A 57671-nucleotide genomic window follows, 5' to 3' on the forward strand; every position below is an offset into this window, starting at 1 on the left:
ACGCAAAGCCTGAAATGTGCGTTTTGCTGGATGTCCGCCCTTACGACGGGCCGGTGCAGGAATCGCCTCTTTGATAATATCAACAAGCTCAAATGTTGTATTGATGGGTCCTTTATCACGATGCTGCTCAATTTTTCGTGCCACTTGTTTTGGAAAGCGATCTTCACCATAGCGACTCAGGACACGCAATATATCATTAAATGGCCAATCATTAACAATAGTCTTGGCCGTTAACGTTTGACGTTGATCCATTCTCATGTCTAATTCAGCATCATAGTTATAACTAAAACCACGTTGACCATCATCAAATTGTACCGAACTAACGCCTAAATCATAAACAATGCCGTCAACAGCTGTTACATGTTGTTCTGCTAATGCAACCTTTAATTGTCGAAAATTTTGATGTATTAAGATTAATTTACCTGCAGCAATCTCATCCGCATAACGCGTTTGATTGTACTTAATTGCGGTATCATCTTGGTCAAAACTGTACAATTTTCCAGTAGTCAATTGTTTTAATATTTCACCTGTATGGCCACCACCGCCCAATGTTGCATCAACATATGTGCCAGTGGGATTTATAGCTAATAAAGCTACTGCTTCGTGCAATAATACTGTGACATGTTCAAATTCAGCCATTAACATCCGTCCTTTTGTTTAGAAATCAAAGTCCACAAGTCCTTCGGCAATGTCATCAAAATTTTCAGCAGTCTCAGCTGTATATAATTGCCAATTCTCATCGCTCCAAATTTCAAATGAGTCGCCCGATCCTGTAACAATCACATTTTTTGCCAGTCCAGCATACGTTTTTAAATTAGATGGGATAATGATACGTCCCTGTTTGTCAATTTCAGCTTCCATCGCACCAGCCATAACAAAACGCTTAAATTGACGTGCTTCTTTTTTTCCTAATGGTAATTGATTGAGTTGTTGTTCTAATTTTTCCCAAACAGGCATTGGCATAGCACGTAATGCATGCTCCATCCAACGTGTTACGATAAATTTTTCACCTAATTGGTTTCGAAATTTCGCCGGAATTATAAGTCGCCCCTTGACATCGAGCGTATGTGAATATTCGCCCATGAACATTGGGACCACCTCCATTAAAAATTCTATACTATTAATTTACCACATTTCCCCATTTCCCTCCACCTAATTATCAATTTGTCATATTTTAGTAAATTTCAAGACACTAAAAAGCACTGTTATCTAATAGATAACAGTGCTTTTTATAAGTGGGGACTAGTGGTATACAAAACCCAATATTGTCACAATGATTAATAACACACAGGCTAATAAACCAGTCCATACCCAATATTTACGCCAAAAACTTCTAAAAGACCAGCCATTAGACATCAAGAACCAAGCTAATATAGCACCGACAAACCACCAAATGAGTAAAAACCATAATACATAACTTGTACCAAAACGCGAACCCATAGTTTCATGCACAATATACCACATCGGCACAACCAAAATATCAATCACTTGTATACGGTATCGTTGCGGTATACGCAACCAACGACAAATAACAATTGTTAGAATTATTAACCCGATTGCCAAAATTGGCCAAGTCCACCAATGCATTACTTTACCTCATTTATTTCTTTATCCTAATAACCATACCTGAACCCGCTTTAAAAAACAAGTTTCAAAAGCTAACCTAACGCGATATATAGGATATTATTGCATGCCGAGCTAAAACTATGTTAAACTTACCTTTGAAAATAATGTCGAGGTGAATTATGGCAGAAAAAATGAATCAATCAGCTGGTAACGCAAAATTACAAGCCGAAATTGATGCAAAGCTGAATCAACATCGTATGCCCAAGTACGAACAGAAATCACGAACACGCATTGAAAAGATGACACTTGTCATGTCATGGTTTATGGTCGTCTTAATGGTTGGTGGTATTTTTTATGCCGCTGCCAACGCATTAGGCTGGTTCTAATAACATGACAAAAAGGAAGTCGCAGATGATCTGCGACTTCCTTTTTATCATGTTTCATTTATTCAACTGAAATCAAAAATGGATACAAAGGTTGCTTCCCTTCATGAACTTCGATTTCTAGGTCATCATCAAGTGCCTCAATGGCTTTTTTTAATCTATCAGCATCTTTTAATTTAGTGCCTTCACCAACGATAATTGTTACTATTTCTGAATCTGAATCCAACATTTTGGCAACTGATTCAATGGCTGTATCCTGTAATTTCTTAGACACAACAGCAATATCACCATCGATAATACCCATCCAATCACCATGATGAATCTCGACACCGTCTAACATGGTATCGCGTACAGCTTGTGTGACCTGTAAAGACTTAACCTCAGTCATCATAGCTGCCATCTCACGTACATTATCATCCAACTTAGCTTCTGGATTATAACCCATCATTGCTGTTAGGCCTTGTTGAATAGTCCGCGTTTTCACTACTTGTGCAGGAATGTCCACCAAATCAACGGCTTGTTCTGCAGCCATAAAAATATTTGAATTGTTAGGCAAAATAATAACTTGTTTAGCATCACTGGCATTGATAGCATCCACGAGGTCTGACGTTGCTGGATTCATAGTTTGTCCGCCAGATATCACAGTTTGGACACCTAAACTTTTAAACAACGCTGCAACACCATCGCCGGCAGCAATAGTAATAACAGCTGTATCAACTTGTTTTTGCGTCATCGCTATTTTAGCGACTTGGGCTTCTTCAGCACGTTGCGCATCAATCACGGCCTGTTGTTGGTCACGCATATTATCAACTTTCACTTTAACAAGTGAGCCAAAATGCGTGCCCCAACTAATAACTTCACCAGGGTTTTCAGTATGAACGTGTACCTTCACAATCTCGTCATCGTTGATAACCAGAAGTGAGTCACCTAATTCAGCTAAATGATTATAAAATGTGTCGTAATCAAACTCATGATCATAGGTCGTCCCTTTGCCAATTTGTACCATAACTTCAGTACAGTAGCCATAGGCAATATCATTAGGATCAAGATTAACATTTGCTTGAGCCCCAGCATGAAGTTCTTTGACCATTTGGTCTAACTCAGCATTATCAGGCGTTTTGAGCTCATCTTCGTTAAATTCGCCACTTAAAACTTGGTAGAAAGCATTCAAAACAAAAACAAGGCCCTGCCCACCAGAATCCACAACCCCAACTTCTTTTAATACAGGCAATAGGTCAGGTGTCGATGCTAAAGCTACTTGAGCTGCTTCGTCTACTGCACGCATCAAAACAACAATATCGTCTGATTCATTAGCTACTTGATTAGCTTTTGCAGCAGCTTCACGAATAACCGTTAGGATTGTCCCTTCTGTCGGCTTCATCACTGATTTATAGGCAATTTGTGCACCAGACATCAATGCATCAGCTAAGTCGCGCGCGGTTAATGTCTCTTTATTTTCAACTGAAGTAGCAAACCCACGAAAAATTTGTGACAGAATAACACCTGAATTACCACGGGCACCCATAAGCAAGCCCTTTGAGGTCGCCTTCGCCAATGCCCCGATATGTGTATCTAACGCATCACGCTCATACTGTGCACCACTTGCCATCGATAAGCTCATATTCGTACCAGTATCACCATCTGGTACCGGAAAAACATTTAATTTGTTAATTTTCGCAGCATTAGCCGCAAGCGCAGCTGAAGCCGCATTAATCATTTTACCAAACTCAACATTGGTAATCACTGTTATTTTACTCATGACACTCCTAGTCTGTGATACGCACGCCTTGAACAATCACGTTAACTTCAGCTGCGTGAATGCCCAAGAGCGCATCAAGATTATATCTCACTTTTCCTTGAACCGATTTCGAAATTTCTGATAATTTAGTGCCATACTGTGCAACTAAATACACGTCAACACTAACCCCGCTGCCTTCTTGATGAACAACAACACCCTTAGCGTAATTTTCACGATTTAAAATTTGATTCATACCATCACGAAAAGCGGCTTTAGATGCCATGCCCACAACACCTGGATTCTCAATGGCCGATCCACCAACTATTGTTGCGATAACATCGTTTTCAATTGTAATGTCACCATTTTTAGCTTTGATTTTGATTGCCATAATATTCAAAACAATAATACGCTGACTATTTAGTGTATTATTGCATTTCCTCCTTAAAGGTTTACTGCTACTATTTTAACATAAAAAAACCACCAGTAAGGTGGTCGTTTTATGTCAACTATGCTTAACTTAAGCAAGTCATTGCAATAAATTACAATAATTGATTAAACGCGTTCGATAGAACCGTTCTTCAACCCGGCCTTCAAAGTACGCGCTGTCAAGTAAACTTTCTTTGCGGCAGCACCGTTAATCTTAACAGTCACTTTTTGCAAGTTTGGCTTCCAGCTACGACGACTTGAATTCAACGCGTGTGAACGTTGGTTACCAAAACGTGTGCGTGCGCCTGTAATAGCATCCTTTGCCATGTTCGACCCTCCTTTTCGAGCCATTAGTTTTAAAAAGCTCTTTCTACAACATTAGTAAATTTTACCAGATTTTAAATACTTTGGCAAGTTAATTTGTGTATTTTGCCAAAACTTTGGCCAACTGATCTTTTGTATGAAAGCCAGTTAGGCGTTCAACAACTTCACCATCTTTTTGTACTAATAGTGTTGGGATTGCACGAATACTAAATGCCGAAGGTGTTTCCGGGTTCTGATCAACGTCCATCTTAACAAAATTAACATGTTCTGTTTCTTCAGACAGTGCTTCCAAGACTGGTGATTGCATACGACATGGGCCACACCAAGTAGCCCAAAAATCAGTAATACTAACACCCTTAGCTGTGTCTTCCTTAAATTCGGCGTCTGTAATTGCTTTAACTACCATATTTGTTACCTCCTATTAATCCTTACATTGTTCTTTATTGATTATATCAGTCTTTTGTCTGCGTTATCATGATTATGCCTGTGTCAAAGCTAATATGAACCGTGTCTTCTAAAAATTCATTGGAAGACCACATTTTGGCGATGTTGCTCGTTAATCTCAATGGATACTTAGCATCTATTATATGAAAATTTTCAACTTGATTTAAAGGCATGAATCCGAGATATTTGATTGCCGGTTGCCGATGTACTGTAACATTTCCTGGCAATGCATAGGCTATATGATTCACGCGATCAACAAAAGTAACTCTGTCAACGATATCCTTAAATACTGGGTTAGCCATTAGCCAAAGATTACTCAGCAAGTGATCGATACGGCCACCTGTTGCACCAAAAACCGTAATGTGATCAGGTCGTTTTTTTTGTGCATATAGTAATGCTAATTCAGTATCCGTTTCATCTTTTTCCGCCTTGACACGAACAATCTTATGCGCAGATAGATGAGTCGTTAATTCTTGATACTCACTGGGTGTCAGTGAGTCAAAATCCCCCACTGCCATTTGCATGGGAATACCGTGTTGATATAACCACCACGCCCCTCTATCAGCACCTATCCAGTCGCCTGATGTTTCAAATAAATTATCTGGCCATAATGTCTTGGGACCACCCGCCAAGATATTAATTTGCATTAATCTGTCAACGCTTTCAATGTTGCAATTTTAGCAGCTGGATCAACTTTATCATAAACATATGAACCGGCTACAAAAACATTTGCCCCTGCTTCATAGGCAGCTGTAATAGTTTCATTATTGACGCCACCATCAATTTCTATATCAAATTGATAACCCATAGCATCTTTCAACGCTTTTAATTGTGCAATCTTTTTAATTGTTGATGGCAAAAACTTTTGTCCACCAAATCCTGGATTAACCGTCATTACAAGGACTTGGTCAACCATGTCTAAAACAGGTTCAATCGCGGTTACTGGTGTCCCAGGATTAATTACAACCTCAGCCTTAACCCCTTTATTTTTAATCATTTGTAGGGCACGATGAATATGTGGTGTCGCCTCAACATGGACACCGATAATATCTGCACCAGCATCGGCAAACGCATCAACAATTTTTTCAGGATTGATAACCATCAAATGAACGTCCAATATCATATCTGTTTCTGGGCGTAATTGTTTGACCCAATTTGGTCCATAAGAAATTGAAGGTACAAAACTACCATCCATGACATCAATATGTAAGTATTCAGCACCGGCCTTTTCAACTAACTTAACATCACGTTCTAAATTAGTATAGTCCGCGCTCAAAATCGATGGTGAAATAATTCCTGACATTATTGTTTCCTTCTTCCTAAAAATTCCGATTATCTGTTTTGTATTTTGGCTTTTGCGATTTGATTAATTCGTAGAACGCCTTGTAACTATTATACCGTGATTCGGGTATTGCGCCAAGAGAGACGGCTTCTTTCACAGCACAAGCAGGCTCATTTAAATGTAAGCAACCACGAAAACGACAGCCATCGCGTACCGCCACAAATTCTGGAAAGTAGTCATCCAATACCTCCGCTGGAAAATCAAATACCTCGTATGATGAAAATCCAGGCGTATCAGCAATTAAGGCATCGTTAACTTTAATTAGCGTAACTTGACGCGTAGTATGTTTACCACGGCTCAGTGCTTTTGAGACGATACCGGTCTCTAAACCTAATTTAGGCGATAATTGGTTGAGTAGGGTCGATTTTCCAGCGCCAGTCTGCCCCATAAATACTGATACTCGCCCGTCCAAAAGGCTTTGTAGCGCTTGACGTGCAACAACATTATTGTTGCTTGCTGGCAAAAGAACAGTATACCCAATTTGACGATAGTCCTCAGCAATTGTTGTTATTGCCGCGTAAGCCTCGTCAGTTAACAAATCAGCTTTTGAAAAATAAATGACCGGCTTTACATGTGCAGCTTCTAAAGCCACCAATTGTCTGTCCAATAAATTCGCAGCAAAATTTGGCTCTTTTAGCGCAGTGACAATCACAGCAATATCAATATTTGCAATTGGCGGCCTCACTAAAGCGTTGATGCGCGGATAAATTTTCCAAATTAACCCGTCATCATTCTCACTTTCGAAATCAACGAAGTCACCCACAATTGGCTTTTGACCTGATTTTCTAAATTCCCCACGCGCCCGCGTACGTTGAATTTTACCTTTGTCTGTTTCTATATCATAATAACCGCTCAACGAGCGAATAATGCGTCCTTTTTCCATATATTTATTGTAACAAAAAAAGCCGATATTAATCGACTTTCATTAACGATATACTAGTTTTTATGACTGCTGTCACTACTACTTGCTGAACTAGAGCTACTTTTTGATGCGTCACTACTACTTGATGATGAACTAACACTAGACGACGAACTACTATCTGTTTGTGGGCCACGAGAGATTGTTACCAGCAAAACCATATCTTTTGTAATATTAGAGCCACCGCGAATTGATTGGCTAATGACGTAATCTTTTTTAGTTGTGCCATCGTACTGCGTGTTGAAATTCACAACAATATCGTGTTGTGACGCCCAGTCTTGCACTTGTTGTTGTGTTGCTTTATTTGTAAAATCTGGTACTGTGAATTTAGCTGCACCAGTTGAAACGGTAAACACAACTGTCGTTGATGTCGGATCAACTTTTCCGTCGGCATCAACAGATTGTGACATAATCTTACCTTCAGCCACATCATCAGATGCGCTATCCTGTTTATTCACCGTATAGCCTTGTGCTCTTAATTGTGCTGCTGTCATCGCATAATCTGAGCCAACATAGTCACCAAAACGTACTTTAGCACGACCAGAAGAAATAATGAGGTTAATGGTATCGCCCTTTTTGGCTTCTGATCCGCTCTTAGGACTTGTTCTAACCACATTTCCCTTATCAACTGTCGTTGAAGTCGTTGAACTGACACTGCCCACTGTCAAACCAGCTTTCTGCAATTTGTTCGTTGCACTATCCTGCGTCAGATTGGTTACATCAGGCACGACCAATTTACTGGATTGATAATTTAAAAACATCACAACCAATGCGCCCAAGATGACTACGCCCAAAATTGCCCACGGCCATTTTGGCGCTTTACGAAATTTAATGCCATTTTCTTTCAATACTTGACGGACATAACTTGGGGTGCGATCAACCATTTTAGCAATACTTTTAACCGCATATCCCTTTTTACCATGCTCGATAATCGCATCTTTAATCGATGGCTCTTCTGGCGCGTCATCAGGTAAAGATTTATCGGACGAAACACCAGTTTTTAATTGATCCTGAATTTGTGCCATCGGTATGATTCGTGTCTCATCAGTGGTTTCAGACATCGGCGCAAATCGTTCTTCATCAGATCTTCTTGGTGATAGTGCCGTACTCAAATCATCTGACATCGCAGCTGCACTGCTATAACGATCTTGTGGTCGTTTGGCTGTTGCTTTGAGTATGACATTTTCAAGTGCCTGTGGGATACGTGGATCAAAATCGCGCACAGAAGGCATGTCTTCTGTAGCATGTTTCATCGCAACAGCGACAGGTGTATCGCCTTCATACGGGACTTGTTTAGTCAGCATCTCATAAAGCATGACGCCAAGTGCATAAATATCTGACTTAGTAGAAGCCATGCCACCACGTGTCTGTTCGGGTGACAAATAGTGAACTGAGCCAATAACTGTATTGGTTTGCGTCATATTTTGCAGTGACTTAGCAACAGCTATACCAAAATCAGTAATTTTGACCTGCCCAGCATCATTGATTAGAATATTTTGTGGTTTAAGGTCACGATGAATAATATCAGCAGCGTGGGCGGCTTGAACGGCACTTAAAATCTGTGTCATAATGTCAACGACCTGCTGATAAGGAATTGGAAAATTATCGGTAATGAATGTTTTTAAATCCATCCCCTCAACATATTCCATCACCAAATACTGTGTCCCTTCATATTCACCAGTATCATAGACTTGCACAATATTATCATGCACAAGTTCTGTTGCAGCAATTGCTTCACGTTTAAAACGCTTAGCCAGATTGGTATCGTCTTTCATATCCAATCGCATCATTTTAAATGTCACGTGGCGATTAAGAAACTTATCATAAGCCAAGTAAACATTGGCCATGCCCCCGCCACCAAGCGACTTGATAATTTTATAACGATTGTCTATCACTGTATCTGGTAACATAGTTAGTTTGTATCCTTTTCGTCATCACGGCTAACAAGTAGTGCAGTGACATTGTCTGGTGCGCCTTGCTGATTGGCGGACGCAATTAATTTTTTTGCACGCAAATCAAGCGATATTTTTTCTTGCATAATGCGTTTAATGTTGGTATTGCTTAATACTTTAGTAATACCATCTGAAGTTAAAAAGAGCATATCTTTTTGCAAAAATGGATGTTGATCTATCTCAATATTTGTCTGATCATCAACACCAAGAAAGCGCGTGACACTATCACCATTTGGCAGTTCCTCTGCCGCTTTTTTGGTAATTGTCCCTGCTCGTAACAATTCATTTCTTAAATTATGATCAAAAGAAATTTGTTTTAATCTATTTTTGTGTAGTAAGAATGCTTTAGAGTCACCGAGATTACCAATTATTATCTGGTCATCAAAAATAACGGCCAAAACTAAGGTGGTTGCCATCCTATTCAAGTCTTCATAACGTTGACTAGCTGCTAAAATAACATCATTGACATAGACTGCTGTCTCTTTTAGCCAAGTACTAATTGCTAGCATGCTATTACATGTCGTTTGTTCCCAAGCATGACCAAAATGCTCAACAGCCATAGCGCTTGCAACATCGCCCCCTTCAGTTGAAGTAACCCCATCAGCTACCATAACCATGACACGATTAACTTGATTTGTAAAAGCCCCAACGTAATCTTGGTTCTCTTGTCGTTTAATTCCCGAATCAGTGTGAAATGCGATTTGCATAAACTACCTTATCTTTTTAATACATACTATTTACTGAACTGTTTTCTTTTTGAGTGTAGCGACAAAAAAGCCATCTGTATGATAATCATTAGGATAAATATGTAATACTGTTTCCTGTCGGTTTGATTTCAAGGCTTTGCTTGTCATTGTTGTTACCAATTCGAAATCAGTGTGTTTTGATAAAAAGCGTGCAATCACATCATCATTTTCTTGTCGTAAAATGGTGCATGTGCTGTAAACTATCATACCATTGTCGGCAACATTTTGGCTAACTGAATCCAAAATCTCCCCTTGTAAGCTTGCTAAATTCATAACATCTTCTAATGTTTTATCATAGCGAATTTCTGGCTTACGACGCAATAAACCAAAACCGGAACAAGGCGCGTCGACCAAAATACGATCAAACTTTGTTGCCAATTGGTTGGCAGTTTGGCGCGCATCTAAAACTTGCGCTGTTATTTTGTCTGACACATGTAGTCGCTTAGCATTAGCCTCAATTAGGCGAATCTTATGTGCATGAATATCGAGTGCTGTAATTGTTGCATCGTCAGCAATATACTGTGCAATTTGTGTTGTTTTGCCACCAGGTGCAGCTGCTGCATCCAAAACAGTCTTAACCTGCGTTGTAATTTGTAAAGCCTCAACAGGTAACATGGCACTTTCATCTTGCAACGTCAATAGGCCATCTTGATAGGCCTTTGACCCTGCTACGTGCCCACCAGTAACAACATAAGCATGATCAGCAACCTTAGATTTCACAAAAGTAAAATGCTCATCTAACAGTGCTTGCTCTACCGCTTCGTCAGTTGAAAGTGCCGTATTGACCCGAATTGCTTGGGCAGGAGCGTCATTAATTGAGCCAATTATTTGACGTGTCTTTGCTTCGCCGTTTTGTTCAACTAGCGTTTCAATTAACCAGACGGGCAAACTAGCCTCGACAGATAAACGTTGAATAGGGTTTTGGATTGCATTAATATCTGGCAACCCTTGTCGACTAATATTATGCAGAATGGCAGTAACAAACTTTGCTGTACCAATATGACCAAGTGTCTTAGCTACTTCAATTGATTCATTAAAAATCGCATGTTGAGGTATTTTATCTAAATATTGTAACTGAAACAGTGCTGTATAAAGTAATTCTCGCACCCATGGTTCAATCTTTTTTTGCTTAATAAACGGCGTTAACCAGTAATCAAATGTGAGGCGATGCTGAATGACACCATAGACTAAAGTTGTTAAAAGGCGCTTATCTGAGTCATTCAGCGCATGTTTTTTAATGACTTGATTTAGTTGTAGATTAGAGTATGCACCGTTTTTAATTTTGGCTAGTGTCTGTACTGCCAAAACACGAGGGTTATTACTGTATACGCGTTTATCGCTCATTTTTAATTTTCTCCGCCCATGGCTGGCCTACAACATATGCTTTGCCAGCACCATTGAGATAGGCTTGAATCGGCATTTCTGATTTTCCAGCTGGTTGTAATCTTAGCACCCGCAACACCGTATGATTGGCAGCGGCTATTTTTAATTCTTTTTTATTTTTCTCAACAATATAGCCTGCTGGCTGCGTGGTTGTTTCGTCAAGTGGTTGAACCTGAGTAATTTTTATTCTTTGACCAGCAACTTGAACATAAGCAGGATGTGTTGGATAGAGGCCTCGCACATGCCAATCAAGCTGTTTTGCCGTTTCAACTTCAAAATTCAAGTTTTGCTTATCATGTGGAATATTGGGTGAAAAAGTCACGTCGTCAATCGCTTGTTTAACAGGTGAAATATTACCTGCCGCTATTTTAGGTAATGTTGCTAGCAACAAATCACGTCCAGCAAGACTTAGCTTGTCAAACATTGTGCCAACATTATCAGTTGACGTTATTGGTACTTTGACAACATCAATAACATCCCCCGCATCCATTTCTTTCACCATATACATAATCGAAACACCTGTTTCATTATCGCCATTCATAATAGCGTAGTGTACTGGTGCACCACCACGATATTTCGGTAATAAGGAAGCATGCGTATTAACAGCCGCTATCTGAGCTGCCGCTAGTAATTTAGTTGGCAAGAATTGCCCAAAGGCTGCTGTAATAATAAAATCCGGTTGCCAGTTAATAATTTGCGCCATTTCACTTGAACCGGCAATTTTTTCAGGTTGTAGCACAGGCAATTTGTGAGCTAAAGCGGCAACTTTAACTGGACTTGGTGTCAAAATATGTTTACGGCCCTGTGGACGATCTGGTTGCGTTACGACGGCTAAGACATCATAATTGTCATCCGCCACTAATGCTTCTAAAATTGGTACTGCAAATTGCGGTGTCCCCATTAGTACAACAGTATGTTTCATATATGCCTCTTTTCTCACTTAATACTAACTTTATCTACTGCGCTCAGCGATAGATCATACGATGCCTCGCTAATTAATATTTAAACCACATAGCGCGTTTTAATCCAACAAAAAACACCCGTTAAACCGAGTATCTTAATTACCATTATATCATATAATATTGTAATCTATTTGTCACAAAAAAGAAACAGGGTCACGATCTACACTTAATTGCAAATCATCTTTTGCTTTTTGCGCACGGTTATAAAGTGTCGTCAACAAAACATCCATCTCATCGCGTTGTTTGAATTTTAAAATAATTTGAAAATAGTAGCGATTACGTAATTTCGCAATTGGTTTGGGTGACGGCCCTAAGATAATTACATCATTACTAGCACGCGATTTTAACCAGCGTACTATCTGAAACATTTGCTTAGCTATCGTATTTTCATCTGTGTGGCTAGCCTGAATTTGTATCGTATAAAAATAAGGCGCATAGTTTCCGGCATGACGAACAGCCATTTCTTGCTGATAAAAACCTTCATAATCATGGTTTTTAGCATAAGCAATTGCGTAGTGTGTTGGGTTAAACGTTTGCACAAATACTTTACCCGCTTTTTTTGCACGACCTGCACGGCCACTCACCTGTGTTAATAACTGAAAAGTGCGCTCACTTGCATGAAAATCAGGCAGTCCCAATGCTGTATCCGCGTTTAAAACGCCAACAAGTGTGACATTTGCAAAGTCCAGACCCTTGGCAATCATCTGCGTCCCCAATAAAATGTCGGCTTCATGTTGGCCAAAACGTGTCAACATTTTGGTCATGCTGCCTTTCTTACGGGTTGTGTCTTGATCCATGCGTATAACGCGTGCCTGCGGTAATAGTGTCGCCAGCTCAGCTTCAACTTTTTCTGTTCCTGTACCATAATAACGAATACGTTTAGAGCCACAGTGCGCACATTGCGTTGGAATTGCTTCTTCATGCCCACAATAGTGACATTTTAAAGTCTTGGTATCCATATGTAAAGTCATCGCCAAATTACAATTAGGGTCTCGCGGAACGTAGCCACAATCACGACACATCACAAAACTAGAATACCCCCGACGATTTAACATTAAAATGGCTTGTTCGCCGCGCGCAAGACAGTCATTCAATGCCTGGCGCAGTTGATCTGAAAAATTTGTTTCTGGGCCAGCAGCTAAAGTCTCTTTCATGTCAATAATTTCGACTTGTGGCAAACGCGCCCCCACTGCAGCGCGTTTGGTTAATTGACACAACGCATAGACCCCACGTTGTGCGCGTGCACGGGTTTCAAGTGAAGGTGTTGCTGAGCCTAATACAACCGGAATACGATGATATTCACCACGCCAAAGTGCCACATCACGTGCATTGTAACGCGGATTATCGCTTTGTTTATAAGTCGTTTCATGTTCTTCGTCAACAATAACCAAACCCAAATGTCGTAACGGTGCAAAAACTGCTGAGCGTGCACCGACAACAATTTTCACATCATCACGTTCAATACGACGCCATTCATCATAACGTTCACCATCTGATAAACCTGAGTGTAAAACAGCTGTTTGCGCACCAAAACGTGACTTCACACGCTGCACCATTTGTGGCGTTAAAGCGATTTCTGGCACCAAAAACAATATGGTTCTGCCCTGATTATAAACATGTTGCGCTGCCTGCAAGTAAACTTCTGTTTTACCGGAACCCGTGATCCCTTCGAGTAAAAATGGTTGATATTGCCCTTCATCTGCAGCATGTATAATGGCTTCAAAAGCAGACTGCTGTTCACTATTGAGTGCCAGCGGACTAGTAGGCCCAACAGCAACCGTTGCTAGAGGGTCACGTAATTGTTCAATCCGTGTCTTCGTTAGCCATTGATGCGTTACAGCATGATTTAGAACAGCATCATGAACTGCAAGTTGCGCTTGAAGATCACGCTTAGACCATTTCTCGCCCATATGACCTAAAATAAACGTCAATAATTGCCGTTGTTTTTTTGCATTTGTTTTTAACGCTTGATATTCATTTTCCAAAAATTCAATGTCAGCAGACATTTGATAAGCCAATTGTGTTTTGATATTGGCTTTGTTATTAACTTTAACAGTAACTTCAATTTTCCCTGCACGTCTGAGTCGTGTTATTTTTTCAATGTCTTCAGTTGTCCATTCACGTGCCTGATAAGTTACTTGGTCTAACCCTTTAAATAAACGTTGCTGTGTATCATCGTCAACCTCATCTATCAATGTCAAAATACGCTCATAAGAAGCTTTTAATGCATTGGGAAGCATCGTTTGAAGAATTGTTATGCGAAAAGCAAATGTCTCCGCAGCCAAATAATCAGATAACCGTAGTAGTTCTTCATTTAATACAGGAGTTAAATCAAGTATATGCGTGATCGTTTTTAGTTGTTGTACTGGTACATCGGTATCGGATACGAGGGCAATAACAAAACCCATCACATGACGTCCACCAAACGGGACATCAACGCGCATACCTGCTTGTATGATACCAATCATGTTGTCTGGGACTTGATATGTGTAGGGTTGGTTTGTTTGCATTGTTGGCACATCAACAATGATTTGTGCAAATTGTTTGTTACTCATATTTTTATTGTATCAGACGTGTCTATAAAATGCCGTTTAAAGCAATTAAAAAAAACCAACAAGTGTTGGCTTTACATATGTGCAGTTATCCATTCCCAGACAGAATCTCTACCATACTTTGTTTCTGATGAAAAGAACAAGAAATCACTGGCTGACGAATCAAACCCTAGTTGCTTTTTAATGTTATTTTCATATTTATTAAATTTACTTTTAGAGATTTTATCCGATTTTGTTGCAACAACTAAGATTGGAATATTATAGTAATGTAACCACTCGTACATGGCAACATCATCTTCACTTGGATCATGGCGAGCATCCACCAGACTAATGACGCCACGCAATTGCTTGCGGCTTGTAATGTACTCTTCAATCATGTTACCAAAGGCTTCACGTTGCTTCTTAGATACTTTAGCATAACCATATCCTGGCACATCAACAAAATACAATTGATTTTCAACATCATAAAAATTTAACGTTTGCGTCTTTCCTGGTTGAGAAGATGTTCGTGCAAAATTTTTGCGTTGAATTAGTGTATTTGTTAATGATGATTTACCAACATTTGATCTCCCAACTAAAGCAATTTCGGGTTTGCCATCTGTCGGATACTGCGCTGCGGAGACAGCACTCATCACCATCTCAACATTATTCACATTCATAATGTTAACCTACCTTTTTCAAATGCAACTCAGGCGCGATACCATTTTGTACACTAGCTTTTGTTATAATAACTTTTTCAACATCATCTCTGCTTGGAATGTCGAACATAATATCTTTCATAACAGATTCAATAATTGATCGCAAACCACGAGCACCTGTATGACGCTTAATAGCTAACTCGGCCATCGCTTCTAATGCTTCAGGTTGAAAGACAAGCTCAACATCATCAAGACCTAGTAATGCTGTATATTGTTTAATCAGCGCATTTTTTGGTTCAGTCAATATCCTAGTTAAATCGTCTACTTTAAGTTCATCCAACACAGTCACAATTGGCAAGCGACCAATAAACTCAGGAATTAAACCAAACTTAGTCATATCTTCTGGTTGTACATGTTCTAGGATATTTTCAGAATCTAAAGCGACGGCATTATCGTTCGCATCTGATCCAAAACCAATGACACGCTCACCAAGACGTTCTTTAATAATTGTATCAATACCAGCAAACGCACCACCAACAATGAATAAGATATTCGTGGTATCGACTTGGATTAATTCTTGTTGTGGATGCTTACGACCACCTTGTGGTGGTACGCTGGCATTTGTTCCCTCAAGCAGCTTAAGCAAAGCTTGTTGAACCCCTTCGCCAGAAACATCGCGAGTAATCGAGACATTCTCAGATTTTTTAGCAATTTTATCAATTTCATCAATGTAAATAATGCCATGTTGTGCCGCTTCAATATCAAAATTAGCTGACTGCAATAGCTTTAAAATAATATTTTCAACATCTTCACCAACATAACCGGCTTCAGTCAAAGTTGTTGCATCCGCAATTGCAAATGGCACATTTAAAATACGTGCTAGGCTTTGCGCTAAGTATGTTTTTCCTGATCCAGTTGGGCCAATTAAAGCAATATTTGATTTTTGTAATTCAACATCTGTTGTTGGCGAAACATTTTCATTAATACGCTTATAGTGGTTGTAAACTGCAACGGCTAATGTTTTTTTGGCGTCTTCTTGTCCAATCACATAATCATTAAGCTCTGCCACAATTTGATGTGGTGTTGGCAAAGATAACACTTGTGCTGCTTGGTCCACAGTTAGTTCTTCATTAATAATATTTTGAGCAAGTGCAACACACTCATTGCAAATGAAAACATCATTTGGACCAGCCACAATCTTTTTAACTTCGTTTGATGATTTACCACAAAAACTGCAGTAAATTTCTTCTTCAAATTCTGGTGTCTGCGCCATAATCCATCCTTAAATAATCTTTTTAGTAGATAACTAATAATTAAATACTATTACATTTTACCAGATTGCACTAAAATATATTGAAAAATTATTCCAGTATCGTATGCAACCATGCCTACTGTAAAGTAATCAGTATAGCACAGTGACATATAACTTGAAAAATATAGTGATTAACAGAGGCAAAATAAAAAAGCCTGACGGCCTTTTTATTTTGCCTTTGCTGAGTCAGTAATCTTCTTGATTACTTCACGCATTGCAATATCATGCTTTAATAATGAATCTGATAATGATGAACGCACTTGTTCAGCATCCATGTTATATTGTGTTGCCAAGTTGTTAATTTCTTCAGTAACTTGTTCTGCTGATGGCTCAATCCCTTCAGCCTTAACAATGGCTTCAAGCACCAAGTTTGTCTTAACACGTGTAGCGGCACCTTCTTCGAATTGCTTATGCAAATCTTCTTCAGTTTGGCCTGAAATTTGGAAGAACATTTCACGTGAAATACCTTGTTGTTGTAGTTGTCCCAAATATTGATCAACTTGACGATGAACGTCTTCTTCAATCATTGCATCTGGAATAGCATCTCCATCAACACTTGCATTATCAACAGCCTTTGTAATAACTGCATCTTCAAAGGCTGACTTAGCTGCAGCTTCTTTGTCATCAGCTAGCTTCTTAGCAGTCTTTTCTTTTAATTCTGCTAATGTTTCAACTTCTTCATCAACATCCTTAGCAAATTCATCATCTAATTCTGGCAATTCCTTGCGCTTCAATTCATGAATTTTAACTTCGAACAATGCTTCTTTTCCTGCAAGATCGGCTGCTTGATAATCTTCTGGGAAAGTAACCTTAACTTCAACGTCTTCACCAGCTGTGTGGCCGACAAGTTGTTCTTCAAATCCAGGAATAAATTGTCCTGAGCCAAGTGCCAATGAAAAGTCGTTGGCTTGACCACCATCAAAATGGTCACCGTCAACAGAGCCATCAAAATCAATAACTACTGTATCACCGTCTTCAGCTTTAACTGACTCTTCTTGCAAAACTAATTCTGCTTGACCATCTTGCAAGCGCTTAATTTCAGCATCGACATCTGCGTCAGACACAGCTGTGTCTTCTGCTGCAACTTCTAGGTTCAAATATTCTCCCAGCTTAATTGCTGGCGCAGTTGTTACTTCAGCCTTCAATGTCCAAGCTTCACCCTTATTCATTGAAACTGGTTCAATGTTAGGACGACCAACTGGCGTGATACCGGCTTCTTCAACAGCTGCTTCATAAGCAGCTGGCAACACAATATCCATTGCTTCTTGGTACAAAGCTTCTTCGCCAAACTTTGAGAAGAACAATGCCTTAGTTACTTTACCCTTACGAAATCCAGGGATAGAAACTTGGTTTTTGTTGCGTTGGAATGCTTTTTCCAACCCTTCTTCAACTTGTGCGCGTGAAATTTCAAATTCTAAAGTGCCTTGGTTCTTTTGATCCGCAGCTGGTGTCCAGTTAGACATTGTCAGTCCTCCAAATGTTTTAAATACTTACTAATTTTATCTTAAAAGCTACTAAATCACAACATTTTTGTCATTTTTTTAGAAAGAAGATAATAAATAATTCCTGCAAAAATCATTGTCAGCCAATTTGATCCGACCGTTCCAACAATAAACGGCACATTTTGAAGACCAATATAAAATAATATACTGATAACCCAAACACCATAGGCGCTAAGATTTACCCCATTTGTGTACCAATATATTGTACGTTTATCGAAAGCTGTGACATCATATTGTCGTCGTCGAACAAAGTAGAAATCAACAACCAAAATCGCAATTTCCGGTCCCAAAATCATACCAATGAGATCTAAAAATTTGATAAAGGTATCAATAAAACCACCCGCAAACAATGGGATAAAACTCATTAACGTAGCGACCAATGTGACTAGCCACAAACTAGTCGTTAATTTAAAGCGTGGCAACATGTTGTTTAATGCTGAACCAGCTGCCATTAAATTCACGGCATTAGCGGTTGTTGATGTCAACATGATAACAACTAGAGCGAGTATCCCTAGCCCTAATCTTGCGGCAATCGTTGAGGGATCAGAGGCGTTCGGGTCGAAAGCACTTTCCGATACTGCTGCAGCAATTGTTGTCAACGTCCCAACAATCGCAAACCAATAAACGCCAATTGTCGCTCCCAAAAAAGGTGCCCAGGTTGCTGCTGATTTTTTTGAAGCAAACCGTGTAAAATCAGCCCCTGCCGTTACCCAGGCAAGATTAAAGGCAGCAAATATATCCAGCGCTTTACCAAAGGGCAATATATGATGATCTGGCACCTGCCATTTGGCAATAGCTGTCAATGGTACTTCGCGTAGCACAATGCTTGTTTCCCAAATAACCAACAAAATGACTAAAACAATGCCAATGCGCTCAATCAGCCGAATAGACCGTTGCCCCAACGAAATAGACATCACATGCAGTAATCCCATAACAATGACACCAATAATGATACCTTTCATACCAGCCGGCTTAAATTGTTGTTTACCAAAAATAGCTGCTAACAAATAACTGACAGAAATAGCCGCAATATACGTGTTAACAGCTGCCCAACCCATGAACTGAATCACATTAATGAATGACGGTCCCAACGAGCCCTTGACACCAAAAACTGGGCGCATTAAACGCATAGTCGATGATTTTGTTTTAAAGCCGATATAGCCTACTAGCGCTAAAAACAAATATGCCATCGGCCCTGAAATAAAAATGACCATCAGTGCCCCAACTAATCCAAGCGCCGCTAAAACACCACCTACATACCACGTACCATTATTAGCATTAGCACCAATCCAAGTGGCAAGCTGATCCCAAAAACCCATATTTGTCGTTTTTTCTACACTCACACGCTCTTTATTGTCCACCCGCATTTTCTCCTATCATTGTCCACTCAGATTTTATGATAGCAAAAAACGTTCACCTCGGCAAACGTTCGTTCGTGTTCTATTAAACCACTTTGTTATTGAAATTTAATGCCACCATCGACTGCTAATGATTGTCCTGTAATATAATCCCCTTGATCAGAAACTAAGAACGACACATATTTTGCAATGTCTTCTGGCTCCTCACCACGCCCCAAAAGAATGCCATCGATAAATGACTGACGGGTTGCCCCAAGTGGCACATTTTTACGCTCAGCGAAGCGCGCATCAATTTCATCCCACATTGGTGTTAACACAATGCCTGGGTTATAGGCATTCACACGGATATGGTCAGCTGCCAGTTCTTTTGCAGCAGCTTGCACCAAGCCTCGTGTCGCAAATTTTGTGGCAGAATACACACCAAGCAGCTCAAAGCCCTCCATACCTGCAATAGAAGATGCCAGAATAATATTACCACCCGCCGAGCCATTTTTTCTCATTGCTGATGGTGCAGCTTGTAACGCCCAAATCTGAGACTTCAAGTTAATATTCAACACATTGTCAACTTCAGCTTCTGGTGTTTCTTCAATACTATCCACCCAATCAATCCCAGCATTAGCGACAAATACATCCAATCGACCATAGGTCGTCATCGCAAACTGAACCATATTGATATTGACTTGGCGACTTTGTACGTCACCAACGAAACTCACAGCTTGACCCCCTTGGGCAGTAATATGTGCAACGACACTATCAAGCTTGCTTTTTGTTCTACCATTCACAATAACCGCATAACCATCATGCGCCAATCGCTCTGCAATACCAGCTCCTATACCTTGACCACCGCCCGTTACAATTGCTACTTTATCTGACATGCTACTTCACCTTTCTTAATTGTGATTTTTATAACAACTTTATTTTATACCTTTCTTTTTCAATAAACAAGTGATTAAAATCACAATTTAATATAAAAAAATAAACACATTTAATGTATGCTTTTTTACAAATTAAATGTGTTTAATATTGAACCCAGTACGGGATTGGATTGCATCTAATGCTTGTAAATAACGAGCGTAATAACCATAAGGATCATCAGCATCGCCTTTGGCATCAAGTAACACAACTTTATCCATAAAGCCATAATGTTCAATGACTTTCATCAATTCACGATGAAAAGCCCAGCGTGAATCTTGGTCAGCATTGGCCATATTTCGAAAACCATCATCAACATAAGGTGTAACTGGTGGAATAACCAGAATTAAATCAATCAACTCTTCACAAATCGTATTATCAAATAACGGTTGTAGTTGCGCACTGTCTGATTTGTTCAGCCATATATCTGCATAAACCTTAGTCACCATCGCATCAGTGTCGAAAATGGTTAAACCATTATTTGCTGGCGAATTAATTTCTCTTGAATTGGCATCATACTGACCTTGAATCAAACGAATATAATCTTTGACAATCAATTCATCATCGCTGACATTCGATCGTTCTTGATATTCACGTGCATATTCCTCAGAAAACGGCGAATTACTCGTTCTGGCCAAGCGACGAACTAATGTTGATTTACCAGTTGATGCAGAACCCATCACTGTCACTTTTTTAGTAAAATGACGACGAAATACACGATTAATATAATCCCAATTACCAATTGGATCTTTTCTAATGTCTGTTGCAGAAATTTTTAAGACCGTACGATCCATTAAGCTCACTTTAAATTGACGCGTCTGCGGTAATCTTTTTTCTAACTCTGCCTTATATTCTGCTTCACCAGTATAAAAAGTAATTTGGGCCTCTGGATTAACAATATTACGCTTCACCGTATCAACTAAGATGTTCGTCCACTCATCCCATCCCGCAGGCATCTGAGGAATATTATCTTCGTTAATATAATCGACTTTAATCGCTGTTTCATCGCTAAAAGCTTCCCTTAAATATCTGAATCTTTTTTCAACTGAAAGTCCCATTTGGTCACCACGATCACCTGTGTAGCCTGATGCAATCACAACAACCCCATCATTCAAGGCAGCTGCCTTATAAATCTCGGCTTGATGACCTACGTGCATTGGCGCTAATGTACCAAAAAAAACACCAATATTGTCACCTTCAAGATCATCTTTGTAGAGATTTCCAGCAAAAGTTCTCATGTTCATCATGTACTTCTGTCGTTAATAGCCTTTGCTATAACGTTTCCGTACCCTCACTTTCCTTCAATTACGATAATTCGTCCTTATTGCTATAAGGTTGTTTCTAATTATACCAAGTTACCACACAAAATACCTAATCATTAAAGAAAAACTGTTAAGTAGCCTGCTTTAATTCATCTAAGTTGGTATGCCATGCAGTAACTCGAAAGGTTACGCTAAGAAAACCCTAAATCTGAGTTAGATCACATTTACGTAGAAAACACAAGAAATCAATGTGCCTATCGTACTTGTTAACTTAGCAAAAAAGTGATGGTGCCCAATTAGCACCATCACTTTTTATTAATCAATAGCAGTCAATTCAGCAATTGCTTGCGCATAAATGGCAATTGATCGATACAAATCATCAAGTAACGCAAACTCATTAACCTGATGCATTGTATCTGGCGAATCAGGGAACAGCGCCCCAAACGCAACACCACGCGCCATCAAACGACCATAAGTCCCGCCACCAATAACCTGATCGTGAGCTGGTAATCCAGTTTGTTCATGATAGACACGCAATAATGTATCGACAACCGGATCAGTTGGTGATACATAATGTGGCACCTGTGCATGTCCCCCAACTGTTGGTACGACATCCCAGTCACCTAATTGTGAGGCTAAACCAGTGACAATCTCATCCGGTGTAATCCCTTTAGGATAGCGAAAATTAAAGTTAATAAATGCTTCCTCACCATCAACAAATTTTTGAATACCCACATTCATTGACAATGGCCCCATCACGTCATCGGTATAATTCACACCAAATTTCTGACCAATCGTATCCTGATGTGCTGGTGTCCCTAAATATGTTAAGAATGATTTAGCTGTACCGCCAAATGCAAAGTTTTGCAAAAAGTGCGCTAAATAGGTACCGGCATTTTCGCCAGTTTCAGGCATAGCACCGTGAACCTGCTTGCCATTTACTACAAAATGCATCTCATCCCCATTCGTTTCGATAGCACCTGAAATTTGTGGATTCGCGGCCAAAAACTTTTCAAATTCAGCAGTCAGGTTATCAACTTGCGCTGATTTAACGGTCGCACGTGCAATACCTGGTACCATGTTAGTGCGTAGCCCAGCTTCAAAAGTCACCAACGTCTCTGTACCGCTATTATTTGCTTGACTTTTAAGCTCAACCTGTACATTCCCTTTTTCACCATTAATAATTGGATATTCAGCATCTGGTGAAAAACCAAAGATTGGGGCAGGCTCAACTTCAAAGTAACGTGTCATACCTAGCCAATCATTTTCTTCGTCTGTCCCAAAAATCAAACGTACACGACGCTTTAGTGGCACATCAAGTTCGGCTAAAATTTTAAAGGCATAATAAGCAGCCATCCCCGGACCTTTATCATCTGAGGCGCCGCGAGCGATAATCTTATCTTCAGTCACGACAGGTTCAAATGGTGCAGTCTCCCATCCCTCACCAGCAGGCATCACATCAACGTGAGACAAGATTGCAACGTAATCTTTGGCATCTTTGGGACCAATTTCAATATAACCAACAATATTATCAATATTTTTGGTCGTAAAACCGTCACGTTCGGCTAAACGTAACATGGCCAATAACGCCTCTTTAGGCCCAGGTCCTAAAGGCGCATCTGCACTGGCTTGTGTGTCGTCACGGACAGATTCTATTGCTAAAAGATGTTTTAAATCATTAATAAAACTAGTTTGACGGGTTTGAGCTTCTTTTTTCCAATCTATTGTCATATTATTCTAAGTAACCTTTCACTATATTTATAATTTTATTATACTGTTTGTCACAATTATAGCAAATTTTCATTTACGGGCATTAACCACCAGCATGCAGACAAAATCACCGTCCAATCACGCAGTTTGTAAATCAATAGACAATCCTTTACAATGAAAGTATATACAGCGTCATCTTTTGGTTACGTTACTATAACGAACCAATCACTATAAACAAAAGATAGGCTATTCAATCATGAAAAAATCAGATCTTTATATGGTAATTATTGCGATTATATTAATGTTTATTTCTTTGACCAGTTGGGTACTTAACCAGTCAAACTTGGCAATTCTAAGTGCCAATTTTGGCGTCGTTTTACTTGTGGTTATGATGCTTTGGCAGCATCGCGAGTCATAATTCACTTGATTGCGTGAAATGTGCTACCTAAAATGACTTACGAGGTGTTAAGTTATGAAACAACTGTCAGAAAAAATCCTATATCAAGTGATTACGCCACGTCCAGCACAATCACATAAAGGTACATTTGGTCGCGTATTGATTATTGGTGGTACAGCAGAGTTTGGTGGTGCTGTTATTATGAATGCCATGGCAGCTGTTTATGCTGGTGCTGGTCTAGTGACCGTAGCGACTGATACCGCTAATTTTACGGCACTACATAGCCATTTACCAGAAGCAATGGTCGTTGATTTCAATCAAGACCTCACGACGCTGATACAAAATAATGATGTTATTTTAATCGGTTCGGGCTTAGGAGATCGTTTAGACATCTTACAGGCAACTTTTCGGGCTGTCTTTCCAAAACAGATTTTAATTGTCGATGGCTCAGCATTAACTTTATTAGCCGAAAACCACATTAACTTACCACACGCACGTCTCGTTTTAACCCCCCATCAAATGGAATGGCAACGTATAACAGGTATTTCAATTGCACAACAAGCGTTTGAAGCCTTTAACGTACTTGGACGAGACCGCCTCAAGCAGATGCCTATTGTTGTTTTAAAACAGCACCATACGCAGATTTATACATCAAAGGATATATATGAATTACCAATAGGTGGTCCTTATCAAGCTACTGGCGGCATGGGTGACACACTAGCAGGTATTATTGCTGGTTTTGCCGCCCAATTTTTTCTCGCCTCACTTTCTGATGTTGTCTTAGCCGCTGTCTATAGTCACTCTGCTATTGCAGATGAGCTGGCCAAAACACAATACATTGTTTTACCAACGCAAATCAGCCAGCAGCTGCCAAAGTTTATGAAGCATTACGCTGTTACAAAACCATAAAAAGGATTTCAACAATATGCAACTCATCTCATGGAATATCGACTCAATCAATGCCGCCGTAGAGCACAAATCAGCCCGTGGTGAAATGACTTGGGACGTTCTCAACCAAATTGCCGCACGTCAACCCGACATTTTTGCTATTCAAGAAACAAAATTAAAAGCTGTTGGCTTAACTAAAAAGCAGGCACAAACAATCACTGACCTCTTCCCTGATTATCATATCTATACGAATTCTAGCACCGCGCGTTCTGGTTACTCGGGCACTATGATGTTATCACGTCAAGAGCCACTATCTGTAGATTATCCCATCATCAATGCCCCGGGTGATATGGACTTAGAAGGCCGTATTATCACATTAGAATTTGAGAATTATTATGTGTCTACTGTTTATACGCCTAATTCAGGCTCCGGATTAGCGCGACTAGAAGAGCGTGGCGCTTGGGATGATGCGTATCGTGCATATATTCAAGCATTAGATGCTCAAAAGCCTGTTATTTTCAGTGGTGATATGAATGTTGCCCATGAAGAAATTGACCTCAAAAATCCGAAAACTAACCATAATTCTGCCGGTTTCACAGATCAAGAGCGTGAAAAATTTAGTGCCTTATTAAGGGCTGGATTTACGGATACAATGCGTTCTCAATATCCTGACCAGACTGGCCTCTATACATGGTGGGCACAAATTAGTAAGACAAGTAAAATTAATAATTCTGGTTGGCGAATCGACTATTATCTAGTAAGTGAAAGATTGGCACCGAAAGTCAAAACAACCGCAGTCATTGATACCGGATTACGTCAAGATCATGCCCCTATTACTTTAGAAATAACTATAAATAAGTAAAAACAAATAACGCATTGCACTATAATTCGTGCAATGCGTTATTTGTTTTTGACAAAACGTTTTAAACTCTCTACACCAAAATGATCTGCTTCATAAATTAAAATATTAGCCGCTGCAACAGCATCATCGAGTGCGTTATGATGATGATCAAGTGTGATGCCTAAATTTTGAGCAACTGTATTCAACTTATGATTCTTAAAGTCAGGAAATAATTGACGACTACTACGAACTGTGTCTAATAACATATAGTGTGGCTCTGCTATGTCATAATAATCCAAAGTACCCTTCAAAATACCATTATCAAACGCTGCATTATGAGCAACTACCAACTTATCTTCCGTAAAAAGTGGGGCAATCATATCCCAAATCTCTGGAAATTTCGGGGCTTGTGCCACATCAGCAGCCGTAATGCCATGAATAGCAGTATTTCTAGCGCTAAAATAAGTTTCCGGCTTAATCAAACTGTAAAATTCATCAACAACCTGGTTATCACGCACAACCGCAAGCGCAATTGACACAGCCGAATGTTTTTCATGATTGGCGGTTTCAAAGTCTAATGCAGTAAAATTCATATCAGCTTTCCTTATCTTCCAGTATTTTAATCATTCTTTGCAATGTTGTCTCTCGGCCATTAGGTAACGTTAATTGACGAGGCACCCCTTGTATCATAAATTCAAATTTACGATAAATATGCACAGCTGGCTGATTATCTGTCTGCACATCCAACCAGACAGATGCTAGGCCCACGTGACTAGCCCAATCCAATAAGGTGTTCATGAGTTCTTGACCCAAACCTGCACCTTGGAATTGTTTTAAAATAGCCATACCCAGCTCGCCATTATCAATAGATCCCATACCTACGGGCAAACGACTATCTGCTTGCTCAGCTATTAGTAGTAAGGTTATTGCTGGTGTATCAACCACTTCTGGTCTTGAATAACCATCACGTATGCCTCCGATCATAAAGGTATCTGTCTCTGACATCAATTGTTGAATAAGCGCCTGCCATTGTGGGGCAAGCGCTAAGTTTGCTACTTCGACCTCAAAAGTTATCGGTTGTGTCATGTCAAATGTCATAGTTTGTCCTCAATAGCAGCCGCTTGACCTAAACCAGTTACTTTGATAAGACGCTCATCATCAGTCACACCACGTGACAATGTGATGTCTAGCCGATTGTTTGGTAACAAGTCAGCCATATACTGCGGCCATTCGATTAGTGTTACCCCATCTGTACCAATATAATCCTCAAATCCTTGATCTTCTGCCCCTGTTTCTTCTAAGCGGTAAGCATCAAAATGGTAGATCGGTATCTGATGACTTTGATACGTATTCATAATATTAAATGTTGGGCTTTTAACCCGAGCTGTCACACCTAATTTTTGGGCAAAACCTTGTGTAAAAGTTGTTTTACCAGCACCTAAATCACCAGTTAAAGTAATCACTAAACCTGGATAAACTGATTGTGCAACAAGGGCTGCCAATTTTTGGGTTTCTATTGTATTATGCATCAAGAATTCTTTCATGTGTTCATTATAACACGGCTTTTAGGTCTTATTTTTGCTATAATGAGTTTAATCTTCTTAAAGGACAGAACTATGGTATATCCAGACGATTCATTAACTTTACATACTGATCTCTATCAAATCAATATGATTTATACTTATTGGCAAACTGGCATTGATCAACAGCCGGTTGTTTTCGAGGCTTATTTTAGAAATAAGCCTTTTAACAATGGTTATGTTATTTTTGCTGGTTTAGAACATACAATCACTTATTTAAAAAAAATCAAATTTAGTGCGAGTGACCTTGATTATCTCCGCTCACTTAATCTTTACACGGCAGCATTTTTAGAATATTTGGCCCAGTGGCGTTTCACTGCAACATTACGTGCGCCACATGAAGGTGAAGTGATGTTTGATCATGAACCACTGTTACAAGTTGAAGGACCACTAGTTGATGCCCAGCTACTTGAAACAGCATTACTCAACATAATTAATTTTCAAACACTCATTGCAACTAAAGCTTCACGCATTGTCTCTGCTGCTAAGGGAGAACCTTTACTTGAGTTTGGTACAAGGCGCGCACAAGAACTAGACGCTGCCCTTTGGGGGACAAGAGCTGCATATATTGGTGGTTTTAATGCAACCTCAAATGTCCGTGCTGGTAAGCTTTTCAATCTCCCTGTATCAGGTACGCATGCGCACGCACTAGTACAAGCATATAAGAACGACTACGATGCCTTTACTGCTTATGCTAAAACACATCACAACGTGGTCTTTTTGGTTGACACATTTGACACTTTAAAATCTGGTGTACCAAATGCAATCAAAGTGGCACGCGAGTTTGGTGACAAGATTAATTTTCAAGGCGTTCGAATCGACTCAGGTGATATGGTTGGCTTGTCACAAACAATTCGTCAAGAATTAGATAAAGCTGGTTTCCCCAACGCCAAAATTTATGCTTCAAATGACCTAGATGAATATGCCATTACAAATTTGAAAAAGCAAAACGCAAAAATTGACGTGTGGGGTGTTGGTACAAAATTAATTACCGCTTTTGATCAACCTGCCTTGGGTGCTGTTTATAAAATGGTCAGCATCTCTGGGAATAATACCATTAAATTGTCGGATGATGACGAAAAAATATCTACCCCCGGTAAAAAGCAAATTTGGCGAACTGACACAGGTGATATGCTTACGCTGTTTGACGAACAAGGTGTCGGACGGCCTATTTTGCAAGATATTTTTGTTCACGGTAAGCAAATTTATCAAATACCAACAGCACAAGCAGTACAGCGTTACGCCAAGGACAGCTTATCAGCCATTCCTGCGCCTTTCAAACGCATCGATTCACCAGAAAAATATTCAGTATCACTCTCAAAACGTCTAATCGAAGCCAAAAACACAACGATTCAACACGTTAAAAATATGATTAAGGAGTTTTAATATGCGATCATTACAAGCAAAAATTATTGCCACCTTGCACGTTCAACCAATCATTGATCCTAAACAGGAAATTAACAGATCCGTTGATTTTCTTAAGCAATATTTGCGCCTTAACCCACAGTACCAGAGCTACGTCATTGCCGTTTCTGGTGGGCAAGATTCAACCTTAGCAGGTAAATTGGCCCAAATTGCTATTCAAGAACTTAATAGCGAAAATCATTTGCAGCAATATGAACTAATTGCTGTACGCCAACCGTATGGCGAACAACGTGACGAAGCTGACGCACAAGCAGCGTTAGCTTTTATCGAACCAAACCAAGTCATTACGACAAATATTAAAACTGCCACTGACGCCATGACAACTGCTTTGCGAACAAGTGGTTTGGCCGTTGATGACATGAGTCGTGGCTCTATTAAGCCTAAAATGCGTATGATTGCACAATATGCTGTTGCACGAGAACACCAAGGTGTCGTTATCGGAACGGATCATGCTGCTGAAGCCTTTGCTGGTTTCTTTACAAAATATGGTGATGGTGGCACAGATATTAATCCATTATGGCGTTTAAATAAACGTCAAGGCCGTCAGATGTTAGCTGCTCTTCAAGCGCCACATTCACTATACGAAAAAGTTCCCACTGCCGACCTTGAAGATGAGCGTCCGCAATTAGCTGATGAAGCAGCTTTAGGTGTCAGTTACGACGACATTGATGATTACTTGGAAGGTAAAGTAATTGCTGAGCATGCTGCTAAAACAATTGAAAACTTATATTTAGCAAGTGAACAAAAACGTCATGAGCCGGTAACAATATATGACACATGGTTTTATTAATTATTTGGTATAATGAGCTCAGAGGTTTAAATTCATGACAACTGAAGCACCCGTTTGGGTTTATTACGAAAATATTGCAACCAAAGAACAGTTACAAACACCGGTAAGACTTGACGGCCATATCGGCGCGCAATATCTGATTGAAACACCAGATATCGCAGACTTCACATATGTCGATAATTCTGGTAATTTAACCGGTGTCTTTGGTAATTTACCACAAGCATTACATCTTTATTATCGTCCTGCTACATGGCGCGCTGTTCATCGCGTTATGATGTACATTAAAGTTAATTTTGATGTGATTGCTTTTAGTGAGCCTGAAGACAATGCTGAACCCGCAGCTACACTCACTACTGGCACTTACTGGGCAACATCATTACGAGCGATTTCTGCCAATGGTCAATTCTGGTATCAAATTGGAGACCATGCTTGGCTACCCTACAATGACAGTCAAATGATATTATCAGATACTGCACCGACTGCAGAGAATATTAATTATATTAATGACCAGGCTATTGAAAATAACCAACCAAATGCTCTCGTAAATTTCTTACCAGGACAATCAACAGAAGTTTTTTCTGAACCTTATGGCATTCCTGTTGGTAGCGTTCTTGATGGCGACTTTGTGGCTATTGCAAAAGAAGAACATCATGACAATGGGATTGTTTGGTATAAACTCGCTGACCTTGGTTGGATTAACAGCCTCTATATTGATAAGTTATAAAAAAGGATTGCCTAAGGGCAATCCTTTTTTATAACTTTAGTTAACAGTTTGAATTATTTTACCTGTCTCTAAATAATTCACAGCATCATCAAAGGTTCTTACTGGTACTACCTTCACATTTGGTGCATACTTTTTTGCAGTTTGTCGTGCGAGCTGGTAGTTGGTTTGATGTTTTTCCTCATACTTCAATATTTCAGCGTTGGGCGCTACATAAGGTGCAAAAAATACGGTTGACCCTGCTGCCTTAGCAGCCATAACCTTTTTATCAATACCGCCGATTTCACCTACATATCCGTTAGCGTTCATTGTGCCTGTTCCAGAAATGTTATGCCCACGTGATAATTTATCACCTGTTAATTGATCATAAATTTGCAAGGTAAACATCAGCCCACCAGACGGGCCGCCAATTTGTCCAGGGTCTACAGTAACTGTTGGCGTTGTTTTTACCGTAACATTATCTGTCAAAATAATGCCGATGCCTGATCGACCATTTGGATATTCAGATGATTTGCTACTTGCCAACTTAATGGTATCCCCAGATGTATTGCCGGCCTTACCATCACGTAAATAATCGATTTGCACCCTAATGTCTTTTGGTTTATTCGCCAAGTATTTAATAAACCCATCGGCATTTTCAAAATGGTGCCCATCAATGGCTGTAATGGTATCGCCAACTTGAATTGACTTTTTAAAATGGGAGTCTTTAGTCACATTAAGAACATAAATACCTTGATATGTTGTCGTAATTGGCTGGTTTGCTTTTTTAAAAGCAACCTGTTCAGCACTGGCAATGGCACTTTGCATATAAAAATTTTGTACCTTGGCAAATACTGCTGAACTTTCACCACCAGTTACATCGGCTGTTTTGGCAAAAGATAGGTGTGGATTAATCAAAGTCTGTAGATAGCCTAGTCCATTAGCTTTGGACAAATAAACCGAGGTAATGTTATAACGCCCTTTGCTATTATCTGTCTTCCCATCAATTTTGACAAATTGTGCTAAGTTATCAGCTTGCCCTGGCGCTTCAATATAACCATCAATAGGCCATAATAAGCCACCGATACCTATGACAACAAAAACAGCCGCAATTGCGGCAATAATTTTACTTTTTTTTCGCATTAATTTAACCGTTCCTTTAAAGCATCAACGACTACTTTAGGAACAAATTTTGCCATATTATCAGCGCCCATGCTCCCTATTTCTTTAACCATTGAACTTGAAATATTTTGATTCTCGGGTTTAGCCAATAATAAAATCGTTTCAACATCAGCCAATGCACTATTGACACCAGCAATATCTCGCTCATATTCAAAGTCCTTACTATTGCGTAACCCGCGCACAATAAAACGTGCCCCAATTTCGGCCATAAACTGTACGGTTAAGCCATGCATAATGGCTACTTCAACATTTGGCAAATCAGACACCACTTCAGAAATTAGCGCAAGTTTTTCTTCAGGTGTAAATAAAGCTTTTTTTCCTGTATTATAGCCGACACCGACCACGACTTTATCAAACATCAGACTAGCACGTTCAATGATATCTAAATGTCCATTCGTTAGTGGATCAAAGCTGCCTGGAAATAGTGCGATACTCATGAAAAATCCCCTTCTATTAGTCGTTTGCTTGATAGCGATAAATTGTTACAACGGTTATCCCATAATGCTTTTGTTGTATAATCATAAAATTCTGATCTTCTTGTGGTAAATTAGCATCATCATCACTCTCGACAAGAATGATTGCTTGTGGCGCTAACAACTGATTTTCTGCCATGTAACGCATATCACCCCGCAAGGTTTCCTTTGCATAGGGTGGGTCTAAAAATACCAAATCAAACTGTTGCCGCGCCAGCGCAAATTTTTCAAGCGCTTGCTTTGCTGGTGATTTAATTACTGTAAAAGCAGCGATATCATGTGTTTTTTCAATATTATTTTGAATCACTTTAATTGCTTGAAATTGACGGTCAACTAATGTGGCATGTGCCATCCCACGTGAAACTGCCTCAATACTCAATCCGCCTGTACCGGCATATAGGTCTAATACCTCGCCACCATTCAAATATGGTGTTAACATGCTGAACATCGCTTCTTTAACCTTGTCAGTTGTTGGTCGTGTTTTATCGCCAGAAACAGCGTCTAAACGCGTACCCCGAAAACGTCCCGATACTACTCGCATAACTATTTGTGCCATGGCTGAATAGCCACTTAACGCGCACTCTCCTCATCATAATTTTCAAAGAAAATATCATCATGCATATCATCCAAATCCGGATTAATATCCGGACGCGGTGATGAGACAACATCTTTTACAAACTTATATTGCTTAATTTTTTCAATTTGTTGCGTAATGGCAGTATCATCAACATAAATCATTGCAAAGCCCATTTTACGTGAAACATAGACAATTTGACCAAATTTTTTAAGTTGTGAAACGTGTCGCATCTGCTTTAAATAAATATACAGGCCCCGCCTGGGTTGTATTGCAAATGTCATTGATAATCCTTTCTAGCAAGTGTATCTGCTGGGTGAATGTCTGGTAATTTCTTTTGTGTTGCTGCTATATTAAGCGTTAAACCAATTGCCGCACTGAATACGATATACGACGAACCACCGCCTGATATGAATGGGAAAACAACACCTGTAATAGGTAGCACACCAACAACACCACCCAAATTAACTAACGCCTGAATAAAGAGTAATGCTGCAATACCAAATAATAATAAGCGATAGTATTGGCTGCGCTGCCGTATACCAAGAATAACCATACGACCAATTAAAATGAGCAATAACAGTAATACAATTGTCGTTGTCACGGCGCCTAATTCCTCCGTCATCACGGCCATTATAAAATCTGTGTTGGATTCAGGCAAATAGGGTTTGATTAACGAATTTCCCAGTCCTACCCCCAAGAAACCGCCGTGTGCTATTGCATAATAACCATATAATAACTGTCGACTAGCATCGGCTGCACCTGGCTGCCATGGGTCTACAAAACTTGTCAATCGGGCAAACGTATAGTGTTGACTCCCATTAAGACCAAATACTTGGTTAACGATTCTTAAAATAGTCTGTAAAAAGCCAAATCCTAAACCGCCAAGGGCGGCAACAGCAGCAATAAACCAACGCCGTACACCAGAGGACATAAACAACACAAACCAGATAACAAAAGTAATTAGGCCGTTACCATTGTCTGGCATAATAAAGACTAACACCAGCGCAATCCCTGGTAATCCTAAAACATGAAATTGAAACAACGGTTGATTTCTGATACGTAAATGCGTCTGCCAAGGTACTTTATCAAAAAAATCGGCAAAATATAGAATAATTGCTAGTTTTAAGAATTCAGCAGGTTGCAGCGTGATAGGGCCTAAACTAATCCACCCATTGGCGCCGTTAACCGCAGGCATAATAAATTTAGCAACCAATAAAGCACCAATAATGATTAACATCGTCATCCGCAGCAACTTTTTTTGTCGTAACGCTTTTAAATTAAAATGGTAGAGAAAAAAAGCACCCGTCAAGCCCAACACAACAAAAATCGCTTGTTTAATAAAATTACTTAAAGCTGTACTTGTACCTTGGGTTGCAGAAAAAACCATGACAATACCAAGCATACTCAATATGGCATAAGGTACAGCAATCCAATAATCTAATTTTCGTAATTTTTTAAACATAAAACATTAATCACCTATAATTGTTTGTAAGTTTGTGTTGTCTAAAGATTTTGCAATTGCAATAACAAAAGCCTTAGCGGCCTCAAAATCAGCTATGGACCAGACCGTTTGATGGGTGTGGATGTAACGAGAAGCCACACCTAGAGCAACAGAAGGTATCCCATTACGCGCGGTTTGAGCAGCTGCTGCATCTGTACCGCCTTTAGAAACAAAATACTGATAAGGAATGTGATTGTCTTCAGCTACCGATAGCAAAAACTCACGTAGACGCAGTGGTGTGACAACAGTCGGATCAAATACACGCAATAACGTTCCTTGATCAAGTACACCTTGATGTCCCTGTGATTCAGCATTATCATCAGCTGCACTAGAATCTACCGCAAAAAATATATCAGGCTTTAGTAAGTTAACTGCACCATGGGCACCACGTAGGCCAACTTCTTCCTGGACATTTGCCCCCATGATTAGCGTATTCGGTGTGGGTTCATTAACTAGTGCTTCTAATGCTTCAAGTATGGTTACCACGCCAAAGCGATTATCCCATGCCTTAGATATTACCCGCTTTTTATTGGCAGTTAAAATTGTTTTAACTTCCGGCACAATGAAGTCCCCAGGTCTCACACCGTAAGCCAATGCTTCATCATGATCAACAAAGCCCCCATCAAATAAAATGTCATCAATAGTAGGTAATTGTGGTGCATGCCCTGTGCCGCGCAATAAGTGCGGTGATACAGAACTTGAAACAACTGGATAGGTGCCTTTACTCGTAAATAAGGTGAAACGTTGTGAAGAAATGACTACAGGATTCCAACCGCCAATGGTGGCTACTTTAAACGTGCCAGTAGGCAAAATATCCGTAACAATAAAGCCGACTTCATCCATATGCGCCGCAAACATGACGCGCGGTGCATCAATCTGTTTATTGTTTTTAACACCGAAAATACCACCTAAGCCATCTTGATGAATTTCATTAACTAATGGTTGCATATCTTGGCGCAAAGCTTGCCGCACTAAATGCTCTTGCCCAGATGTGCCTTGATGCTCCGTATATTTTTTTATTCGCGCCCATGTTTTATCGTTCATTTTTCACTCCTTATATGGTCTTTATTTTATTTAACATCTGCCTGCAGGTACTGGCGTGGACTAATTTTAAATTTTTCATTAAATGTGTAACAAATTGGTTCACCATTGCCAACTTCTAAGCCATCGATGGCTTCATCACTAATATTTTCTAAGTATTTAATCAGTGCCCGTAATGAACTGCCATGTGCCACCACAAGCTGATGACGACCAGCACGTAGCGCCGGTTCAATCGTAGAATGCCAATAAGGTAATAAGCGATCACTGGCCATTGCTAAACTTTCTCCGAGTGGCTCGATTTGGTTAGGATAGCGGCGGTCTGGTGTCACACGATCTAATAACGGTGGCACGGCTGTATAACTTCTTCGCCATAATTGTACAGCCGAAACACCATATTTCTGACGTGCTGCATCCTTATTTAAACCACGGAGCGCACCATAATGCCGTTCATTTAAACGCCAAGTTTTATGGATTGGCACCCAAGACTGATGAGACTCATATAAAATAATGTTAGCCGTTGAAATCGCACGCTGTAAATAGGATGTATGGACATCATCAAAGGTCATTACTTTATCAGCCAATAATTGTCCTACCTTTTTTGCTTGTGCACGCCCCTTTGCAGTAAGTGGTACATCTGTCCACCCAGTAAATTGATTATCGCGATTAGCGGTTGACTCCCCATGACGAACTAACACAAGTTGTGCTACCATAATACAACTTCCTTCAGTAAAAGATGTTTCTATTATAACATTAAATAAGCCATCACATTCTATCCTAGCCACAGCTAACGGATAGTCACATTGTTAGCTAGTGAATTCGGTTATCTTTAACTAATAAACGAACATTAAGCCTTTATCGTTCGTTTATTAAGCGCTTTCAACAATAAATCAACGGCAACGATCGGTTTAAACGGTAAATTCTAACGTTTTTATATTTTAATTCGCCTTTTATACTGTTAAACTAGTATAGAACGTTTAGGCGTTACAATATTTTTGGGAGGCAATCATGTCTACGATTGCAAATTATTTTAAACTTGATGAACTGAACACGTCAATACGTACAGAGTTCATCGCTGGGCTAACGACCTTTGCGTCCATGGCCTATATTCTATTTGTTAACCCCACTGTCCTCGGTGCTGCTGGCATGGATAAGGGTGCGGTATTCACGGCAACAGCTGTTGCATCAGCTGTTGCGACGCTATTCATGGGCATCGTTGCATTATATCCGATTGCTATCGCACCGGGTTTGGGTGTTAATGCTTTCTTCGCTTATTCTGTGGTTATTGGTATGGGTGTCAAATGGCAAACAGCAATGGCAGGTGTATTCGTTGCTGCTATCATCTTTCTCGTATTAACTTTCTTCAAAATACGAGAAAAAATTATTAACATTATTCCTCAAAATTTAAAGTTAGCCATCGCATCTGGTATTGGTTTATTTATCGCTTTTATTGGCTTACATAATGCCGGTCTAATTGTTGCCAACAAAGACACAATGGTTTCTCTTGGTCATTTAACCACACCAACCTCATTAGTGGCTATCTTTGGTATTATTGTAACCTTCATTTTGTTGTCACGTAAAATTCCAGCTGCCATTTTTATTGGTATGGTGATGACGTCAGTTGTTGGCATCATTTTTGGTCTTATCAAACTACCAAGCGCACTTATTTCTTCAGCCCCTTCTTTGGCACCAACCTTTGGTGCTGGGGTCACACACATCGGTGACATCAATTCACTACAAATGGTGACTGTTGTCGTTACTTTCTTACTCGTCACTTTCTTTGACACAGCGGGAACAATGATTGGTCTTGCTACACAGGCTGGTTTCATGAGAAATAACGAAATGCCACGCGCCGGAAGAGCATTAATGGCCGACGCTGTTGGTATGACTGTTGGTGCTGTCATCGGAACATCCCCAACCTCAGCCTATGTCGAATCATCATCTGGTATCGCTGTTGGTGGTCGTTCCGGATTAACAAGTGTCTTTACTGGTATCTTTTTCTTAATCGCATTATTCTTTTCACCACTGCTGACTGTTGTTACATCACAGGTCACAGCACCGGCACTCGTTGTTGTCGGGGTGTTAATGGCGAAAAGCCTACGTCAAATTGATTGGGAAGACTTTGCTATCGCAGCACCAGCGTTCCTCATTGTTATTGGTATGCCTTTAACTTACTCAATCTCTGATGGTATCGCCCTTGGTTTCATTCTCTATCCAATTACTATGATTAGTACTGGTCGTGGTAAAAAAGTACATCCACTAATGTATGCTTTGGCTATTTTATTCGTACTTTTCTTGGTCATTATTGCACATTAATATTTAGATATTAAAAAGACTGAACTCATTCATATGAGTTCAGTCTTTTTAGTTATTAGATGGCTTGCTATTACTTGGTTGCGCCTTTGGTATATTGGCGCCGCAAATCTTTGGCATTGGCAAGTGCCGTTTTAGAAACTTTATCGCCCGATAACATCATGGCAATGGCGCGCTCACGACCTGATTCATCTAGTGACGAAACCTGAGTTATTGTACGATCGTGTTCTGTTGTTTTAGCAATTAGAAAATGATGTGTGGCTGCAGCAGCAACTTGTGGTAAATGCGTAATCGCAAAAACCTGCGAGTCAGCTGCAATTGTCAACATTTTCTTAGCAATCGCCTGGGCTACACGTCCGGAAACACCGGTGTCTGCTTCATCAAACACAATTGAAATAATATGTTGCTGTTTAGCAAACGTCGTCTTCAATGCTAGCATTAATCGTGCTGTTTCACCGCCAGAAGCAATTTTAACTAATGGGGCCATACCTTCACCAACATTTGTCTGAACATAAAATTCTACGCTATCAGAGCCAGATGAAATAAAACCTTCAATGGGCTCAAAATGTACCGCAAATTCTGACCCTGTCATCAATAAGTCTGACAATTGCTGATTAACATCCTGTTCTAACTGACGTGCCACTTGCTGTCTAACTTCACGTAGTCTCATCGCTTTTTGACGCAAAGATTGACGTAAACTATTTTGCTTGACTTGTAACTTATCCACATTAAATGAATCATCTACCAACGTTGCAAGTTCAGCATTAACTTTTTCTTGAAAAGCCAAAACATCGGCCACTGTTGTCCCATATTTTCTTTCCAAACCATGAATCAACTGTAAGCGTTCTTCAATACGTAATAATTCTGATTCATCATAGGTTAATGCGCCTATCTGTTCATCAACATCTCGACCGACTTCTTGCGCCGTGTAATAACTATCGGCAATCGTTTTAGCTAGCTCAGCATAGGTATTATCATACGCCGCAATTTCTTGTAACTCGTGCATCGCTTCTGCCAATAGGTCTATTGCACCAGTTTGTTCGCCATTCAGCGCAAACTGTGTATTTTGTAAGCGATCAGCAATTTTCTTGTAATTTAACAATTTACCACGGGCATCCAATAAATCATTTTCTTCATTCAAACTCAAATCCGCTTCCATTAACTCTTGCTGCTGAAATTGCAGCAGGTCTAGTCGTTGCGTCATTTCTTGCTGTGATGTTTGAATTTTACGAATACGTTGGGTAATTGCACGAAACTCCAAAAATTCGCTTTGATAAGCTGACTTGACCTGCAACAACATGTCCCCACCAAATGCATCAAGCAATTGTATATGCTCATCTACATTAAGTAGTTGCTGTGTATCGTTTTGTCCTTGAATGTCGACCAGCTGTCGACCAATAATCGATAACGTTTTTAAGTTAATTAAAACACCATTGATTCTGATCACACTACGTCCGTTATGATTCAGCTCACGGTAAATAATCATTTGTCCATCATCAGCTTCAATGCCATGTTGGCTTAAAAGCGTTAGTAACGATTGATTGGTTGTAATACTAAATACAGCTTGTAAAATAGCTTTTTTGCTGCCATGTCGAACCATTTCAGAACTCGCACGACCGCCGGTTAATAGTAGTAAAGCGCCAATAATAATTGATTTACCTGCACCCGTTTCACCCGTTAAAACGGTCATGCCATCTTCAAATTGTAAATCAATTTTCTCAATAATGGCAAAATTTTCAATGACAAGATTTTCTAGCATATTCGCTTTCATGCTCCTAATACATTTCTATTTTTCCAGTAATTTCTGAATAATACTCGTCATTTCTGCTGTTGTCACACCATCTTTTAATAATACGAGTACCGTACCATCATCACTCAAAGTACCAAAAACCTCTGGAAATTTGACTTTTTCAAACAAGTTAGCAATTAACTGTGCACTACCAGGCTGTATTTTTAATAAAATTTGACCGCGTTGTGCACGTTGACTTAAAAATGATTGCTGCAACGCACGACGTAAACGTTGCAAATGCGGTCGATCATCTTGTTTTGGCAAATGATAGTGAAAACCGCCATGAGCATTAGGGACCTTAATCAGTCCCAACTCATTGATATCTCGTGAAATAGTTGCTTGTGTCACTGTTTCGCCCAAGGTCTCAAAATAAGCAACAATGTCTTCTTGACGTCCTAGCGGTTGATTTTGAATAAGTGTCATGAGTGTTTTTTGACGTGTTTTTTTATTCATCATCCTTATTTCCTACATGATTTAATTGCGCATAGGTTTGTTCGAGTAGCTTATCAATATCAATATCTGTATTCATAGTTGCTGTCTGTTCGCGCATCAAGATAGCTAAAAACTCAATATTGCCCTGCCCGCCCTTAATTGGTGAGTAGGTTAACCCTTTAATTGAAAAACCTTCTGCAAGCATCATTTGTACAGTCTTTTGTAACACATACTTATGAACGTGTTGATCTTTAATAATCCCATTTTTACCGACATGCTCGCGACCCGCTTCAAACTGAGGCTTAATCAGTGCAACAACATGTCCGCCAGACGTAATAATTTGAGATAATGGTGGCAAAATTAGTCCAAGAGAAATAAATGACACATCAATCGTTGCAAATTGTGGTTGCCCAAACTTAAAATCATTTAATTGTGAGTAACGAAAATTAGTATTTTCCATCACTTTAACGCGCTCATCTGAACGCAATTTCCATGCTAATTGATTCGTCCCTACATCCAATGCATACACTAATTTGGCCCCATTTTGAAGGGCAACATCAGTAAAGCCACCTGTAGACGAGCCAATATCTAAAACAACTTTATCAGCGACCGAAATATCAAAATCATTGAGCGCTTTTTCTAACTTTAATCCGCCACGTGATACGTATTTTAGTTTTTCACCTTTAAAATGCAATTCCGTTGTAACAGGTATTTTCTGACCTGCTTTATCTAAACGTTCTTCATTGTCACCTAGTATTTCCCCCGCCATCACTGCTCGCTTAGCTTGTTCACGTGAGTCAAATAGGCCCTGTTGTACTAACAATATATCAACACGCTCTTTTTCTACAGCACTCATACTGATTCTCCAATTAAATCTAAAAATTCATCTAACAATTGCCGATCAAAACTGGCCTCACGCTGCGCAATATTAGTTAATCGTTGCCGTGCATCAGCAAGTAAATCATTTCGTGTACGCTTTGCAGCAGCCATACCTACAAGATGTGGTAATGAGTCAACAGCTTCGTCATTATCTTGATCAAAGTCATCAATATCATCTTGAATTTGAAAGGCTAGGCCAAAATCATAACCAAACTGATATAAATCATACTGCGTTTTCGGGTGTACTAATGTTGAAGCCATTTCCTGAGATAGTTTACCACCGATATCAGTTGCATAACTAATTAGTGCTGCTGTTTTCGGGGCATATACATCATTTAATAGCCAATCATAAGTCACATCAGATTTTTGATGGCCATGGTTCTGCATATCATGTATTTGGCCAATAACCATACCATTAGCACCAGCATATTGTGATAACTGCCGTATGATGGTTATCACCTGCTCATCACTCACTTTTTGTGCGTTCGCTGCCAACGCATTTGCTTCAGAAACAACTTGAAAAGCACCAGTTAACAAAGCATCACCAACTAAAATAGCTGATGATTCTCCAAATTTAGCATGCACACTTGGTTGTCCGCGACGCCAAAGATCATTATCCATGGCAGGTAAATCATCGTGCACAAGCGAATAAGAATGCACCCACTCCACCGCCGTTGCCAATTTTAGTAAATTGGGTGTCACGGACACATTAAAGCTGGATAGTACTGCCAAAGTTAATAGCGGACGTAAACGTTTTCCGCCATTTAGCACAGCATAACACATCATCTGCGCAAATTCAGCATCGCCAGATATAGCAATTAAATCCGTCTGTAACTGTTGGTCAATTTTTGGACGCCAAATCGCTTGAAAATTTTTTAGATTAGTCATTAGTTAGTTCCAAATCGGTTAGTTTATCATCATCACTCATCACTTTAGCCAATGTTTCTTCTGCATGCTTGAGCGTGCCTTGCAATTCTTTTACCAAACCGACACCAGTTTGAAAATCAGCCAGAGCCGTCTCTAAAGGACGATCACCCTTCTCTAATTCACTAACAATGCCTTCTAATTGCTGTAACTTATCTTCGAATGTCTTTGTTTCACTCATGTGTTAGTTTGCTCGTTTCTATTATTTTTGCTTTTGCCACGCCATCGCTCAAGCGCAGATTAACTTGATCCTCTGCAGCAATTTCTTGAATACTTTTCACAACTTGTTGTTCTTTTTCCATCACTACAAAGCCACGGACTAATATTTTCAATGGGCTCATTGAGTCTAATTTAGCTGCTAGCAGCTGTAGTTTTTCTCTTGGTTGTTGTAATATCTGTTGGCTCATCTGCGATTGCCTCTGGGAAACAACTGTGAGACGGTGTCGAGCTGCAACAATGTGTTGTTGCATTAGTTGCTCAAGATCATGTCGTAATTGATCCACACGTTGATTATAGCCAACATACAAACGGTCTGGTTGTTGAAAAATGACGTGATTAGCTACGCGCGCAACGCGTTGACGTTTGACATCAATCTGCTGTTGCAGCGTTAATTGTAAACGCACTTGTAATTCGTTTAAACGTGTTATCAACTGTGTCAAGGTAACTGGCGTGGCTAACTCAGCTGCTGCTGTTGGCGTAGCCGCACGATGGTCTGCGACGAAATCAATCAGTGTATTATCTGTTTCGTGGCCGACTGAACTAACCACAGGAATGCTAAGCTCGGCGACAGTTCGTGCCAACATTTCATCATTGAATGCCCATAAGTCCTCTATGGAACCCCCACCACGACCAACAATCAATGTGTCATATTGATTTGATTTATCAATACGTTGGATTTGTTTAATAATCGTTTTTGCTGCTTTCTCTCCCTGAACAACGGCTGGATACAAAACAACTTGCGCACTTGGAAAACGACGTTGCACTGTTCTAACTATATCCTCAATGACGGCCCCAGTCGGCGAAGTTACCACTGCGATTTTTCGTGGTAATAGCGGTAATTTTTTCTTAGGAAAACTAAACAACCCTTCGGCTGATAATTTTTTCTTCAACTGTTCATATGCTAGAAATAAGGCTCCCACACCATCGGGTGTCATATCGTCCAAAATAATTGCATAGGTACCATTTGGCTCGTACAATTGTACATGGCCAACCGCATTTATTTTCATACCTTCTTCTGGCTGAAATTTTAGTCGATTAGCATACGAGAACATCCCAGCAGAAATTACGGCACGCCCACTTGGATCTTTAATTGAAAAGTAAAGATGCCGGCCACGCCGACGGCCCATATTAGAAATTTCACCAGTAACATAGACTTTTTGTAAATATGGATCTGCATCAAATTTACGCTTTAAATATGCTGTAAGTGCACTAATTGTTAAATATTTTTGAGTTTCAGACATAGTTTAATTATACCATTTTCATGTATATATACAAAAAAGCATAGCTAGACTATGCTTAATTTAATACTGTTACTGTGAATGTTTTATCGTTAGCATTGCGGATGAGAATCGCCTGCAATTCATTAGCCGTTTGAACCACAATACGGACTGGTACATTACTTGGTAAGAATTTAAGAGCGGACTGGGATACATATGTTGTAAAACTTTCGATTTCTGTTTGAGAATAGAACTGCGTATTCACTTTTACATCTAGACGTGTCAATGTACCAGACTTAAAATTAGCAACTGCTGTTGCGCCAGCAATATTAGGGAAAAAATTAGCAATATCGTTTTTAAAGTTTGCAAAACCACTATTTTCATCACTACCTAATTTAGATGTATCTGTGGCTTCTTTAGGTAAAACAATTGATTTGTCGCTAATGGTCGTCCAATCACTCAAAGTGTCTCCATGTGAGCTCTTAGCTTCAGCGTAAAAACCACCGGGCGCCAAAGAGTCAGCTGGCGAATTAGCATACATTGCGATAACAATCGGGGTACTGTCAGATACGCCTGATTGCGCCCTCACCTGTGCGATGATTTTTGGCGCTATTTTTTTGCCATAGGCTACACGGTCTGCATCAGAAATGTTTTGCGTATAATTAGCACCATACTTTTCTTTTTGATACTGATCTTGGGTGTTCATCGCCACGCCAATAACCATACCGGATAGTTTTAAGTCGTTACCTTGCTTTGACATAAAATCTTGTTCCGTTAATGTCTGTACATAGGTTGGATTACGTGAGTCGTCGGTCTTTCCATTATCTTCAGGGTTCAAGCCATTTGGATTATCATTGCTTTGGCGTGCCAATAAATTAGTCACTGTATCAGCTGTTAAATATTGTCCCTCTTGAAAAATATATTGTGCTGGCTTAAACTGACTTTTTGACAACTCGAGTAAACTGGACTCAAAGTGCTTAACATCTAGCTGATTGGGTTCGGAAGTTGCTGTAATACCACGCGCAGCACTAACTAAATACCTGCCATCTTTAATCACTGTCTGATATTGTCCTGGCGTACTCTGTGTAATTTGGACACCGCTTGCTTTTTTGGTTGCAGTCGGTGACACACGGTTCATATTAAAAAAATAGAGTCCCCCGACAGTAAGAATTAAAATACCTACTGCAATTACCATATAACCGCGAAAACCAATTTTTCTCATTTATCAGTACCCTCTTTTGCTTGTGCTTCAATAAACGCCTGCTCATCCCAAACTGTCACACCAAGCGCATTAGCCTTATCTAATTTACTACCGGCGTCTTCACCAGCAATCAACAGGTCTGTCTTGGCTGAAACTGACCCCGTGACCTGTGCACCATGATCTTGTAGCCACTTTGTTGCTTCGGTACGACTACCCTTTTCTAGTTTACCAGTTAAAACAATCTTTTTACCATAGAAAAATGACGTTTCATCAACGATGACATCAGATAAGTAGGTTTGGTTGACACCAGCTTCTTGTAATTCAATCAGCAATTGCTTGGCTTCAGGTGTTTTAAAATATTGTACCACTGAAAGCGCAATTGTTTCACCAATACCCGCAATACTAGCAATATCGATTACTGATGCATCAGCTATGGCTTGTAACGTTTTAAATTTTTCTGCAATCAGTCTTGCGGCCTTAGCACCAACCATCCGAATACCCAAGCCAAAAAGCAAACGTTCTAACGAATTACTTTTTGACGTCGTAATTGCAGATAAAAGATTGGTCACAGATTTTTCTTTAAACTTGTCTAAAGAAAGCAGTTGTGTTTCCTGAAGACGATATATCGAAGCCACATCTTGAATATAATTGGCCTTGAGCAACTGACTAACAACTCTAGGACCCATACCATCAATATTCATGGCATTGCGAGAAGCAAAATGTGTGAGCTTTTCTTGGATTTGTGCCACACAAAATGGGTTAATGCATCTCAAGGCCACTTCCCCATCTAAGTGCACTAACTCTGAGTGACATGCCGGACAAAATGTTGGGATATCATATACCTGATTATTTGCTGGTCGCTCAGCTAACAGCACTTGTCCAATTTCTGGAATAATATCGCCAGCTTTATGCAAAGTTACTGTGTCTCCTATTCGAATGTCTTTGGCATTCAAATAATCTGGATTGTGCAAGCTAGCGCGCTGCACAGTTGTGCCGGCTAATTGGACTGGATCCATCACAGCAGTAGGGGTAACTGCCCCAGTACGGCCGACTGTCCATTCGATGTCACGCACAACAGTCAAAGCCTCTTCGGGTGGAAATTTATAAGCAATTGCCCAACGTGGAATTTTAACAGTGTGTCCTAAATCGAGTTGATTGTCTAAGTGATTGACTTTAACAACCACACCATCTATGCCATAAGCCAATCGCTCACGTTGCGAGGTATACTCAGCAATATAGGCATCAATATCAGCCATTTTGGCGATGACACGGTTATGGTCATCCGTTGGTAAACCAAGCGCTGCAAAGCGCTCTAGAGCACCGCTCTGTGTTGTTACCCCAATGGCATCTGGATCAGCTGTATAGTAAACAAAAGCTGATAACTCACGTTTTTTCGTGATAGCAACGTTTAATTGTCTTAGCGAACCCGCTGCAGCATTACGTGGATTAGCGAAGGGCTCTAACCCATCAGCCTCACGCTGTTTGTTTAAGGTTGCAAAACTTGATTTGGGCATATAAATTTCGCCACGCACCTCAATGGTTATTGGCTCAGTTAGCGTTTGAGGAATACTACGAATTGTTTTCACATTCGCCGTAACATCTTCTCCAATACTACCATTACCACGCGTAGAAGCTTGTACAAGTTTACCATCAACGTAAGTTAGTGCGACAGCTAAACCATCAATTTTCAACTCTAAATTATATTCAGATTGAAAACCCAAAGTTTTTGTTGTCCGTTCATCCCATTCTTGCAACTCCTCTAAACTAAAAACGTCCCCTAACGATAGCATTGGTGCCGGATGAACAACTTTTGCCAATCCTGATTTAACTTTTGCGCCACCAACATTTTGTGTTGGCGAATCAGGTGTCACAAACTGTGGAAACTGTGCTTCTAGTAACACTAGCCGAGCATAAAACGCGTCATAAATGTAATCTTCAACAAGTGGCGCATCTTCTTCATAGTATGCTACACCATAATCGGTAAGTCTTTTTTGCAAAGTGGCAATTTCTTGCTGTGCCATCTGCGTGGTTAAATTATTCACTGGTGTAAATTCTGGTAACATATTTTTTCCTAATTTCATCACAATGATATAAAAGTGGTCCTAAAATTGTCTCATACAATTCAGAAGCCTAGCCTAGTCCACTTTCTGAATTGGGGCAAAAGCCGCTAATAACTGCTTCACCCCTTCAGATGGAAAAGCTACTTTTAATTCTTGATCATCAGCACGACCAGACACTGAAATTACTGTGCCAACGCCCCATTTTTTATGTGATACCTTATCACCAGTCGACCATGAAGTTTGATCGCCGCCGGTAACACCATTTGTAATTTTAGTGACCGGTGTCGCCTGATATGTTGTTGCTGTTGCACGCTGCATTTTACGGTCAAATGGCAAGGTTTTTTTCTGTGTCTTGTCTCGTGATAGACCAGAATACGCTGTTTCCAATAGTTCTGGTGAAATTTCAGCAATAAAACGCGACGGCTCGTTGGCTTGGGTACGCCCGTATAGTAATCTTGAAAAAGCATTCGTTAAAAACAGCTTTTTCATAGCACGCGTAATGCCAACATATGCCAAGCGACGCTCCTCTTCCAATAAATCTTCATCCATCATGGCACGTGATAGAGGAAAAATACCTTCCTCTAGACCAATTAAGAATACCACAGGAAATTCCAACCCTTTGGCAGCATGTAATGTCATCAAAGTAACTGCACCATCACCCTCTTCAAAGTCGTCCAAATCACTCATCAAAGCAGTCGTGCCAAGAAAATCCGTCACTGGGTCGATAGACTCGGGATCTTCTGGTTGATATTTATCATCAAACTCTTTAGTCACAGACAAGAATTCTTCTAAGTTTTCCAAACGCGCTTGACTATCAGGATCATTTTTCTCGGCTAACATTTGCCGGTAACCAGACTGCGTCATGACAAGTTCTGTTAATTCAGTTACATTTAAAAATTCTGATTGTTGGCGTAAATTATGCATCATTTCAGCAAAAGTCAAAAACTTACTTGCTGCCTTTGTTGTAATAGATGGTGCTAATTCGATACTTTCAATGGCTTTCATATAAGATACATTTAAGCGATTAGCCAATTCCCGTAACCGAGTTAAGGATGTCGCCCCTAATCCGCGCTTTGGCTCATTAACAACCCGCTCAAAAGCAGCATTATCATCTGGATTAGTAATTAAACTCATGTAAGCCATAATATCTAAGATTTCTTTACGTTCGTAGAATTTATGACCGCCGACCATACTATAAGGCATATTAGCCTTAACAAGTGATTCTTCTATATTACGCGACTGCGCATTTGTCCGATAAAGCACTGCAAAATCACTATAAGCCATATGTTTCGTCTCACGTAACTGCTGTATATTTGACAAAATAAAATTTGCTTCATCATGCTCTGTCTGTGCACGGTAATATGTAATTTGATCGCCTTTACCGTTTTCAGTCCACAATTTTTTAGGTACACGTTCATTATTATGATTAATGACTGCATTGGCTGCGTCTAAAATATTTTGCGTTGAACGGTAATTTTGCTCTAACATAACTGTATGGGCATTTGGATAATCTTTTTCGAAATTCAAAATATTATTCATATTTGCCCCACGCCAACCATAGATTGACTGGTCGGCATCACCGACAACGGCCAAATTTTTAGAGCGTTGCGCTAATAAATTAACAATTGTATATTGGGCATCATTGGTATCCTGATATTCATCAACATGCAGGTATTCAAACTGTTGCTGATAGCGCGCTAACACTTCTGGCGCTGATTGAAAAAGGTCAATAGTGAGCATGATTAAGTCATCAAAATCAACACTTTGAGAACGCTTTAATTCAGCTTGGTAAGCAGTATAGACCTCTGCCACAGTTTCTTGAAAAGCATTATCAGCAGCTTTAGCATAATCACGTGGTCGCAACATGTCATTTTTTGCGTTGGAAATCATGCCTAGGATTGTGCGTGGATCGTACTGATTTGTATCCAGATTCAAATCATTAATCACCCGTTTCATTAATGTGCGCTGTGCACTGGTATCAATAATTGTAAAATTCTTTGCTAACCCAATAGCTTCGCCGTCCCGACGTAAAATTCGCACCGCTAGAGCATGAAAAGTTGACACCCAAATATCACGAGCAACATCTTCAGACAACAATGCCGCAATTCTTTCACGCATTTCACGCGCTGCTTTATTGGTAAAAGTAATCGCTAAAATACGCCACGGAAAAACATTAAGGTCTTGTACTAGGTGGGCAATCCGATGTGTCAAAACACGTGTTTTACCAGAACCGGCACCGGCCATAATTAAGAGTGGCCCTTCTGTTGTCTGAACTGCTTCAGCTTGTTTATTATTCATTCCATTGGTGAGTGTTTCTACTGACATGTGTGCTCCTAAAGTGTAAATTAACTCTTATTATTATAACAGATTTGAATATGAACAAACGTTCGTATTAGAGAAAATAAAAAAACGGAACATTTCCGTTTTTATTTTTGTGGTACATCAAAGCGCGACAAATGCCACGTCTGAATAATTGCGATGAGCTTTTCTGCATAAGTTGGATCAGTGGCATACCCATCTTTTGTCAATGCATTAGCTGCTGCCTGATAGTCTTTGGCCGCTAAAACATGCTGATATTGGGCCGCATTCCAACTCGTGCCATGATAAAGTAATTCAGCATGCGCCTTCATACTCTCTTGCCATGAATCATAAGCTGCAAAGCGCCCTTGAATAGTGACCCATTCGCCATTTTGAAACTCCTGGGTTGGTAAAACAACACTTTTTTGCCCTGCGTCAGCTTTAATGCCGAATAAATTATTATACTGTGTCGATAGCGTCGAAGTATGCCAATCTGACTCTAAAATAGCCTGCGCGATACTAATTGACGCAATCACACCGTACTTTTCTTGCATTAATCGCGCATATGGTGCTAGTTGATTAATCCAAGCTATTTTTTGTTGACGCACAACGTCTTGTCCTTGTGCATTTTCTTTGTTGTATATTAGTGTTTGCGACCAAAAAGTTGCGCCAATTGCCAACACTAAAATACTGCTTATCCATAACCAGAGATTCAAACGAAATATTTTCTTTTTGCCACGTCTTTTTCTTTTTGCCATTTAACCCAAATCATCCATTGCTAATAGTTGTTGAAAGTGTGTTGCATTTTTTGCTAAATCAGTAGGTGTCCCCGACAAAGTAAATTGCCCTTTTTCAAGAAAATAAACTTGATCAACTGCCCAAATACCCGTCAAATGATGTGTCACCCAGATAATTGTGCGATCTGCTAATACAGTAAATATTTGCTGTAACACCTCATGCTCTGTTTTAGGATCTAAACTCACGGTGGGTTCATCTAAGATGACTATTGGTGCATCTTGCAGTAAAATACGTGCCAAAGCAAAACGTTGGCGCTCACCACCAGAAAAACGTGTGCCTGCTTCTTGCATAGATGTGTTATAGCCACCAGGCAATCGGTCAATTAAAGGCTGCAATCCCGCTTGTTGAATAGCAATTTTGATTTGCTCATCTGTCGCTGAGAGATTGCTCATACGCACATTGTTCAAAATGCTGGTATCAAATAAATAAGCTTGTTGGTCTAATACCGCTACTAATTGAGAGAGCTGTTGTTGTAAAGCGCTGACATCATGACCGCCAATTGTGACTTGACCACTCACTGGTAAAATATCACCGGTAATTAACTTTAACAACGTCGTTTTCCCGGAACCAGAACGTCCTAACAGAGCAATCTTTTGACCAGGTACAACTGTTAGATTAAGTTGACGAATAATCGTTTTATCATCATATTTAAAAGTAACATTTTTCAAAGCAACGGTTTCATCTGTCACATCAAGATGTGGTGTTGCTTTGATTGTATTTTCAGGTAGTGCATTCAATCGTTTGATACTATCTTCATAAAATGACGATTCACTGACGCCCTGATTAACACCAAGAAAGCTATCAACCAAAGGAAAAACAGCCAAAGTAAAGGCAGCAATAAAATTGATAGCAATATGATTATTTGAGAATTGTGCGCCAGCCCAAAATAAAGTGGTAATCACTAAAATTAGCGATAGCATTTGAATTAGAAAATCACGCCACCAGCCAAAATGCATACTGTTATTCTTAGTTGCCGCTAAATCAGCCATCACTCGCCCTTGGTAAGTCACAAGATCTCGTTGTCGTCCGGATGATATCCAATCCTGTAAACCTAAGATTGCATCAGTTGCATCGGTGTAAAGTTGCGCTTGCAATTGCTTTTGCCGGTGAACCCGTGATCGATTAGCTAACAGACTTAAGAGTGGCACAATAATCATAATCACCGCTAACATGACGAACCACCATAACATAAATAACCAGTTAACAACACCAAAGCCAATGGCAACGAATAGATAGAGTAGAATTCCTGCGCCTAAGGGAAATATTGTTCTTAGGTACAGATTTTGTAAGCGATCCAAATCATCAGCCAATAAGCTGAGAACTTCACCTGTTTGTAGCTGACCACGGATTTTACTAGCTGAACTGGCAACACTATCATACAAACGTTGACGTGATTTTGATACAAATCGCAACACCCAGTTATGAGATACTAACCGCTGTGCATATCGAAAAATTGGTCTTGCAATACCAAAGCCACGTGTCAAGACGATAGGGACATAAATCAGTAAAATGTTATCTGGCCGTTGCGCTGCACGTGAGATTAAATAGCCAGAAATAAACATCAAGCCAGCAGCAGCAAAAATAGTCATAAAACTTAAAATAATGGACCAAAACAAACCTGTTTTTTGCTGTTTTAAAAATGGTACAAGCCATCTATCTTGTTGCAGCATTTTTTTTACTTTCATGATGACGCGCCTCTCAATTCAGAACGTAGTTGATTTAAAGCACTTTCCGTGTCTGCTAATAATTTATTAGGCTCGCCTTGTTCCACTATGACACCATTGTGCATCACAAGAACGTAATCCATCTGATCTAACCAATGTAATCGATGCGTTGCAAAGAAAACAAGATGAGACGCTAAAATAGGTGCCATCGTTTGCTTCAAGTCATATTCTGTTTCAACATCTAAATGCGCAGTTGGTTCATCAAATAGTAAGACTTTTCGTTGTGTGTCTAACAATAGTCTGGCCAATGCAATACGTTGTGCTTGACCACCGGACACCTGTCGCCCGCTTTCACCCATCATTGTATCTAAGCCATCAGGCAATTCTGCCACAAATGGTGCCAAGCCAGCTTGTGTCACTGCACGCTCGATTAGCTTGTCACTGACATCAGGTGCATAAAAAGTAATATTCTTTTTTAAAGTCTCATGAAAAATATAAGGTTGTTGTGGCATATAGAAAAATTGTGATTGCCAGTCCTTTTGCGCTAAGTGTGGTAAGGTTTGGTGATTGATGCTTATTTTACCATCGCTGGGTTGCAAAAAGCCACCAATGACACTTAGCAATGTCGATTTTCCCGAACCACTTTCACCAACAATAGCAATTTTTTGATATCCAGTCGCTTCGATATTAATAGCCTTCAGCATTGGTTCGCCCTCAGTATAGCTAAATGACATATCTTGTAAAGTTAATTGACTGTCACTCGTCCATGCATCTAGCGTAAGCACATTTTGATCAGCAATATCTGGCCGTTCAATCATTGATAAGACATCTGTTAAGGCATTTTTCCCATTCAAAGTTGCATGATAATCATCAGAAAAGTTCCGTAATGGCAAAAAGTATTCTGGTGCTAAAATCAAAATCGTCAACGCTGGCAACAAAGTCATATGACCATCTAATAAATCAAATCCTAAAAAAACAGCAACAACCGCAATAGAGAGCGTTGTAAAAAAATCCAAAGCAAAGGTCGAAGTCATTGCAATACGCAAAGTGCGCATAGTTGTTTTACGATAGTCCTCAGAAATATCATAAATTTCATCACTGTAAGAGTCAGCTAAACCCAATTGTTTTAATGTCGGTAACCCTCTTAACGCATCGACAAAACGGTTATTCAGATTTTTAAAGTTAGCAAATTCTGCATCAGCTTTACTTTGTGCTGCTAAACCTAAAATGACAAAAAATAAAATGATGACTGGAAATATGAGTAGTAAGAATAAGCCTTGTTCCCATTTGATGTAGAAAATATAAAGTAAGATTAACCAGGGAATAATACCCAAATCAAATACTTTAATTAACAATAACTGGAAATAATTTTTTACATTATCTAACCCTGCACCAAGTGTTGTCACAGCATTACCAGTTCCCTGCTCAATCGTTAATGTTGAACCCAAAGCTGTATATTTAGTTAATAGTTGTTGCCGATAAGTTTCAACTGCCTCATCCGCATATTTTGACATATAGTGATTCTTAAATACAACCAATAATTGACGTACAACAAAAGCAATTGCAAAAAAAGCAATTGCTGATGTCGTTTGACTAATCGCTTTACCCTGCCACAAATTGACAATCGCAATTGCCATAAAAATGCCTTGGGCTAAGATAGCTAAAGCTTGAATACCGGTCATCATAACCAAACCAACTAATATACCAATAATGCCTTTTAATTTAAATAGCCTTTTATCTATCATTTAATTATTCCTAAATTCGTTTATCATACTGCTATTTTAAAACAAAAAACGTCTACTTAATTGTAAACGTTTTTTGCCGTTTTATTCAACTACTTTATGAGAGACAATGCGCTTGCGGAAAACCCAGAAGCTCCAGATTTGGTAACCAAGGGTTACCGGCAAAGCTGTAACGACAACGATTGTCATTACTTTCAAAGTATAAGTGGAAGACGACGTGTTCATGATGTTGAGTGTGTGTAACGGATTGTTGGCAACCATGACTCGTGGGAAAAGGCCAACAAAGAGTAAGACAACAACTTCAACTAAAGTTAAGCCAGACAACACAAACGGCAATTTTTCCATTTTCTGTTTGATTGCCAAGAGCCAACCGATAACTGTGGTCAAAACAATGACGACTAAGATACTTAATGTCCATACAGTTTGCGTTTGAATAAAATCAGTATAGAAGAATAGTAACACAGCAAACAATGCTTCACCTGCCAATAAAATTGGATACAGATACTCTAACTGTTTTAGTGCACGTGTTCTCAACTTACCATCAATTCGCAATCGTGTATAATTCAACCCATGAACATAACTCATCAATGATACCGCAACACCACCAACTAAGGAAAAGGGTGTCACATAATCAAAGAAACCGGCAGAAAGATTACCCCGAGCATCAATTGGCATACCTGAGACCATGGCTGTAAAAATCATACCCAAGAAAAACGGTACTAAAAATGATGTTAGCGCGATTAATCGTTCCCAAAGTTGTGTGCCTTGAATGGTTGGCATATGTTCACGGAATTCAAATGATACACCACGATAAATCAAAGACAATAAAACAATGAACAACATGAGATAGAAGCCTGAGAAAAGAGAGGCATACCATGCTGGAAAGGCAGCAAAAGTTGCACCACCTGCTGTAACCAACCACACTTCGTTAGCATCCCAATTAGGACCAATAGCTTGGTAAAGCGCTTCACGATCTTTTTGATCTCTGGCATTTAACGCAAATTGCATGCCAATACCAAAGTCAAAGCCTTCTAAGAAAAAGAACCCTGCCCACAAGACACCAATCAATACAAACCATATAATTTCTAAAATAGTCATTAAGCTTCAGCCCCCTTTGCTAAATTATCATAAGGGTCACTAGGTGATAATTCTTCTGTTTCCTCTGCATTTGGTCCTGCATGTAGCACACGGCGTGACAGCCAAATCATGATTCCGCCTAACGTTGCAAAAGTCAGGAAGTAGATGATATTTGAAATCAACAATGACAGGACAGATACATTTGGTGAGACAGCAGCACTAATTGGCATTAAGCCATAAACAACCCAAGGATACCGTCCTAATTCCGTCACTAGCCAACCTGCTGTATTAATGATAAATGGTACAAAGGTCGCAATTCCTAATATCCAAAGGAACCAACGCTGGGTGTGGATAAGTTGTGTTTTACGACGATTCATCCATAATGCGACAAGGCCAAGCATCATTAAGCCACCTGCGCCGACTGCCATGACACGGAAAGCGTAGAACAATGTATTTTCAGGGACATAATAATTTTTAATATCCCCGTGCGTTTTACCGTATTGCTTTTCGAGTTGCTTTTCAAGTTCAGTTGTACCTGTTGTGTTTCCACCTGTCAAAGAATGATTACCCAAAATAGACAGAACATATGGAATTTCAATACGTGCAATCACTTTATGTGTATCCGGGTTTGTAACCGAAATCAGTGACCACGGTTGTGCCTTATCCTTACGTTCAGACGATGTGATTGTTTTATCAACACCTTCCATAGCAGCATATTTCATAGGTTGCATCGATTGTAATTCAAATGCATGCTTGTCACCAGTAGCCAACGCCCCAACGACACCAACTAAACCAACAATTAAAGCAATATTAATTGATTTACGGAAAAACAATACTTCCTTGTCGTTTTTCTTCAATTTCAACAGTTTGAAGGCAGACATACCAGCCACTAAGAAACCGGCAGTAACTAGCGTACCCACAACAACGTGTGGAAACTCAACCCAGAGTTGCCTATTTGATAGCAAAGCACCAAAACTCTTTAATTCGGCACGTCCCATGTGGTTATCAATAGCATAACCAACTGGGTTTTGCATAAACGAATTGGCAGCTAAAATCCACAGTGATGAGATAGCCGACCCAATGGTTGTTATCCAAATAAACAGAACATGAATACTTGGCTTGAAGCGATCCCATGTAAACGACCAAAGACCAATAAATGTTGATTCTGCAAAGAAAGCAACCAACGCTTCAATCGCCAATAATGACCCGAAGATATCACCAACATAGCGCGAATATTCAGACCAATTCATACCAAATTGAAATTCTTGTATCAAACCAGTCACAACGCCGACGGCAAAACTCAATAGGAAAATTTTACCCCAAAATTGCGCCATTTTTTTGTATATCTCATCTTTTTTGATAACATACATTGTTTCCATGATTGACACAACAACCCCTAAACCAATCGACATTGGCACAAAGAAAAAGTGGAATATCGTTGTCATTGCGAATTGGAAACGTGCGAGATCTAAAATCCCTACTAAAGTAACCATTTGTTCCTCCAACGTACCCATAATACACAATAATCAACGAGATTGATGTGTTATTATGGGCACAACTTAAATATTCAAGACATTATTATTGCCTTCTCTAATATCTAGTTTATCACTTGATAAACTAAGATGTTGTTAAAATTTTGTAACAAAAAAAACGCAAATGGCGTTTTTTTAACCTTTATGCAAAATTTGAGTCATCAGCTAGGAATGTATTGAGTACTTCTTCAACCATATCCCATTCTTTATCATCTTCAATTTGGATGAGATCTTCTTCAGTAGCATCCCCATTACTATCAGGATGGAAGATATAAGCTTGAATATCAACCTCTTCATCCTCTTCTACACCCTCTGGGACTAACAAAATGTAGTCTTTGCTATATTCTTCAGAGTGAAACGTAAATAAAACTTCATATAAAGCTTCATCCCCATTTTCATCTATCAAGGTAATTTTTTGAACATCGTCGTTATTTGTCATGATTTTAAGTATTAGTCACTTAAGCGTCACTAATTTATTCCCTTCAAAGTGTATCTATATTATAACGTAAAAACAACATTTCTGTGCGAAATGTTGTTTTCATCTATTTAGTGAGTGGGCCATTAGCATCTAAATAATTTTGCAAGATAAATTCAGCTGCAATTTTATCAATCACTTGTTTTCGCTTTTTACGAGACACATCTGCTTCTTCAACCAGCATGCGTTCAGCTTGAACAGTTGTCAAACGCTCATCTTGAAAATCAGTTGGCAAGTTAAATTGGTCTTCGACCATTTGCGCATATTGTCGCGCTGCTTCAGCACGAGGACCTTCTGAGTTATTCATATTTTTTGGCAAACCAACGACAACACCCTTGGCCTGCTTCTCTTTAATGATTTCACCGAGACGAGCTAAGCCGAACTCTTTTTCATCTTCATTAATGCGAATAATTTCAACACCTTGAGCTGTCCAGCCCATGGGGTCACTTACCGCTACACCAACCGTACGGCTCCCTACATCTAATCCTAATAATCGCATTACTTTTTTAAATAGACGCGTACAAGTTCCTCAATGATTTCGTCACGTTCGTGACGCTTAATCAAGTTACGTGCGTCATTTAAGCGCGGAATATATGCTGGATCACCAGACATTAAGTAACCAACAATCTGATTAATTGGGTTATAGCCCTTTTCTTCTAACGCATTATATACTATCTCTAATGTGTCATGAATATCTTTTGGCATCTGGTTACCAAAATCAAATATGGTTGTTTCATCTCCTACTGACATCGTACACGCTCCTTTCTTCCTAATTTTTTAATAACTAATATACCGTCCTAGTACTATTTTACCTAATTATTATGACAAATACATAACAATAAGATAAAAAGATACGTTAAGCTAGCTCGTCAAGAAATGTTGATACTGCAATGAATGCATCGTTAATACCCGCAGGATTTTTACCACCAGCTTGCGCCATATCTGGACGGCCACCGCCACCACCACCTATCTTTGGCGCAATTGCTTTGATTAAATCACCGGCCTTAAATCCTTTTTTGTTGGCTTCTGGTGAAGCTGCAACAATTAAACTCACTTTGTCATCAACGTGAGTTGCCAACACTAATACGTCTGATGGATAGTTTTCACGCCATGTATCAACGACTTGTCGTAAACCATCCATACCTGATACTTGGAGTTGCGCTGTGATGTATTGATAACCATTTTGCGTTTTAACATCTTTAAAGACATCTTGAGCTGCTGCGTTAGCAAGTTGTGCTTCCACAGAGGTCAAATGACGTTGTAGGGTTTTTATCTCAACCTGTAAATCTTCAACTTTAGCTGGTGCATCCGTTAGCTTTTGTGCTTTCAAACTGTCAGCAATTACCTTTAATGCTTGTTCTTCTGCTTTAAATTGAGATAATGCTGCGAGACCCGTAACCGCTTCAATGCGTCTTACACCAGCACCAATACCAGACTCTGACACAATTTTAAACAAACCGAGTTCTGCGGTAGTTTGTGCATGAGTACCACCGTCAAATTCTTTGTTGAAATCACCGATAGATACCACACGAACAACATCGCCATATTTTTCACCAAAGACAGCGACTGCACCCATTTTTTTTGCACTCTCGATATCAGTCTCTACCCATGTAATTGGTAAATTATTGGCAATTACTTGGTTAACCATAGTTTCGATTTTTTCAAGATTTTGTTCAGAAACAGGCCCTTCATGAGTAAAATCAAAACGCAAATATTCTGGTTCAACTAAGGAACCAGCTTGATGAACATCGCCACCTATCACATTACGTAACGTTTGGTCTAACAGATGTGTTGCTGTATGATTTTTCGAGATGGCCACATGTCTTGCTAAATTAACTTTTAACGCGACCTGGTCGCCCAACTTAAATGAAGTCACTACTTCGACGGTATGCACATGTTGCCCATTAGGTGCGCTTTGGGTATCAGTAACGTGAGCGACAACCTCACCTTGCTTGTTCAAAACCTCACCTTGATCGGCAACTTGTCCACCCATCTCTGCATAAAATGGCGTCTTATCAAACACCAGTTGTACACTATCTCCCGGCTCAGCACTTGCGAGTAGCGCATCCACGCCTTGGTTATCATGACCTATAATCGCGACAATTGCTGCATTTGACACCTCTGTTTCAGACCAACCAATATAATCTGATGGCACTTTTAAGTCTGTCAGAACTGCATTTTGAACCCCCATTGATTTATCATTGGAACGCGCAGCACGAGCCCTAGTA

Annotated in this window: 58 protein-coding genes (2 of these 58 cut by a window edge); 8 read left to right on the forward strand and 50 right to left on the reverse strand. The window is 39.7% G+C overall.

The annotated features are described in order from the left end of the window. From rsmH to FAZ25_RS00365, 3 genes are all read right to left on the reverse strand, one after another. Positions 1–639: the 5' portion of a 16S rRNA (cytosine(1402)-N(4))-methyltransferase RsmH gene (gene rsmH / locus FAZ25_RS00355; protein ID WP_012305087.1), read on the reverse strand. It extends 303 nt beyond the left edge of the window; 639 of the gene's 942 nt are visible here — the first part of the coding sequence; its start codon is at positions 637–639; its stop codon lies beyond the left edge, outside the window. Positions 640–657: 18 nt separating this feature from the next. Continuing rightward, entirely contained in the window at positions 658–1089 is a 432-nt protein-coding gene (gene mraZ / locus FAZ25_RS00360) for a division/cell wall cluster transcriptional repressor MraZ (protein ID WP_040176697.1), read from the reverse strand. Positions 1090–1242: 153 nt separating this feature from the next. Then, on the reverse strand, positions 1243–1587 hold the full coding sequence (locus tag FAZ25_RS00365; protein WP_004900496.1) for a hypothetical protein: 345 nt from the start codon (positions 1585–1587) through the stop codon (positions 1243–1245). A gap of 158 nt (positions 1588–1745) precedes the next feature. On the opposite strand from FAZ25_RS00365, the gene FAZ25_RS00370 reads away from it, so the two are divergent. Further along, positions 1746–1952 (forward strand): DUF4044 domain-containing protein, encoded by a 207-nt coding sequence (locus tag FAZ25_RS00370; protein WP_004900498.1) that lies wholly within the window; start codon positions 1746–1748, stop codon positions 1950–1952. A 58-nt stretch (positions 1953–2010) separates the two neighbouring features. On the opposite strand, the gene FAZ25_RS00375 is transcribed toward FAZ25_RS00370, so the two are convergent. From FAZ25_RS00375 to pepV, 19 genes are all read right to left on the reverse strand, one after another. Continuing rightward, positions 2011–3708, reverse strand: coding sequence for a DAK2 domain-containing protein (locus tag FAZ25_RS00375; RefSeq protein ID WP_040189980.1), 1698 nt, complete (start codon positions 3706–3708; stop codon positions 2011–2013). Between the two features lie 7 nt (positions 3709–3715). After that, positions 3716–4075, reverse strand: coding sequence for an Asp23/Gls24 family envelope stress response protein (locus FAZ25_RS00380; RefSeq protein ID WP_004904271.1), 360 nt, complete (start codon positions 4073–4075; stop codon positions 3716–3718). 164 nt (positions 4076–4239) lie between these two features. Beyond that, positions 4240–4440: a 50S ribosomal protein L28 gene (rpmB, locus tag FAZ25_RS00385; RefSeq protein WP_004900506.1), complete on the reverse strand. Its 201-nt coding sequence runs from the start codon at positions 4438–4440 to the stop codon at positions 4240–4242. 88 nt (positions 4441–4528) lie between these two features. Next, a complete protein-coding gene (gene trxA, locus FAZ25_RS00390) occupies positions 4529–4843 on the reverse strand; it encodes a thioredoxin (protein ID WP_004904273.1) in 315 nt (104 codons plus the stop codon). Positions 4844–4889: 46 nt separating this feature from the next. Then, positions 4890–5528 carry a thiamine diphosphokinase gene (locus FAZ25_RS00395; protein WP_004900514.1) on the reverse strand — a complete coding sequence of 213 codons (639 nt, stop codon included), beginning with the start codon at positions 5526–5528 and terminating at the stop codon, positions 4890–4892. After that, on the reverse strand, positions 5528–6184 hold the full coding sequence (gene rpe / locus FAZ25_RS00400) for a ribulose-phosphate 3-epimerase (RefSeq protein WP_004900516.1): 657 nt from the start codon (positions 6182–6184) through the stop codon (positions 5528–5530). Before rpe ends, FAZ25_RS00395 begins: the two co-directional genes overlap by 1 nt. A gap of 16 nt (positions 6185–6200) precedes the next feature. Then, a complete protein-coding gene (rsgA, locus tag FAZ25_RS00405; RefSeq protein ID WP_040189978.1) occupies positions 6201–7106 on the reverse strand; it encodes a ribosome small subunit-dependent GTPase A in 906 nt (301 codons plus the stop codon). A 53-nt stretch (positions 7107–7159) separates the two neighbouring features. Next, complete coding sequence (gene pknB / locus FAZ25_RS00410; RefSeq protein WP_146973200.1) at positions 7160–9052, reverse strand: Stk1 family PASTA domain-containing Ser/Thr kinase; 1893 nt, start codon at positions 9050–9052, stop codon at positions 7160–7162. 2 nt (positions 9053–9054) lie between these two features. Next, the gene (locus FAZ25_RS00415) at positions 9055–9801 is read right to left on the reverse strand and encodes a protein phosphatase 2C domain-containing protein (protein WP_004904279.1); all 747 of its coding nucleotides are present in this window, start codon (positions 9799–9801) and stop codon (positions 9055–9057) included. A 30-nt stretch (positions 9802–9831) separates the two neighbouring features. Then, the gene (gene rsmB / locus FAZ25_RS00420) at positions 9832–11184 is read right to left on the reverse strand and encodes a 16S rRNA (cytosine(967)-C(5))-methyltransferase RsmB (protein ID WP_040189975.1); all 1353 of its coding nucleotides are present in this window, start codon (positions 11182–11184) and stop codon (positions 9832–9834) included. Further along, positions 11174–12145 carry a methionyl-tRNA formyltransferase gene (gene fmt / locus FAZ25_RS00425; protein ID WP_182089687.1) on the reverse strand — a complete coding sequence of 324 codons (972 nt, stop codon included), beginning with the start codon at positions 12143–12145 and terminating at the stop codon, positions 11174–11176. Before fmt ends, rsmB begins: the two co-directional genes overlap by 11 nt. Positions 12146–12319: 174 nt before the next feature. Beyond that, complete coding sequence (priA, locus tag FAZ25_RS00430) at positions 12320–14740, reverse strand: primosomal protein N' (RefSeq protein ID WP_048801575.1); 2421 nt, start codon at positions 14738–14740, stop codon at positions 12320–12322. A gap of 71 nt (positions 14741–14811) precedes the next feature. After that, positions 14812–15396, reverse strand: a complete 585-nt coding sequence (gene yihA, locus FAZ25_RS00435) for a ribosome biogenesis GTP-binding protein YihA/YsxC (protein WP_004900535.1) — start codon at positions 15394–15396, stop codon at positions 14812–14814. 4 nt (positions 15397–15400) lie between these two features. Next, positions 15401–16648 (reverse strand): ATP-dependent Clp protease ATP-binding subunit ClpX, encoded by a 1248-nt coding sequence (gene clpX / locus FAZ25_RS00440; protein WP_040176683.1) that lies wholly within the window; start codon positions 16646–16648, stop codon positions 15401–15403. Between the two features lie 206 nt (positions 16649–16854). Continuing rightward, a complete protein-coding gene (tig, locus tag FAZ25_RS00445) occupies positions 16855–18150 on the reverse strand; it encodes a trigger factor (protein WP_004904285.1) in 1296 nt (431 codons plus the stop codon). Between the two features lie 56 nt (positions 18151–18206). After that, a complete protein-coding gene (locus tag FAZ25_RS00450; protein WP_040190137.1) occupies positions 18207–19550 on the reverse strand; it encodes a cytosine permease in 1344 nt (447 codons plus the stop codon). Between the two features lie 95 nt (positions 19551–19645). Next, positions 19646–20422: an SDR family NAD(P)-dependent oxidoreductase gene (locus FAZ25_RS00455; protein WP_048801576.1), complete on the reverse strand. Its 777-nt coding sequence runs from the start codon at positions 20420–20422 to the stop codon at positions 19646–19648. Positions 20423–20554: 132 nt separating this feature from the next. Then, entirely contained in the window at positions 20555–21697 is a 1143-nt protein-coding gene (locus FAZ25_RS00460; RefSeq protein WP_192269804.1) for a nicotinamide-nucleotide adenylyltransferase, read from the reverse strand. A gap of 339 nt (positions 21698–22036) precedes the next feature. Beyond that, positions 22037–23452 carry a dipeptidase PepV gene (gene pepV / locus FAZ25_RS00465; RefSeq protein ID WP_004904289.1) on the reverse strand — a complete coding sequence of 472 codons (1416 nt, stop codon included), beginning with the start codon at positions 23450–23452 and terminating at the stop codon, positions 22037–22039. Positions 23453–23687: 235 nt separating this feature from the next. Here pepV and FAZ25_RS00470 point away from each other — a divergent pair, with 235 nt between their 5' ends. Genes FAZ25_RS00470 through FAZ25_RS00480 form a run of 3 tightly spaced genes read left to right on the forward strand, consistent with a single transcriptional unit; the run spans position 23688 to position 25578 of the window. Further along, a complete protein-coding gene (locus FAZ25_RS00470) occupies positions 23688–23849 on the forward strand; it encodes a hypothetical protein (RefSeq protein WP_004900552.1) in 162 nt (53 codons plus the stop codon). 54 nt (positions 23850–23903) lie between these two features. After that, on the forward strand, positions 23904–24737 hold the full coding sequence (locus FAZ25_RS00475) for an NAD(P)H-hydrate dehydratase (protein WP_004908043.1): 834 nt from the start codon (positions 23904–23906) through the stop codon (positions 24735–24737). Between the two features lie 16 nt (positions 24738–24753). Then, on the forward strand, positions 24754–25578 hold the full coding sequence (locus tag FAZ25_RS00480) for an exodeoxyribonuclease III (protein ID WP_004900556.1): 825 nt from the start codon (positions 24754–24756) through the stop codon (positions 25576–25578). A 38-nt stretch (positions 25579–25616) separates the two neighbouring features. On the opposite strand, the gene FAZ25_RS00485 is transcribed toward FAZ25_RS00480, so the two are convergent. From FAZ25_RS00485 to tsaE, 3 genes are read right to left on the reverse strand one after another with little or no spacing between them, the layout of a single operon-like run. After that, positions 25617–26150, reverse strand: coding sequence for a 3'-5' exonuclease (locus tag FAZ25_RS00485; protein ID WP_004906442.1), 534 nt, complete (start codon positions 26148–26150; stop codon positions 25617–25619). A gap of 1 nt (position 26151) precedes the next feature. Further along, on the reverse strand, positions 26152–26655 hold the full coding sequence (locus tag FAZ25_RS00490) for a GNAT family N-acetyltransferase (RefSeq protein WP_004909770.1): 504 nt from the start codon (positions 26653–26655) through the stop codon (positions 26152–26154). Beyond that, positions 26652–27101 carry a tRNA (adenosine(37)-N6)-threonylcarbamoyltransferase complex ATPase subunit type 1 TsaE gene (gene tsaE / locus FAZ25_RS00495; protein ID WP_012305079.1) on the reverse strand — a complete coding sequence of 150 codons (450 nt, stop codon included), beginning with the start codon at positions 27099–27101 and terminating at the stop codon, positions 26652–26654. Before tsaE ends, FAZ25_RS00490 begins: the two co-directional genes overlap by 4 nt. 72 nt (positions 27102–27173) lie before the next feature. Between tsaE and pncB the strand changes: the two genes are divergently transcribed. Genes pncB through FAZ25_RS00510 form a run of 3 tightly spaced genes read left to right on the forward strand, consistent with a single transcriptional unit; the run spans position 27174 to position 30076 of the window. Continuing rightward, the gene (gene pncB, locus FAZ25_RS00500; RefSeq protein ID WP_004906444.1) at positions 27174–28523 is read left to right on the forward strand and encodes a nicotinate phosphoribosyltransferase; all 1350 of its coding nucleotides are present in this window, start codon (positions 27174–27176) and stop codon (positions 28521–28523) included. Between the two features lies 1 nt (position 28524). Then, positions 28525–29352, forward strand: a complete 828-nt coding sequence (nadE, locus tag FAZ25_RS00505; RefSeq protein WP_192269718.1) for an ammonia-dependent NAD(+) synthetase — start codon at positions 28525–28527, stop codon at positions 29350–29352. Between the two features lie 34 nt (positions 29353–29386). Beyond that, positions 29387–30076, forward strand: coding sequence for a MucBP domain-containing protein (locus FAZ25_RS00510; RefSeq protein ID WP_004906446.1), 690 nt, complete (start codon positions 29387–29389; stop codon positions 30074–30076). A 36-nt stretch (positions 30077–30112) separates the two neighbouring features. On the opposite strand, the gene FAZ25_RS00515 is transcribed toward FAZ25_RS00510, so the two are convergent. From FAZ25_RS00515 to FAZ25_RS00545, 7 genes are read right to left on the reverse strand one after another with little or no spacing between them, the layout of a single operon-like run. Beyond that, the gene (locus tag FAZ25_RS00515) at positions 30113–31195 is read right to left on the reverse strand and encodes a SepM family pheromone-processing serine protease (RefSeq protein WP_048801577.1); all 1083 of its coding nucleotides are present in this window, start codon (positions 31193–31195) and stop codon (positions 30113–30115) included. Beyond that, entirely contained in the window at positions 31195–31671 is a 477-nt protein-coding gene (gene coaD, locus FAZ25_RS00520; protein ID WP_004903085.1) for a pantetheine-phosphate adenylyltransferase, read from the reverse strand. The genes FAZ25_RS00515 and coaD overlap by 1 nt, the downstream gene beginning before the upstream one ends. Positions 31672–31687: 16 nt before the next feature. Next, the gene (rsmD, locus tag FAZ25_RS00525; RefSeq protein WP_036061138.1) at positions 31688–32248 is read right to left on the reverse strand and encodes a 16S rRNA (guanine(966)-N(2))-methyltransferase RsmD; all 561 of its coding nucleotides are present in this window, start codon (positions 32246–32248) and stop codon (positions 31688–31690) included. Between the two features lie 29 nt (positions 32249–32277). Further along, positions 32278–32565, reverse strand: a complete 288-nt coding sequence (locus tag FAZ25_RS00530; protein WP_004903092.1) for a YlbG family protein — start codon at positions 32563–32565, stop codon at positions 32278–32280. Then, positions 32562–33746 (reverse strand): FtsW/RodA/SpoVE family cell cycle protein, encoded by a 1185-nt coding sequence (locus FAZ25_RS00535; protein ID WP_004903093.1) that lies wholly within the window; start codon positions 33744–33746, stop codon positions 32562–32564. Before FAZ25_RS00535 ends, FAZ25_RS00530 begins: the two co-directional genes overlap by 4 nt. A gap of 6 nt (positions 33747–33752) precedes the next feature. Continuing rightward, positions 33753–34829, reverse strand: a complete 1077-nt coding sequence (pepA, locus tag FAZ25_RS00540) for a glutamyl aminopeptidase (protein WP_040189966.1) — start codon at positions 34827–34829, stop codon at positions 33753–33755. Positions 34830–34855: 26 nt separating this feature from the next. Next, a complete protein-coding gene (locus tag FAZ25_RS00545) occupies positions 34856–35536 on the reverse strand; it encodes a 2,3-diphosphoglycerate-dependent phosphoglycerate mutase (protein WP_192269720.1) in 681 nt (226 codons plus the stop codon). A gap of 295 nt (positions 35537–35831) precedes the next feature. Here FAZ25_RS00545 and FAZ25_RS00550 point away from each other — a divergent pair, with 295 nt between their 5' ends. Then, complete coding sequence (locus FAZ25_RS00550) at positions 35832–37139, forward strand: NCS2 family permease (protein ID WP_040189965.1); 1308 nt, start codon at positions 35832–35834, stop codon at positions 37137–37139. Positions 37140–37209: 70 nt separating this feature from the next. Here FAZ25_RS00550 and recN read toward each other — a convergent pair whose 3' ends face one another. From recN to alaS, 18 genes are all read right to left on the reverse strand, one after another. After that, positions 37210–38895, reverse strand: a complete 1686-nt coding sequence (gene recN, locus FAZ25_RS00555) for a DNA repair protein RecN (RefSeq protein WP_040190136.1) — start codon at positions 38893–38895, stop codon at positions 37210–37212. Between the two features lie 27 nt (positions 38896–38922). Next, on the reverse strand, positions 38923–39378 hold the full coding sequence (locus tag FAZ25_RS00560) for an arginine repressor (protein WP_048801592.1): 456 nt from the start codon (positions 39376–39378) through the stop codon (positions 38923–38925). Then, complete coding sequence (locus FAZ25_RS00565; RefSeq protein ID WP_040189963.1) at positions 39371–40213, reverse strand: TlyA family RNA methyltransferase; 843 nt, start codon at positions 40211–40213, stop codon at positions 39371–39373. The genes FAZ25_RS00560 and FAZ25_RS00565 overlap by 8 nt, the downstream gene beginning before the upstream one ends. Then, on the reverse strand, positions 40210–41124 hold the full coding sequence (locus FAZ25_RS00570; protein ID WP_040189962.1) for a polyprenyl synthetase family protein: 915 nt from the start codon (positions 41122–41124) through the stop codon (positions 40210–40212). Before FAZ25_RS00570 ends, FAZ25_RS00565 begins: the two co-directional genes overlap by 4 nt. Beyond that, positions 41117–41341: an exodeoxyribonuclease VII small subunit gene (locus FAZ25_RS00575; RefSeq protein ID WP_004903115.1), complete on the reverse strand. Its 225-nt coding sequence runs from the start codon at positions 41339–41341 to the stop codon at positions 41117–41119. Before FAZ25_RS00575 ends, FAZ25_RS00570 begins: the two co-directional genes overlap by 8 nt. Continuing rightward, on the reverse strand, positions 41334–42620 hold the full coding sequence (xseA, locus tag FAZ25_RS00580) for an exodeoxyribonuclease VII large subunit (RefSeq protein WP_192269722.1): 1287 nt from the start codon (positions 42618–42620) through the stop codon (positions 41334–41336). The genes FAZ25_RS00575 and xseA overlap by 8 nt, the downstream gene beginning before the upstream one ends. Before the next feature lie 55 nt (positions 42621–42675). Beyond that, entirely contained in the window at positions 42676–43818 is a 1143-nt protein-coding gene (locus FAZ25_RS00585) for a CamS family sex pheromone protein (protein ID WP_004903119.1), read from the reverse strand. Beyond that, positions 43815–45860: an NAD-dependent DNA ligase LigA gene (ligA, locus tag FAZ25_RS00590; RefSeq protein ID WP_040176669.1), complete on the reverse strand. Its 2046-nt coding sequence runs from the start codon at positions 45858–45860 to the stop codon at positions 43815–43817. The genes FAZ25_RS00585 and ligA overlap by 4 nt, the downstream gene beginning before the upstream one ends. Positions 45861–45932: 72 nt before the next feature. Next, the gene (gene pcrA / locus FAZ25_RS00595) at positions 45933–48182 is read right to left on the reverse strand and encodes a DNA helicase PcrA (protein WP_004908963.1); all 2250 of its coding nucleotides are present in this window, start codon (positions 48180–48182) and stop codon (positions 45933–45935) included. A gap of 101 nt (positions 48183–48283) precedes the next feature. Next, a complete protein-coding gene (locus tag FAZ25_RS00600; RefSeq protein ID WP_004903126.1) occupies positions 48284–48913 on the reverse strand; it encodes a glycoside hydrolase family 73 protein in 630 nt (209 codons plus the stop codon). Continuing rightward, positions 48914–50638 (reverse strand): thiol reductant ABC exporter subunit CydC, encoded by a 1725-nt coding sequence (cydC, locus tag FAZ25_RS00605; RefSeq protein ID WP_146973221.1) that lies wholly within the window; start codon positions 50636–50638, stop codon positions 48914–48916. Then, on the reverse strand, positions 50635–52362 hold the full coding sequence (gene cydD / locus FAZ25_RS00610; protein ID WP_004903130.1) for a thiol reductant ABC exporter subunit CydD: 1728 nt from the start codon (positions 52360–52362) through the stop codon (positions 50635–50637). Before cydD ends, cydC begins: the two co-directional genes overlap by 4 nt. Before the next feature lie 81 nt (positions 52363–52443). Next, on the reverse strand, positions 52444–53457 hold the full coding sequence (cydB, locus tag FAZ25_RS00615; RefSeq protein ID WP_004903133.1) for a cytochrome d ubiquinol oxidase subunit II: 1014 nt from the start codon (positions 53455–53457) through the stop codon (positions 52444–52446). Further along, positions 53457–54929: a cytochrome ubiquinol oxidase subunit I gene (locus tag FAZ25_RS00620; RefSeq protein ID WP_004903135.1), complete on the reverse strand. Its 1473-nt coding sequence runs from the start codon at positions 54927–54929 to the stop codon at positions 53457–53459. Before FAZ25_RS00620 ends, cydB begins: the two co-directional genes overlap by 1 nt. 181 nt (positions 54930–55110) lie before the next feature. Continuing rightward, positions 55111–55407, reverse strand: coding sequence for a DUF1292 domain-containing protein (locus tag FAZ25_RS00625; protein WP_004903137.1), 297 nt, complete (start codon positions 55405–55407; stop codon positions 55111–55113). Positions 55408–55510: 103 nt separating this feature from the next. Then, the gene (ruvX, locus tag FAZ25_RS00630; protein ID WP_004903139.1) at positions 55511–55942 is read right to left on the reverse strand and encodes a Holliday junction resolvase RuvX; all 432 of its coding nucleotides are present in this window, start codon (positions 55940–55942) and stop codon (positions 55511–55513) included. Then, complete coding sequence (locus FAZ25_RS00635; RefSeq protein WP_004903140.1) at positions 55942–56193, reverse strand: IreB family regulatory phosphoprotein; 252 nt, start codon at positions 56191–56193, stop codon at positions 55942–55944. Before FAZ25_RS00635 ends, ruvX begins: the two co-directional genes overlap by 1 nt. A gap of 106 nt (positions 56194–56299) precedes the next feature. Further along, positions 56300–57671, reverse strand: partial view of an alanine--tRNA ligase gene (gene alaS, locus FAZ25_RS00640; protein ID WP_146973228.1) — the 3' portion only. It continues 1313 nt past the right edge of the window; the window shows 1372 of its 2685 coding nt (coding positions 1314–2685); its start codon lies beyond the right edge, outside the window; it ends in the stop codon at positions 56300–56302.

The sequence above is a fragment of the Leuconostoc sp. LN180020 genome (assembly GCF_014844115.1).
Classification (GTDB): Bacteria; Bacillota; Bacilli; order Lactobacillales; family Lactobacillaceae; genus Leuconostoc; species Leuconostoc citreum.

What these genes read in the sequence shown, in the direction of transcription:
- FAZ25_RS00510 (WP_004906446.1), top strand. Translation starts at nt 29,387, where the DNA reads ATGACAACTGAAGCACCCGTTTGGGTTTATTACGAAAATATTGCAACC.
- rsmB (WP_040189975.1), bottom strand. Translation starts at nt 11,184, where the DNA reads ATGAGCGATAAACGCGTATACAGTAATAACCCTCGTGTTTTGGCAGTA.
- pepV (WP_004904289.1), bottom strand. Translation starts at nt 23,452, where the DNA reads ATGACAATAGATTGGAAAAAAGAAGCTCAAACCCGTCAAACTAGTTTT.
- cydC (WP_146973221.1), bottom strand. Translation starts at nt 50,638, where the DNA reads ATGAAAGTAAAAAAAATGCTGCAACAAGATAGATGGCTTGTACCATTT.
- FAZ25_RS00485 (WP_004906442.1), bottom strand. Translation starts at nt 26,150, where the DNA reads ATGAATTTTACTGCATTAGACTTTGAAACCGCCAATCATGAAAAACAT.
- FAZ25_RS00375 (WP_040189980.1), bottom strand. Translation starts at nt 3,708, where the DNA reads ATGAGTAAAATAACAGTGATTACCAATGTTGAGTTTGGTAAAATGATT.
- priA (WP_048801575.1), bottom strand. Translation starts at nt 14,740, where the DNA reads ATGAGTAACAAACAATTTGCACAAATCATTGTTGATGTGCCAACAATG.
- rpmB (WP_004900506.1), bottom strand. Translation starts at nt 4,440, where the DNA reads ATGGCAAAGGATGCTATTACAGGCGCACGCACACGTTTTGGTAACCAA.
- rsgA (WP_040189978.1), bottom strand. Translation starts at nt 7,106, where the DNA reads ATGGAAAAAGGACGCATTATTCGCTCGTTGAGCGGTTATTATGATATA.
- cydD (WP_004903130.1), bottom strand. Translation starts at nt 52,362, where the DNA reads ATGATAGATAAAAGGCTATTTAAATTAAAAGGCATTATTGGTATATTA.
- FAZ25_RS00490 (WP_004909770.1), bottom strand. Translation starts at nt 26,655, where the DNA reads ATGACATTTGACATGACACAACCGATAACTTTTGAGGTCGAAGTAGCA.
- pepA (WP_040189966.1), bottom strand. Translation starts at nt 34,829, where the DNA reads ATGAACGATAAAACATGGGCGCGAATAAAAAAATATACGGAGCATCAA.
- rsmD (WP_036061138.1), bottom strand. Translation starts at nt 32,248, where the DNA reads ATGCGAGTAGTATCGGGACGTTTTCGGGGTACGCGTTTAGACGCTGTT.
- coaD (WP_004903085.1), bottom strand. Translation starts at nt 31,671, where the DNA reads ATGAGTATCGCACTATTTCCAGGCAGCTTTGATCCACTAACGAATGGA.
- pncB (WP_004906444.1), top strand. Translation starts at nt 27,174, where the DNA reads ATGGTATATCCAGACGATTCATTAACTTTACATACTGATCTCTATCAA.
- rpe (WP_004900516.1), bottom strand. Translation starts at nt 6,184, where the DNA reads ATGTCAGGAATTATTTCACCATCGATTTTGAGCGCGGACTATACTAAT.
- yihA (WP_004900535.1), bottom strand. Translation starts at nt 15,396, where the DNA reads ATGAATGTGAATAATGTTGAGATGGTGATGAGTGCTGTCTCCGCAGCG.
- FAZ25_RS00560 (WP_048801592.1), bottom strand. Translation starts at nt 39,378, where the DNA reads ATGAATAAAAAAACACGTCAAAAAACACTCATGACACTTATTCAAAAT.
- fmt (WP_182089687.1), bottom strand. Translation starts at nt 12,145, where the DNA reads ATGAAACATACTGTTGTACTAATGGGGACACCGCAATTTGCAGTACCA.
- pknB (WP_146973200.1), bottom strand. Translation starts at nt 9,052, where the DNA reads ATGTTACCAGATACAGTGATAGACAATCGTTATAAAATTATCAAGTCG.
- tsaE (WP_012305079.1), bottom strand. Translation starts at nt 27,101, where the DNA reads ATGAAAGAATTCTTGATGCATAATACAATAGAAACCCAAAAATTGGCA.
- FAZ25_RS00535 (WP_004903093.1), bottom strand. Translation starts at nt 33,746, where the DNA reads ATGTTTAAAAAATTACGAAAATTAGATTATTGGATTGCTGTACCTTAT.
- FAZ25_RS00585 (WP_004903119.1), bottom strand. Translation starts at nt 43,818, where the DNA reads ATGAGAAAAATTGGTTTTCGCGGTTATATGGTAATTGCAGTAGGTATT.
- FAZ25_RS00635 (WP_004903140.1), bottom strand. Translation starts at nt 56,193, where the DNA reads ATGTCAGTAGGAGATGAAACAACCATATTTGATTTTGGTAACCAGATG.
- FAZ25_RS00475 (WP_004908043.1), top strand. Translation starts at nt 23,904, where the DNA reads ATGAAACAACTGTCAGAAAAAATCCTATATCAAGTGATTACGCCACGT.
- tig (WP_004904285.1), bottom strand. Translation starts at nt 18,150, where the DNA reads ATGTCTAACTGGACACCAGCTGCGGATCAAAAGAACCAAGGCACTTTA.
- nadE (WP_192269718.1), top strand. Translation starts at nt 28,525, where the DNA reads ATGCGATCATTACAAGCAAAAATTATTGCCACCTTGCACGTTCAACCA.
- FAZ25_RS00575 (WP_004903115.1), bottom strand. Translation starts at nt 41,341, where the DNA reads ATGAGTGAAACAAAGACATTCGAAGATAAGTTACAGCAATTAGAAGGC.
- FAZ25_RS00460 (WP_192269804.1), bottom strand. Translation starts at nt 21,697, where the DNA reads ATGAGAACTTTTGCTGGAAATCTCTACAAAGATGATCTTGAAGGTGAC.
- FAZ25_RS00380 (WP_004904271.1), bottom strand. Translation starts at nt 4,075, where the DNA reads ATGGCAATCAAAATCAAAGCTAAAAATGGTGACATTACAATTGAAAAC.
- FAZ25_RS00365 (WP_004900496.1), bottom strand. Translation starts at nt 1,587, where the DNA reads ATGCATTGGTGGACTTGGCCAATTTTGGCAATCGGGTTAATAATTCTA.
- mraZ (WP_040176697.1), bottom strand. Translation starts at nt 1,089, where the DNA reads ATGTTCATGGGCGAATATTCACATACGCTCGATGTCAAGGGGCGACTT.
- FAZ25_RS00565 (WP_040189963.1), bottom strand. Translation starts at nt 40,213, where the DNA reads ATGAGTGCTGTAGAAAAAGAGCGTGTTGATATATTGTTAGTACAACAG.
- clpX (WP_040176683.1), bottom strand. Translation starts at nt 16,648, where the DNA reads ATGGCGCAGACACCAGAATTTGAAGAAGAAATTTACTGCAGTTTTTGT.
- FAZ25_RS00415 (WP_004904279.1), bottom strand. Translation starts at nt 9,801, where the DNA reads ATGCAAATCGCATTTCACACTGATTCGGGAATTAAACGACAAGAGAAC.
- FAZ25_RS00545 (WP_192269720.1), bottom strand. Translation starts at nt 35,536, where the DNA reads ATGGTAGCACAACTTGTGTTAGTTCGTCATGGGGAGTCAACCGCTAAT.
- FAZ25_RS00515 (WP_048801577.1), bottom strand. Translation starts at nt 31,195, where the DNA reads ATGCGAAAAAAAAGTAAAATTATTGCCGCAATTGCGGCTGTTTTTGTT.
- cydB (WP_004903133.1), bottom strand. Translation starts at nt 53,457, where the DNA reads ATGACTATTTTAGAAATTATATGGTTTGTATTGATTGGTGTCTTGTGG.
- xseA (WP_192269722.1), bottom strand. Translation starts at nt 42,620, where the DNA reads ATGTCTGAAACTCAAAAATATTTAACAATTAGTGCACTTACAGCATAT.
- ligA (WP_040176669.1), bottom strand. Translation starts at nt 45,860, where the DNA reads ATGTTACCAGAATTTACACCAGTGAATAATTTAACCACGCAGATGGCA.
- FAZ25_RS00620 (WP_004903135.1), bottom strand. Translation starts at nt 54,929, where the DNA reads ATGGTTACTTTAGTAGGGATTTTAGATCTCGCACGTTTCCAATTCGCA.
- FAZ25_RS00480 (WP_004900556.1), top strand. Translation starts at nt 24,754, where the DNA reads ATGCAACTCATCTCATGGAATATCGACTCAATCAATGCCGCCGTAGAG.
- FAZ25_RS00370 (WP_004900498.1), top strand. Translation starts at nt 1,746, where the DNA reads ATGGCAGAAAAAATGAATCAATCAGCTGGTAACGCAAAATTACAAGCC.
- FAZ25_RS00600 (WP_004903126.1), bottom strand. Translation starts at nt 48,913, where the DNA reads ATGGCAAAAAGAAAAAGACGTGGCAAAAAGAAAATATTTCGTTTGAAT.
- FAZ25_RS00570 (WP_040189962.1), bottom strand. Translation starts at nt 41,124, where the DNA reads ATGACTAATCTAAAAAATTTTCAAGCGATTTGGCGTCCAAAAATTGAC.
- pcrA (WP_004908963.1), bottom strand. Translation starts at nt 48,182, where the DNA reads ATGTCAGTAGAAACACTCACCAATGGAATGAATAATAAACAAGCTGAA.
- trxA (WP_004904273.1), bottom strand. Translation starts at nt 4,843, where the DNA reads ATGGTAGTTAAAGCAATTACAGACGCCGAATTTAAGGAAGACACAGCT.
- FAZ25_RS00455 (WP_048801576.1), bottom strand. Translation starts at nt 20,422, where the DNA reads ATGTCAGATAAAGTAGCAATTGTAACGGGCGGTGGTCAAGGTATAGGA.
- FAZ25_RS00625 (WP_004903137.1), bottom strand. Translation starts at nt 55,407, where the DNA reads ATGACAAATAACGACGATGTTCAAAAAATTACCTTGATAGATGAAAAT.
- FAZ25_RS00550 (WP_040189965.1), top strand. Translation starts at nt 35,832, where the DNA reads ATGTCTACGATTGCAAATTATTTTAAACTTGATGAACTGAACACGTCA.
- ruvX (WP_004903139.1), bottom strand. Translation starts at nt 55,942, where the DNA reads ATGCGATTATTAGGATTAGATGTAGGGAGCCGTACGGTTGGTGTAGCG.
- recN (WP_040190136.1), bottom strand. Translation starts at nt 38,895, where the DNA reads ATGCTAGAAAATCTTGTCATTGAAAATTTTGCCATTATTGAGAAAATT.
- FAZ25_RS00470 (WP_004900552.1), top strand. Translation starts at nt 23,688, where the DNA reads ATGAAAAAATCAGATCTTTATATGGTAATTATTGCGATTATATTAATG.
- FAZ25_RS00530 (WP_004903092.1), bottom strand. Translation starts at nt 32,565, where the DNA reads ATGACATTTGCAATACAACCCAGGCGGGGCCTGTATATTTATTTAAAG.
- FAZ25_RS00395 (WP_004900514.1), bottom strand. Translation starts at nt 5,528, where the DNA reads ATGCAAATTAATATCTTGGCGGGTGGTCCCAAGACATTATGGCCAGAT.